Origin of the sequence: Clostridium sp. CCUG 7971 (genome assembly GCF_017590215.1) — a bacterium.
Lineage (GTDB): Bacteria > Bacillota > Clostridia > Peptostreptococcales > Peptostreptococcaceae > Faecalimicrobium.
Genome location: NZ_JAFFPK010000044.1, coordinates 1 through 57,671 on the forward strand (window position 1 = coordinate 1; position 57,671 = coordinate 57,671).

The 57,671-nt window shown below is 28.1% G+C and carries 54 protein-coding genes; 10 read left to right on the forward strand and 44 right to left on the reverse strand.

The window, feature by feature from the left end:
- Window positions 1-87: 87 nt before the first annotated feature.
- The 5 genes from JWF52_RS06270 to JWF52_RS06290 form a co-directional block, all read right to left on the reverse strand.
- Window positions 88-2,580 carry a heavy metal translocating P-type ATPase gene (locus tag JWF52_RS06270; RefSeq protein WP_208332599.1) on the reverse strand — a complete coding sequence of 831 codons (2,493 nt, stop codon included), beginning with the start codon at window positions 2,578-2,580 and terminating at the stop codon, window positions 88-90.
- 312 nt (window positions 2,581-2,892) lie between these two features.
- Window positions 2,893-3,627, reverse strand: coding sequence for a hypothetical protein (locus tag JWF52_RS06275; protein ID WP_208332600.1), 735 nt, complete (start codon window positions 3,625-3,627; stop codon window positions 2,893-2,895).
- Between the two features lie 165 nt (window positions 3,628-3,792).
- A complete protein-coding gene (locus JWF52_RS06280) occupies window positions 3,793-4,347 on the reverse strand; it encodes a hypothetical protein (RefSeq protein ID WP_208332603.1) in 555 nt (184 codons plus the stop codon).
- A gap of 1 nt (window position 4,348) precedes the next feature.
- Window positions 4,349-5,023 (reverse strand): hypothetical protein, encoded by a 675-nt coding sequence (locus JWF52_RS06285; protein ID WP_208332605.1) that lies wholly within the window; start codon window positions 5,021-5,023, stop codon window positions 4,349-4,351.
- 84 nt (window positions 5,024-5,107) lie between these two features.
- Window positions 5,108-5,779, reverse strand: a complete 672-nt coding sequence (locus JWF52_RS06290) for a PspA/IM30 family protein (RefSeq protein WP_208332607.1) — start codon at window positions 5,777-5,779, stop codon at window positions 5,108-5,110.
- Between the two features lie 199 nt (window positions 5,780-5,978).
- Between JWF52_RS06290 and JWF52_RS06295 the strand changes: the two genes are divergently transcribed.
- Window positions 5,979-6,518, forward strand: coding sequence for a 2'-5' RNA ligase family protein (locus JWF52_RS06295; protein ID WP_208332609.1), 540 nt, complete (start codon window positions 5,979-5,981; stop codon window positions 6,516-6,518).
- A 535-nt stretch (window positions 6,519-7,053) separates the two neighbouring features.
- Here JWF52_RS06295 and JWF52_RS06300 read toward each other — a convergent pair.
- The 25 genes from JWF52_RS06300 to tpx form a co-directional block, all read right to left on the reverse strand.
- The gene (locus tag JWF52_RS06300) at window positions 7,054-8,205 is read right to left on the reverse strand and encodes a sodium ion-translocating decarboxylase subunit beta (RefSeq protein ID WP_286184032.1); all 1,152 of its coding nucleotides are present in this window, start codon (window positions 8,203-8,205) and stop codon (window positions 7,054-7,056) included.
- 58 nt (window positions 8,206-8,263) lie between these two features.
- On the reverse strand, window positions 8,264-8,656 hold the full coding sequence (locus tag JWF52_RS06305) for a biotin/lipoyl-containing protein (RefSeq protein ID WP_286184027.1): 393 nt from the start codon (window positions 8,654-8,656) through the stop codon (window positions 8,264-8,266).
- Between the two features lie 22 nt (window positions 8,657-8,678).
- A complete protein-coding gene (locus JWF52_RS06310) occupies window positions 8,679-9,062 on the reverse strand; it encodes an OadG family protein (RefSeq protein WP_208332612.1) in 384 nt (127 codons plus the stop codon).
- 15 nt (window positions 9,063-9,077) lie between these two features.
- The gene (gene mmdA, locus JWF52_RS06315) at window positions 9,078-10,625 is read right to left on the reverse strand and encodes a methylmalonyl-CoA decarboxylase subunit alpha (RefSeq protein ID WP_208332613.1); all 1,548 of its coding nucleotides are present in this window, start codon (window positions 10,623-10,625) and stop codon (window positions 9,078-9,080) included.
- 29 nt (window positions 10,626-10,654) lie between these two features.
- Complete coding sequence (gene mce / locus JWF52_RS06320) at window positions 10,655-11,065, reverse strand: methylmalonyl-CoA epimerase (protein WP_208332615.1); 411 nt, start codon at window positions 11,063-11,065, stop codon at window positions 10,655-10,657.
- Window positions 11,066-11,080: 15 nt separating this feature from the next.
- Window positions 11,081-12,025 (reverse strand): methylmalonyl Co-A mutase-associated GTPase MeaB, encoded by a 945-nt coding sequence (gene meaB, locus JWF52_RS06325; RefSeq protein WP_208332617.1) that lies wholly within the window; start codon window positions 12,023-12,025, stop codon window positions 11,081-11,083.
- A 10-nt stretch (window positions 12,026-12,035) separates the two neighbouring features.
- A complete protein-coding gene (locus JWF52_RS06330) occupies window positions 12,036-12,446 on the reverse strand; it encodes a cobalamin B12-binding domain-containing protein (RefSeq protein ID WP_208332619.1) in 411 nt (136 codons plus the stop codon).
- A 51-nt stretch (window positions 12,447-12,497) separates the two neighbouring features.
- Window positions 12,498-14,147 (reverse strand): acyl-CoA mutase large subunit family protein, encoded by a 1,650-nt coding sequence (locus JWF52_RS06335; RefSeq protein WP_208332621.1) that lies wholly within the window; start codon window positions 14,145-14,147, stop codon window positions 12,498-12,500.
- Between the two features lie 59 nt (window positions 14,148-14,206).
- On the reverse strand, window positions 14,207-15,457 hold the full coding sequence (gene gltS / locus JWF52_RS06340; protein ID WP_208332622.1) for a sodium/glutamate symporter: 1,251 nt from the start codon (window positions 15,455-15,457) through the stop codon (window positions 14,207-14,209).
- Between the two features lie 234 nt (window positions 15,458-15,691).
- Window positions 15,692-16,234, reverse strand: a complete 543-nt coding sequence (locus tag JWF52_RS06345) for a 2-oxoacid:acceptor oxidoreductase family protein (protein ID WP_286184028.1) — start codon at window positions 16,232-16,234, stop codon at window positions 15,692-15,694.
- 22 nt (window positions 16,235-16,256) lie between these two features.
- Window positions 16,257-17,057 carry a 2-oxoacid:ferredoxin oxidoreductase subunit beta gene (locus tag JWF52_RS06350; RefSeq protein WP_208332624.1) on the reverse strand — a complete coding sequence of 267 codons (801 nt, stop codon included), beginning with the start codon at window positions 17,055-17,057 and terminating at the stop codon, window positions 16,257-16,259.
- Entirely contained in the window at window positions 17,050-18,192 is a 1,143-nt protein-coding gene (locus JWF52_RS06355; RefSeq protein ID WP_208332625.1) for a 2-oxoacid:acceptor oxidoreductase subunit alpha, read from the reverse strand. Before JWF52_RS06355 ends, JWF52_RS06350 begins: the two co-directional genes overlap by 8 nt.
- Before the next feature lie 12 nt (window positions 18,193-18,204).
- Window positions 18,205-18,399, reverse strand: coding sequence for a ferredoxin family protein (locus tag JWF52_RS06360; protein ID WP_286184029.1), 195 nt, complete (start codon window positions 18,397-18,399; stop codon window positions 18,205-18,207).
- 379 nt (window positions 18,400-18,778) lie between these two features.
- A complete protein-coding gene (locus tag JWF52_RS06365) occupies window positions 18,779-19,486 on the reverse strand; it encodes an MIP/aquaporin family protein (RefSeq protein ID WP_208332626.1) in 708 nt (235 codons plus the stop codon).
- Window positions 19,487-19,537: 51 nt separating this feature from the next.
- Window positions 19,538-20,698 carry an iron-containing alcohol dehydrogenase gene (locus JWF52_RS06370; protein WP_208332627.1) on the reverse strand — a complete coding sequence of 387 codons (1,161 nt, stop codon included), beginning with the start codon at window positions 20,696-20,698 and terminating at the stop codon, window positions 19,538-19,540.
- A 31-nt stretch (window positions 20,699-20,729) separates the two neighbouring features.
- A complete protein-coding gene (locus JWF52_RS06375; RefSeq protein WP_208332628.1) occupies window positions 20,730-21,155 on the reverse strand; it encodes a GlcG/HbpS family heme-binding protein in 426 nt (141 codons plus the stop codon).
- Between the two features lie 15 nt (window positions 21,156-21,170).
- A complete protein-coding gene (locus JWF52_RS06380; RefSeq protein ID WP_208332630.1) occupies window positions 21,171-21,527 on the reverse strand; it encodes a glycerol dehydratase reactivase beta/small subunit family protein in 357 nt (118 codons plus the stop codon).
- Between the two features lie 10 nt (window positions 21,528-21,537).
- Window positions 21,538-23,355 (reverse strand): diol dehydratase reactivase subunit alpha, encoded by a 1,818-nt coding sequence (locus tag JWF52_RS06385; RefSeq protein WP_208332632.1) that lies wholly within the window; start codon window positions 23,353-23,355, stop codon window positions 21,538-21,540.
- Between the two features lie 15 nt (window positions 23,356-23,370).
- Window positions 23,371-23,793 (reverse strand): diol dehydratase small subunit, encoded by a 423-nt coding sequence (locus JWF52_RS06390; RefSeq protein ID WP_208332634.1) that lies wholly within the window; start codon window positions 23,791-23,793, stop codon window positions 23,371-23,373.
- A gap of 20 nt (window positions 23,794-23,813) precedes the next feature.
- The gene (locus JWF52_RS06395) at window positions 23,814-24,377 is read right to left on the reverse strand and encodes a propanediol/glycerol family dehydratase medium subunit (protein WP_208332636.1); all 564 of its coding nucleotides are present in this window, start codon (window positions 24,375-24,377) and stop codon (window positions 23,814-23,816) included.
- Between the two features lie 13 nt (window positions 24,378-24,390).
- Window positions 24,391-26,055 (reverse strand): propanediol/glycerol family dehydratase large subunit, encoded by a 1,665-nt coding sequence (locus JWF52_RS06400; protein ID WP_208332638.1) that lies wholly within the window; start codon window positions 26,053-26,055, stop codon window positions 24,391-24,393.
- A 179-nt stretch (window positions 26,056-26,234) separates the two neighbouring features.
- Window positions 26,235-27,218, reverse strand: coding sequence for a PocR ligand-binding domain-containing protein (locus tag JWF52_RS06405; protein WP_208332640.1), 984 nt, complete (start codon window positions 27,216-27,218; stop codon window positions 26,235-26,237).
- A 591-nt stretch (window positions 27,219-27,809) separates the two neighbouring features.
- Entirely contained in the window at window positions 27,810-28,103 is a 294-nt protein-coding gene (locus tag JWF52_RS06410) for a hypothetical protein (protein ID WP_208332642.1), read from the reverse strand.
- A 908-nt stretch (window positions 28,104-29,011) separates the two neighbouring features.
- A complete protein-coding gene (locus JWF52_RS06415) occupies window positions 29,012-29,209 on the reverse strand; it encodes a DUF1450 domain-containing protein (protein WP_208332644.1) in 198 nt (65 codons plus the stop codon).
- A gap of 160 nt (window positions 29,210-29,369) precedes the next feature.
- A complete protein-coding gene (gene tpx, locus JWF52_RS06420) occupies window positions 29,370-29,855 on the reverse strand; it encodes a thiol peroxidase (RefSeq protein ID WP_208332646.1) in 486 nt (161 codons plus the stop codon).
- Between the two features lie 273 nt (window positions 29,856-30,128).
- Between tpx and JWF52_RS06425 the strand changes: the two genes are divergently transcribed.
- Window positions 30,129-30,617 carry a DUF2975 domain-containing protein gene (locus JWF52_RS06425; RefSeq protein ID WP_208332648.1) on the forward strand — a complete coding sequence of 163 codons (489 nt, stop codon included), beginning with the start codon at window positions 30,129-30,131 and terminating at the stop codon, window positions 30,615-30,617.
- 38 nt (window positions 30,618-30,655) lie between these two features.
- On the opposite strand, the gene JWF52_RS06430 is transcribed toward JWF52_RS06425, so the two are convergent.
- Complete coding sequence (locus JWF52_RS06430; protein ID WP_208332651.1) at window positions 30,656-31,150, reverse strand: prolyl-tRNA synthetase associated domain-containing protein; 495 nt, start codon at window positions 31,148-31,150, stop codon at window positions 30,656-30,658.
- 100 nt (window positions 31,151-31,250) lie between these two features.
- On the reverse strand, window positions 31,251-31,421 hold the full coding sequence (locus JWF52_RS06435; RefSeq protein ID WP_208332652.1) for a hypothetical protein: 171 nt from the start codon (window positions 31,419-31,421) through the stop codon (window positions 31,251-31,253).
- Window positions 31,422-31,822: 401 nt separating this feature from the next.
- Between JWF52_RS06435 and typA the strand changes: the two genes are divergently transcribed.
- Window positions 31,823-33,646: a translational GTPase TypA gene (gene typA / locus JWF52_RS06440; RefSeq protein ID WP_208332669.1), complete on the forward strand. Its 1,824-nt coding sequence runs from the start codon at window positions 31,823-31,825 to the stop codon at window positions 33,644-33,646.
- 81 nt (window positions 33,647-33,727) lie between these two features.
- Here the strand turns inward: typA and JWF52_RS06445 are convergent, their stop codons facing one another.
- The 3 genes from JWF52_RS06445 to JWF52_RS06455 form a co-directional block, all read right to left on the reverse strand.
- Window positions 33,728-37,255 carry a polysaccharide lyase 8 family protein gene (locus tag JWF52_RS06445; protein ID WP_208332670.1) on the reverse strand — a complete coding sequence of 1,176 codons (3,528 nt, stop codon included), beginning with the start codon at window positions 37,253-37,255 and terminating at the stop codon, window positions 33,728-33,730.
- A gap of 315 nt (window positions 37,256-37,570) precedes the next feature.
- A complete protein-coding gene (locus JWF52_RS06450) occupies window positions 37,571-38,719 on the reverse strand; it encodes a YibE/F family protein (RefSeq protein ID WP_208332671.1) in 1,149 nt (382 codons plus the stop codon).
- Window positions 38,719-40,254 (reverse strand): alkaline phosphatase, encoded by a 1,536-nt coding sequence (locus JWF52_RS06455; RefSeq protein WP_208332673.1) that lies wholly within the window; start codon window positions 40,252-40,254, stop codon window positions 38,719-38,721. Before JWF52_RS06455 ends, JWF52_RS06450 begins: the two co-directional genes overlap by 1 nt.
- A 689-nt stretch (window positions 40,255-40,943) precedes the next feature.
- Here JWF52_RS06455 and JWF52_RS06460 point away from each other — a divergent pair.
- Window positions 40,944-42,005, forward strand: coding sequence for an NAD(P)H-dependent flavin oxidoreductase (locus tag JWF52_RS06460; protein WP_353654886.1), 1,062 nt, complete (start codon window positions 40,944-40,946; stop codon window positions 42,003-42,005).
- A 140-nt stretch (window positions 42,006-42,145) separates the two neighbouring features.
- On the opposite strand, the gene JWF52_RS06465 is transcribed toward JWF52_RS06460, so the two are convergent.
- Entirely contained in the window at window positions 42,146-43,279 is a 1,134-nt protein-coding gene (locus JWF52_RS06465; RefSeq protein WP_208332678.1) for an aldo/keto reductase, read from the reverse strand.
- Between the two features lie 605 nt (window positions 43,280-43,884).
- Between JWF52_RS06465 and JWF52_RS06470 the strand changes: the two genes are divergently transcribed.
- The 3 genes from JWF52_RS06470 (at window position 43,885) to JWF52_RS06480 (ending at window position 47,232) form a co-directional block, all read left to right on the forward strand.
- On the forward strand, window positions 43,885-44,820 hold the full coding sequence (locus tag JWF52_RS06470) for a magnesium transporter CorA family protein (RefSeq protein WP_208332680.1): 936 nt from the start codon (window positions 43,885-43,887) through the stop codon (window positions 44,818-44,820).
- Between the two features lie 243 nt (window positions 44,821-45,063).
- The gene (locus JWF52_RS06475; RefSeq protein ID WP_208332686.1) at window positions 45,064-46,062 is read left to right on the forward strand and encodes a calcium/sodium antiporter; all 999 of its coding nucleotides are present in this window, start codon (window positions 45,064-45,066) and stop codon (window positions 46,060-46,062) included.
- 204 nt (window positions 46,063-46,266) lie between these two features.
- Window positions 46,267-47,232 carry a calcium/sodium antiporter gene (locus JWF52_RS06480; protein WP_208332687.1) on the forward strand — a complete coding sequence of 322 codons (966 nt, stop codon included), beginning with the start codon at window positions 46,267-46,269 and terminating at the stop codon, window positions 47,230-47,232.
- Between the two features lie 33 nt (window positions 47,233-47,265).
- On the opposite strand, the gene JWF52_RS06485 is transcribed toward JWF52_RS06480, so the two are convergent.
- From JWF52_RS06485 to JWF52_RS06495, 3 genes are all read right to left on the reverse strand, one after another.
- Window positions 47,266-49,128 (reverse strand): SEL1-like repeat protein, encoded by a 1,863-nt coding sequence (locus JWF52_RS06485; RefSeq protein WP_208332688.1) that lies wholly within the window; start codon window positions 49,126-49,128, stop codon window positions 47,266-47,268.
- A gap of 409 nt (window positions 49,129-49,537) precedes the next feature.
- Window positions 49,538-51,565 carry an alpha/beta hydrolase family protein gene (locus JWF52_RS06490; RefSeq protein WP_208332689.1) on the reverse strand — a complete coding sequence of 676 codons (2,028 nt, stop codon included), beginning with the start codon at window positions 51,563-51,565 and terminating at the stop codon, window positions 49,538-49,540.
- A 417-nt stretch (window positions 51,566-51,982) separates the two neighbouring features.
- Complete coding sequence (locus tag JWF52_RS06495) at window positions 51,983-52,312, reverse strand: hypothetical protein (RefSeq protein ID WP_208332690.1); 330 nt, start codon at window positions 52,310-52,312, stop codon at window positions 51,983-51,985.
- 410 nt (window positions 52,313-52,722) lie between these two features.
- Here JWF52_RS06495 and JWF52_RS06500 point away from each other — a divergent pair, with 410 nt between their 5' ends.
- Window positions 52,723-53,643: an AEC family transporter gene (locus tag JWF52_RS06500; protein WP_208332692.1), complete on the forward strand. Its 921-nt coding sequence runs from the start codon at window positions 52,723-52,725 to the stop codon at window positions 53,641-53,643.
- 92 nt (window positions 53,644-53,735) lie between these two features.
- Window positions 53,736-53,888, forward strand: a complete 153-nt coding sequence (locus JWF52_RS06505) for a hypothetical protein (protein WP_208332694.1) — start codon at window positions 53,736-53,738, stop codon at window positions 53,886-53,888.
- 46 nt (window positions 53,889-53,934) lie between these two features.
- Here JWF52_RS06505 and JWF52_RS06510 read toward each other — a convergent pair whose 3' ends face one another.
- Window positions 53,935-54,450: a GNAT family N-acetyltransferase gene (locus JWF52_RS06510; protein ID WP_208332696.1), complete on the reverse strand. Its 516-nt coding sequence runs from the start codon at window positions 54,448-54,450 to the stop codon at window positions 53,935-53,937.
- 117 nt (window positions 54,451-54,567) lie between these two features.
- Window positions 54,568-55,677: a hypothetical protein gene (locus JWF52_RS06515; RefSeq protein WP_502711245.1), complete on the reverse strand. Its 1,110-nt coding sequence runs from the start codon at window positions 55,675-55,677 to the stop codon at window positions 54,568-54,570.
- Here JWF52_RS06515 and JWF52_RS19855 point away from each other — a divergent pair.
- A complete protein-coding gene (locus JWF52_RS19855; RefSeq protein WP_502711246.1) occupies window positions 55,628-55,738 on the forward strand; it encodes a hypothetical protein in 111 nt (36 codons plus the stop codon). The genes JWF52_RS06515 and JWF52_RS19855 overlap by 50 nt on opposite strands.
- Before the next feature lie 455 nt (window positions 55,739-56,193).
- Here the strand turns inward: JWF52_RS19855 and JWF52_RS06520 are convergent, their stop codons facing one another.
- From JWF52_RS06520 to JWF52_RS06530, 3 genes are all read right to left on the reverse strand, one after another.
- Window positions 56,194-56,355 (reverse strand): hypothetical protein, encoded by a 162-nt coding sequence (locus JWF52_RS06520; protein WP_208332698.1) that lies wholly within the window; start codon window positions 56,353-56,355, stop codon window positions 56,194-56,196.
- A 396-nt stretch (window positions 56,356-56,751) separates the two neighbouring features.
- Window positions 56,752-56,922, reverse strand: a complete 171-nt coding sequence (locus JWF52_RS06525) for a hypothetical protein (protein ID WP_208332699.1) — start codon at window positions 56,920-56,922, stop codon at window positions 56,752-56,754.
- Between the two features lie 230 nt (window positions 56,923-57,152).
- On the reverse strand, window positions 57,153-57,542 hold the full coding sequence (locus JWF52_RS06530; RefSeq protein WP_208332700.1) for a rhodanese-like domain-containing protein: 390 nt from the start codon (window positions 57,540-57,542) through the stop codon (window positions 57,153-57,155).
- Between the last annotated feature and the right edge of the window lie 129 nt (window positions 57,543-57,671).

Below are 57,671 nucleotides of genomic sequence, written 5' to 3' on the forward strand. Positions count from 1 at the left end.
ATAATATTATAGAGATTTTTATAAATTTTAAGTAGCATATGGCGATATAAGTAAAATAATTCCTCCAAACGTGGATTAAAACGGGTTTTATTTAAATGATTTAAAATTTTTAAGTCTTAATGCATTACTAACTACAGAAACTGAACTTAAACTCATTGCAGCTGCTGCAAACATTGGATTTAAAAGTGGACCTCCAAATATATATAAAAGACCTTCTGCTATTGGTATACCAATAGTATTATATCCAAATGCCCAAAATAAATTTTGTTTAATATTTTTTATAGTTTCATGGCTTAGTTTTATAGCTGTCGGAACATCCATTAAGTCACTTTTCATTAAGACTATATCTGCAGATTCCATGGCAACGTCAGTTCCACTTCCTATTGCTATACCAATATCTGCTTTAGCTAAAGCTGGTGCATCATTTATACCATCTCCTACCATAGCTACAAATTTTCCTTGTTTTTGAAGTTTATCGACCTCATTTGATTTATCTTGAGGTAAAACCTCAGAAAGTACCATATCAATTCCTACTTGTTTTGATATAGCATTTGCAGTCTTTTTATTATCTCCTGTTACCATAGCTACTTTTATCCCCATATTGTGAAGAGTATCAATAGCAGCTTTGCTACTTTCTTTGACCACATCTGCTACTGCTATTATTCCTGCTAATTTATTATCAATGGCAATATACATAGGTGTTTTTCCTTTCCTTGCTAAATCATTAGATCTCTCTTGCAAACTGATTAAACTTATATTTTCATCATTCATCAGTTTTTTGTTTCCAAGTAAAATAACTTTATTATCTATACTAACTTCAATACCATGACCTGGTATTGCTTTAAAACATTCAACTTTCATAAATTCAATATTTTTATCTATTCCATACTTTACTATTGCCTCTCCTAGAGGATGTTCCGATCCTTTTTCAGCACTAGATGCTATCTTAACAAAATAGTCTTCATCAATACCTTCGCTTAAAACCACATCTGTGACAACTGGCTTTCCTTCTGTTATTGTTCCTGTTTTATCAAATATTACTATATCTATTTTATGTGCAGATTCTAAGGCTTCTCCACCTTTTATTAATATACCATTTTCAGCACCTTTACCTGTACCGACCATTATTGCAGTTGGTGTTGCAAGACCTAGTGCACAAGGACACGCTATTACAAGAACTGATATAAATATTCTAAGAACAAATTCTATATCTTTATTTCCTACGAAATACCATAAAAGAGATGTTACTACTGCTATTACCATTACAATAGGTACAAAATATCCTGACACAGTATCAGCAAGTTTTGCAATTGGTGCTTTTGTACCTTGTGCATCTTCTACTAATTTTATAATTTGAGATAAATCTGTTTCACTACCTACTTTTTCTGTCTTAAATTTAATACTTCCATTTTTATTTATGCTTGCTCCAGTTACTTTATCTCCTACGTTTTTTTCTACTGGGATACTTTCTCCTGTAAGCATAGACTCATCTACTGAAGTGCTTCCTTCTATAACAATTCCATCTACTGGTATTTTACTACCCGGTTTTACTAATATTATATCTCCTTTCACTACTTCTTCTATTGGAGTTTCTACTTCTACGCCTTTATCTATAACTATAGCTGTTTTAGGTTGAAGTCCCATAAGCTTTTTAATAGCTTCTGATGTTTTACCTTTAGATCTTGATTCTAAATATTTCCCAAGTAATATTAATGCAATTATTATTCCTGCACTCTCATAATATAATTGATGATGCATAGCTGATACAGTTCCGTTTGCTATTTGGACTGTTGTATATAAACTATATAAAAATGCTGCAAGAGTTCCTATAGCAACCAATGAATCCATATTTGGACTTTTAGCTAAAATAGCTTTTATACCATTTATATAAAACTTATTACCAGCTCCCATTACAGGAAGAACTAATACAAATTGAATTAATGCGTAATTTAGAGTATTCGTTATAGGGTTTATGATTTCTGGTAGAGACCATGGTCCAATTGGACTTGGTATCATTGGTCCCATTGCTATATAAAATAGAGGTATTGCAAATACTATTGCTATTACAAACTTTGTAAATAAAGTTTTCATTTCTTTTTCTTTTTTTATTTTATTCTCATCTACTGTCTTTTCTTTTTCATCTTCAACTGGTTTATACCCAGCATTTTTTATTGATTCCTTAATTTGTAATAGTTTTACTTGAGATGGATTATAACTTATACTAGCTTTATCTGTTGCTATATTAACATTTATACTTTCTATCCCATCTAATTTTTTAACTACCCTTTCTACTGCTTTTGAACAAGCTGCACAAGTCATTCCCTCAATTTTTAAGTCTATATGTTTATTCTCTTCTCCTTTTTCTACTCCATAACCAGCCTTTTCTACTGATTGCTTTATATCATCAAAACTTACTTTAGTATTGTCATATTCTATTGTAAGCTTTTCTGTGGCAATATTTACATTTTGTGCTTCTACTCCATCTATTTTTTTGACTGCTCTCTCCACTGCTTTTGCACAAGCTGCGCAAGTCATCCCTGTTATTTTATATGTTTCATTAACTTTATTATTCGAATCCATATTAATCTCCTTTCTTTTTTAGCATAGGATATATGTATTTATATTAAAAATACCCCGCATAGGTATAATATAAAACAGTGATTTCAAAAATTTAATTATTTAAATAATGTATACTTAGTAATAGTTTTTATAATCTATAATTAACAACTCATATATTATTTGTAATTTCTCTCATTTTTATCCTTTTAGTTAACTTCTAAAATAAATAAAAAAGCTAGGTAGGCAACCTAACTTTTTGTATTTCTTCCTTTAATTTAAGTTAAAGCTTATCATAATAAATTTATATCATATTACCTTAGTTTAATTTTTATATTATTTAAACTTATCATTTATAATACTAATCATGATTTCTTTATTTTCCTCTAATTGTACTAATCTATGACCATTAGCCCCTGATGGGTGAGGAAAGCCTCTAAGTATTTGTCCTTCTTTTATTATATTTTTACTTACTAACTCATTTAATACTTCTTCTACTGCTTTTCCTAAAGGTATTATAAGCACATCATTAAGCTTATTAAAATCTTCTATGAAGTTTTCATATACATACTTCATTAAAAACTCACTTTTAATTAACTTAGGTGTGTGACCTGTATAATTTTTACCTTTTACAAATACTGAGTATGGAATAAGAGATATAGTATGTAGTAAATAATCTTTATCTTCAAATAATTCACTACAACTAACTATATTTAAACCTTCATTTAATTTTACTTCATCTAACATGCTTATTGTGTTTTTTCTTAAACTTCCACTAAATCTACCATCTCTTTTACACTCATATTTAATTTTTTCTACATCCAGATTTTCACTCAAACACCTTCTTGCAGTAGAAATTGCAGTACTCATTTGTTCAAATCCTGGAGTTATGCCAACTATAAATACCTTAGCCTTAGGGTTTATGTATTCATTATGAGGTGCATAGTATATTTCAACATTATTTTCTTTTTCTATTAGAAAATCATTAGTTAAAAGTTCTTCTTTTGTGTATTTATTTTTTATTGGTAATTTTTTTATTTTATCTATATATTCTTCTAAATGTTTTTTCATAAAATTATCTTCCTTTACAGTTTATATATTTTAAATTATATAGTATTTTATCTATCTAATACACTTATTAAACTATAAAATAATAAAGTCTCTATAAATTATAGAGACTTTTTATATAAATAACAAAGTATATAAAAAACCTAGCATAAATACTAGGTTTTATAATTAATTTCTTTTACTTCTTATATAATCAAATATAATATACGCTATAACAGCTAAAGTTATTATTACTACAACTTTTGTTATCCATGAACTCATACCAAATCTATAGAACATTCTATGAAATGGACTATATCCGCCATAATATCCTCCATAATTTGACCCTCCAAATATTGGACGTGATGAGCTACTTCCTCCATTGTCATTATAGTTTTTATTTGAATTACTACTATCATTATTTTTAGGTTTTGTTGAAAAACTTCCAGAGTCTGGCTTTACACTATTACTTGAGTTTGATTTTGAACTACTATTACTTGGTTTAGAAGAAAATCCTCCAGAATCTGGTTTTATAGTAGTTGATTTTGGTTTTGTTGAAAAGCTCTTACTTCCTCCAGAACTAAATCCTCCTGATTTTGGCTTTGAACTTGATGAAGACGCTACTATGTATTCTTTATAACTCTGATCATATGCATCTATGCTATGAAAGGTAGTAGCTATATAAGCAAATAAAAATATAAATGTCGTTAGTAAACAAGCTATTTTTCTTTTACTATTTTTCATATTATACTCTTAACCCCATTTCTATGAATTTATTATTAATTCTAATAAGTTCATCTTGAGTATCGTCTACTATGACTGATTCATAATATTCTTCGCCCTTGAATTTAGAGTACTTTAATATATGCTGATTATCATAATCTTTACTATCTATCAAATAAACATATCTATGATAATTTCCTTCACTATCCTTTTCAACTAAATATCCTGCCACATTAAATGTAAACTCTTCATCTCCTTGATAAAGAGTCACTGTGTCTTTGCTATTTGTAAGTAAATTATTTTCTTTGTTACATTCACTTACATATTCTTTATCTCTACAGTTAAAGCAGTGATCCATTGGACATACACTTACACAGTTTCTACATTTACATTGGCTACATTTATCTAATTTTTCTATATCCATTTTTTTATCTTGAGTTAAGTATTTATTTATTTCATCATTTGAGTTTTTTTGAGATTTAAATAATTTTTTAAAAAGCCTTTTATCTTCTTTACTTTCTTTTTCAATACTATCTAAAAAATTCATATAATCCTTTAGTGTATCTACTTTTTTTATAAAGCTTCTTTTATTTATTTCTTTATCATCTAGCATCTGTCTTAAATCATCACTTGCAAATACTAAATCTGTATATATTTTATTGTATTTATTTTTTTCTTGATTAATTCTTTCATCCATAAAAAAGTCACTCCTCACAATTTAAACCACAATATTATTAAAGGTAGATAGCTTTTAACCATCTACCTTTATTTTAATATAAAATTACTTTTTCATTTGCTCTTTTATTCTTTCTAACTCATCAGCTACTTTTGAATCAACTGCTGGTGAATTATTTATATATTCATCAAGTAAAGCCTCTTCATCTTTTGGTTTTAAATCTTCTAATGCTTTACCGTAGTTTTCTTTTTGAGAAACTTTCTTTTCAAGTTCATCTAGGTTTATACCATTATCATCATTAAGACCTGCTAATGTTTCATTTATTTCATTGTTTATTTCAGCAACATCAAGTCTAGTAGCTAACTCTTGCTTTTTAGATTTCATCTTAGATATTTCTATTTCTAATTCTTCTATCTTATTTTTTATAACTTGTATCTTCTCATCTTGGTCTTTTATTCTAGCTAAAGTTTGAGTTAATTTTTCTTCAAATTCTAGCTTTTGTTTTACAAAGCTTTGAGCTTTATCAGCGTCTTCTTTTAAGATAGCTGCCTTTGTAGCTTCTTCATACTTAGATATTTTTTCTTCTAATAGTTTTTTTTCTCCTCTTATGCTATCTACTGATGCAATAAAGTTTGCACATTGCTTTTTAGCATCTTGAAGTAATTTTTCCTTTTTAGTTATTGATAATTCTAATAATTCTATTGGATCTTCGTGTTTTTCTAAAGCTTTATTAGCCTTTGCATTTACTACATTTTTTAATCTCTTAAAAAAACTCATTTTATTCTCTCCATTCATATATATAATTAATTTATCTTGTTATCTTTCTTATATAAACTTAATTTCATATTATTTTTAAATTAGTTTATATTATAATATATAATAGCATAAAGCAATTTAAATTTATATGAAATTTATATGAATTTACCAATTTGTAACTATTACATTTATATGATTTTAAAATTTGGAGGGTACCATATTGAGATACGTAATTGTAAGTGTTGTTAAAGGCAAGCTTGGTAATTTTAATAATAACTTAAGAAAGGAAATTTTTAATAAATTTAAAGCAAAGTCATCAAAACTTCCTGCTCACTTTACTATTAAGTCGCCTTTTGAAACTGATAATATAGATGATTTAGAAAATATTTTAGATAGTTTTTCCAATAATTATTTATCTGAACCTTATAAAATTAAAGGTTATGCTCATTTTGATAATAGAGTTATATTTATGAAAGTTTTAATGAGTGATGAAGGAAAAATTTTGCACGATAAACTAATTGATGAACTATCAAAAATTCCTTATATAAACTTTGGTGAAAAAGATGGAAAGGATAAAGTTTTTCATATTACTATAAGTTCTAAAAAAATTCAAAAAATATTTAATGAACTATGGGAATATGTAAATAAGATTGATTGTGATTTTGACTGCCACTTTGATAATATCTGTATTTATAAATGGGAAAATAATACTTGGATACTTCATAATGAATATATTCTAAAAAATTTATATCAAGATTAAAAAATTGAAATATAAAAGAGCTATAACCTTATCTTTATAGAAATGGTAATAGCTCTTTCATTTTAAAACTAACATTTTATACTCCTTATACTACATATATTATCTAATCTAATTTTGATTTTTTCTTGAAATTTAATTCATTTTTAAAACAAATATGAAACTTTTTATTTTATATATTCATTAGTTCATTCAACTTCATAGTCAGGAGCATAATCATAATCTAATTCACCTTCATAACCAAAATATACTAAGCTAGTATTTTCATTCATTTTTCCTACCTCCTTATTTTTTATTATTAATAATATTATAGTTTACATAATTTATTTTTGCAAGTTTTTTTTAGAAACTTTCATTTGTACTTTATGATATGCAATTTCTAAAGAAAAGATTACAGTTTTTAAATTATAAAATATAAAATGCATTTCCAATGACCTACAAATCAGGCACGTTGCTCAGGTCTAGCAGTTTGAAATTACAATAAAAAATACTAAGAAAATTATTTTCTTAGTATTTTTTATATTTTATATTCTATTTTCTATCCCAGTAAACTTAAAAGTATTCCTGCTGCTACTGCTGAGCCTATAACACCTGCAACGTTAGGACCCATAGCATGCATTAATATGAAATTACTTGGGTTTTCTTCTTGTGCAACTTTATGGGCAACTCTTGCTGCCATTGGAACAGCAGAAACTCCAGCTGCACCTATAAGTGGATTAATTTTTTCCTTAGTGAATCTATTCATTAACTTAGCACATAGTACCCCCGCTGCTGTACCTATTCCAAATGCTACAACTCCAAGAGCAAATATTTTTAAAGTTTGAGTACTTAAAAATATTTCAGCTTGAGCAGATGCTCCAACTGATAGTCCTAAGAATATTGTAACTATGTTCATTAAGGCATTTGTTGCAGTTTCAGATAATCTATCTGTAACAGTACATTCTTTAAGTAGATTACCAAACATAAGCATGCCTATTAAAGTTGCTGCTGCTGGTAAAAGTAATGAAACTACTATAGTAACAACTATAGGAAAAATTATTTTTATTTTCTTAGATACCGTTTTACTTTGAGTCATTACTATATTTCTTTCTTCTTTGGTAGTTAAAGCTTTCATTATCGGAGGCTGAATTATTGGAACTAAAGCCATATATGAATAAGCTGCAACTGCAATAGGAGCTAATAAGTGTGGTGCTAATTTAGTTGCTAAGTAAATAGCTGTTGGCCCATCTGCTCCACCTATTATAGCTGTTGAAGCTGCCTCTAGTCCTGTAAATCCAAGAAGTAGTGCTCCTATAAAAGTAAAAAATATTCCAAATTGTGCTGCTGCTCCAAGTAATATATTCTTTGGGTTAGCTATTAATGGGCCAAAGTCCGTCATAGCCCCAACTCCTAAAAATATTAATGGAGGGAATATTCCAAGTTCATCACCCTGGAATAAGTAATGCAGTAGCCCTCCTGGTGTTTTAGTGTGAATCCCAGCTTCTATAACTCCATTAGCTACTCCCACAGGCTCAATTGTTGACATTGGTCCACTCATAACTCCTGAAAGTGGAAGATTTGAAAGTAGCATACCGAAAGCTATAGGCACTAGTAATAAAGGTTCAAAACCTTTTGCTATTGCTAAATATAATAAAATGCAAGCAATTAGTATCATTACTAATTGTCTCCAGTCCATATTAACAATACCCATTGATTGAATAAAATTAATTATAACTTCTCCCACGGGTAAGTCCCCCTTTTCTAAATTTCTACGCTATCGTTACTAAAACATCCCCTGCACTTACTGATGCACCTTTTGATACACTTACTCCTGAAATAGTTCCATCACAACTTGCCATTATTTCATTTTCCATCTTCATGGCTTCCAGTATTAATAGTATTTGTCCTTTTTTAACACTGTCCCCAACCTTAACACGAACATCATTTATAGTTCCTGGCATTGGTGCATTAACACTACCAGAACCTCCACCTGATTGTGGTGATGCTTGAGTTTTTGATGATACCGACTTTGAAACCTGTGGTCTAGGTGTACTTTGTGGTTTTATTTTTTCTCTAGAAACTGATACTCCTTCACTTTTTAACTCTTCAACCTCTACATCGTAAGTATTTCCATTAACTGTTATATTATATTTTTTTATCATTTTTAACTCCCCCTTCTGTTCATTACTTGCTACTCTTATTTGACATACTTTCCCAACTTGACTTAGAGTTATTACTTCTTGCTATTTTTCTAACTAATATATTATTAGTACTATTTCCAGTTGCCGCTGCAATTGCTGCAGTTATTGCAGCTACTAATTCTCCCATATCTTCAGTTTTATCATTTTCCAGCTCTATATGTGAATATTGACTACTAACTGCCTTTATCTCTTCTGGTTTAGATTTTTCTATTTGTAGTAACTTTATTATTACTGCTATTAAAACTAATACTATAAATACTACACTCATTGAAAGTAATGCTACACTAAATCCAACAAGTAACTTATCTCCTATAGTTAAAATGGCAGATGGATCCTTTAGGGCCTCTAATAATTGGCTAATATTCATAATTTCCCCACCTTCCTATAAAGGTATATTTCCATGTTTTTTAGGCGGTCTCTCTTCACGCTTAGAGGATAATGTATCTAGTGCATCTGCAAGTCTTATTCTTGTAAGTTCTGGTTCAATTATATCATCAATATATCCTCTTTCAGCCGCTTTGTATGGAGTTGCAAATTCATCTGTATATTCTTTTATTTTTATATTCCTCATTGTTTTAGGGTCATCTGAATTTTTTATATCATTTTTAAATATAATATTTGCTGCTCCACTTGGTCCCATAACTGCAACTTCTCCAGTTGGCCAAGCAAAAACCATATCAGCACCTAAATCTTTTGAGCACATAGCTAGATAAGATCCTCCATATGCTTTTCTAGTTATAACAGTAATTTTAGGTACTGTTGCTTCACTATATGCATAAAGCATTTTTGCACCATGACGAATTATTCCACCATATTCTTGTGAAGTTCCTGGTAAGAACCCTGGTACATCTACAAAGTTTACTATCGGAATATTAAAGGCATCGCAAGTTCTTATAAATCTTGCACTTTTATCTGATGCATTTATATCTAAAGATCCCGCCATAAATTTAGGTTGATTTGCAATTATACCTATGCTTTCTCCGTTTATTCTTGCAAATCCTGTTATAATATTTTGTGCAAATAATGGCTGAACTTCATAAAAATCTCCATCATCAATTATTTCATATATAATTTCTTTCATATCATATGGTTTATTTGAACCATCTGGTATTATATTATTTAAAACTTCATTTAATCTATTTGGATCATCTATACTCTCAATTATTGGTGCTTTTTCAGCATTGTTTGAAGGCAAGAAACTTAATAATTTTCTAATTTGATTTATACAATCCTCATCATTAACTGCCATGAAGTGTGCTACTCCTGATGTAGCATTATGAGTTGTTGCTCCCCCTAATTCTTCAGAACTAACTTCTTCTCCCGTTACAGTTTTTATAACTTGTGGACCTGTTATAAACATTTGACTAGTTTGGTCTACCATATATATAAAATCTGTTAAAGCTGGTGAGTAAACAGCTCCACCTGCACAAGGTCCCATTATAGCTGATATTTGAGGAACCACCCCTGATGCGATAGTATTTTTATAAAATATTTCTCCATATCCCGCAAGAGCATCAACAGCTTCTTGAATTCTAGCTCCTCCTGAATCATTAAGTCCTACTACTGGTGCTCCTACTTTTACAGCCATATCCATTACTTTACCAATCTTCTTTGCATGCATTTCTCCTAATGATCCACCTAATACTGTGAAATCTTGAGCAAATGCACAAATTAATCTTCCGTCTACTTTTCCATAACCTGTAACAACACCTTCTCCTGGTATCTCTTGTTTTTCCATTCCAAAATTAGAGCATCTATGTTTAACAAAAGTATCTAATTCTACAAAAGTACTCTCATCAAATAGCTTATTTAATCTTTCTCTTGCTGTTAATTTACCTGATGCATGTTGTTTATCTATTCTTTTTTGACCCCCACCTGATTCTATCCTACTTCTTTTTTCTCGAAGTAAATTTAATTTTTCTTGTGACATAAAATCACCCCCAAGTATTTAATTTTCGGTTATTTTCTCTCACTTAATTCTAATAATATTCCATCAGTTCCCTTTGGATGGCAAAATGCTATTTTTGCATTTCCTGCTCCGTATCTTGGTACTTCATCTATCATCTTATAACCTTTATCTCTAACTTCTTTTATTGCTTTTTCTATATTATCAACTCTTACTGCAACGTGTTGGATTCCACCACGCCCACCATTTTTAGCTATAAACTTCGCTATAGGTCCATCTTCAGTAGTTGATTCTAATAGCTCAAGCTCTGTTTCTCCAACTGGTAAAAAAGCAACTTTAACCTTTTGATCTTCTACAGTTTCTGTTCCTTCACATTTTAGACCTAGTACATCCTCATAAAATTTCAAAGTTTCCTCTAAGTTATTTACAGCTATCCCAACATGATCAACTCTTAATATTTCCATGAAAAGCCTCCCTAATTAATATTGATTGTTTCTTAATTTTTCAAATAATATATCACTTATTGTATAAGGATCTATTTCCTTAGTCATAGTTTTACCTAATAATTTATCCATTTCTTCGCTATATTCTAAACTTCTTACTATGTTCGAAATACGTCTTTGAACTAATGCTTTTATTTCTGTCTTATTTCTAGAAAGCCTTTTTTCATTTAATTTATCACTTTTTTCTAGAAACATTTGATGTTTTAGTATATTTTTATAAGTTTCTTCTACACCTTCTCCAGTTTCAGCTATAGCTAAATTTATAGGAGGCCTAAATTCCCAATCTTTTTTAAAATCCATCATCATCTGTATTTCTAAGGATGTCCTTTTAGCTCCTTCTCTATCAGCTTTATTTATTACAAATACATCTGCAATCTCCATAACTCCAGCTTTTATAGCTTGTATATCATCACCTAATCCTGGAACCATTACTATAAGAGTTGTATCAGCAGTTTTTACTACATCAATTTCCGATTGACCTACTCCAACTGTTTCTATAAATATATAATCACATCCATATGCGTCTAAAACTTTTATAGCCCCTTGGGTAGCATTTGAAAGTCCCCCTAGACTTCCTCTAGTTCCCATAGACCTTATGAATACTCCTTTATCTGTACTTAAGTCGTTCATTCTTATTCTATCTCCAAGAATGGCACCTTTAGTAAAAGGGCTAGTTGGATCGATTGCTATAATGCCTACTTTTTTATTTTCTTGCCTTATTAACTTGGCTAATTTGTCTGTAAATGTAGACTTACCAGCTCCTGGAGGGCCTGTTATACCAATAACATAAGCACCCCCAGTATATTTATAAATTAATTTTAGAACTTCTTCATATCCCTCAACTTCATTTTCTACCATTGTAATAAGTTTGGCACAAGCTCTTTTATTTCCTTGTAAAAGAGCTTTAACTAAATTTTCCATAAAATCACTCCTAAGCACTTGCTGACTTACTTTTAACATTTTCCCTTATAAAATCTATTGTTACAGAAGTTGGTGTTCCTGGTGTAAATATTTCTTTTATGCCTTTTTCTTTTAAGAAAGGTATATCCTCCTCAGGTATAACGCCACCACCTATAACTAAAATATCATCATACGCTTCTTCTAATTTTAAAAGTTCCACAACTTTTGGAAGTAAGTGACTATGAGCTCCTGATAATATACTCATTGCAACTACATCAACGTCCTCTTGAATTGCTGCTTGAACTATTTGTTCTGGAGTTTGTCTAAGGCCCGTATATATAACTTCCATCCCTGCATCTCTAAGTGCACGAGCTATGACCTTTGCACCTCTATCATGGCCATCTAACCCTGGTTTTGCAACTAAAACTCTTATCTGTTTCATTTCTGTTCCCCCTTAATCTATCTTTAAAACCTTAAAATAACCATTTTTATTTTATATCATAACAGCTTGCTTGTACTCTCCAAATACTTCTCTCATTACACCACATACCTCACCTAGCGTTGCATAAGCTCTTACTGCTTCTAATATATATGGCATTACATTTTCCTCGCCTTCACAAGCAAGTTTTAAATCTTGTAGCACTCTTTGAACTTTATCATTGTCTCTATTATCTCTCAGTTCTTCTAGCTTTTCTTTTTGTCTTTCTCCAACTATAGGGTCAACTCTTAATAACCCTTTTGGAGCATCTTCTTCTATTTGGAATTTATTAACTCCAACTATTACTTTTTCATTACTTTCAATTTCTCTTTGATATTTGTATGCACTGTCCATTATCTCTTGTTGTATATATCCTTTTTCTATTGCATGTGGAGCTCCACCTAGTTCTTCTATTTTATTTATTATATTCATAGCTTCTTCTTCTATTTTGTTAGTTAAACCTTCAACTAAATATGATCCTGCAAGTGGATCTATGGTATCAGCTACTCCACTTTCATGGGCAACTATTTGCTGAGTTCTAAGAGCTACCATTACTGAATCTTCTGTTGGAAGAGCTAAAGCCTCATCTTTAGAATTAGTATGTAAAGATTGTGTTCCACCTAATACTGCTGCTAGTGTTTGAATTGCTACCCTTACTATGTTATTTTCCGGTTGTTGAGCTGTTAAAGTACACCCTGCAGTTTGAGTATGAAATTTTAATGACATTGACTTTGGATTAGTCGCTTTGAACTTATCTTTCATTATTTTTGCCCATATTCTTCTTGCTGCTCTAAACTTAGCAACTTCTTCTAGTAAATTATTATGTGCATTAAAGAAGAAAGAAAGTCTAGGAGCAAAATCATCTACATTAAGACCTGCATCAAGTGCTGCTTTTACATACGCCATACCATCTGCTAAAGTAAATGCCACCTCTTGAACTGCATTAGCTCCAGCTTCTCTTATATGATATCCTGATATACTTATTGTGTTCCACTTTGGAACCTCTCTAGAGCAGTAATCAAATATATCTGTTATAAGTCTCATTGATGGTTTTACAGGGAATATATAAGTTCCCCTTGCTACATATTCTTTTAATATATCATTTTGTATAGTCCCTCTTAATTTATCTGGCGAGACTCCTTGTTTTTCAGCTACTGCTATATACATGGCTAAAAGTACTGCTGCTGGTGCATTTATAGTCATTGATGTAGATACTTTATCTAATTGTATTCCATCAAATAATATTTCCATATCAGCTAAAGAATCTATTGCAACTCCAACCTTACCAACTTCGCCTTCAGATATTTCATCACTTGAGTCATATCCCATTTGTGTTGGTAGATCAAATGCTACTGACAACCCCATAGAGCCTTGTTCTATTAAGTATTTATATCTTTGATTAGATTCTTCTGCAGTAGCAAATCCTGCATACATTCTCATCGTCCATAACTTCCCCCTATACATAGTAGGTTGAACACCTCTTGTAAATGGAAATTGTCCTGGATATCCTAAATCATTTTCATAATCTATACTAGCATCTAACGGAGTATATAATCTTTTTATTTCCTCGTCTGTATCAAATTTAAATTGTTCTTTTCTTTCTGGAAATCTTGCTAAATTTTTATTAACTTTATTTTCTTCCCATCTTTCAAATGATTCTTTCATATTTCATCCCCCTTAAGCATGTATACAATAGCATGTTTTATATATAAATTTAATTTTAATTAGGCAAAAAAGTTTAATATGTTTATTAAGCCTATATTAATAGGAATTCCTATTAAGTCTGCTAGAAAAGATCCTACTAAAGGCACTATCAATAATGCTTTGGCTGAATCGCCAAATTTAGATGTTATTGAATTCATATTTGCTAATGCATTTGGAGTAGCACCTAATCCATGACCTAAAAGACCTGCTACCATTACAGCTGAATCAAAATCTTTTCCCATAAGCCTAAATACAACAAATACCGCGTATATTATAAGTACTACAACTTGTAGAGAAATAATTATAATCATAGGACCAGCAAGTCCTGAAAGTTCCCATAACTTTATGGTCATAAGTGCCATTGTTAAAAATAAGCACAGACATACATCACCAATCAAATCTACACAGTATGTGTCTACTTTTATTAGTTTTAATTTTCCTCCAAGCGTTCTTAATACTACACCTATAAACATCGATCCAACATAAGTAGGTACTACTACACTTGTTGAATTGGTTATTACAGTACTTATCAAACTACCTACCGTAATACATATTGCTATTATACTTATATGATTTATAATTATATTCGAAGTAATAGCATTATATTCTTTAGCAAGCGCAACTTCATAACCAGAAGAACTTTTCTCATCACATTCACCTAGGTCTTGTACTGGTTTTAATTTATATTTTTTTATTAAGTATCTAGAAACAGGACCTCCAACAAGTCCTCCTAGTATTACGCCAAAGGTAGCTGCTGCTGCCCCAATAGTTAAAGCACCTTCTACTCCTAAACTTTCTATAGTAGCTCCAAATGATGCCGCCCCTCCATGGCCACCTTGCATAGATATAGCACCGCACATCATGCCTATTAATGGATTTATGTTAGTTATCTTTGCAACAAATATACCTATAAAGTTTTGGAATACGAATATAAATCCAGCTAACCCCCAATAAACTAGTAACAATTTCCCACCAGTTTTTACTAGAGATAGATTTGTTCCTAAGCCTACAGTTGCAAAGAAAGCTAACATAAAAGGTGTTTGTAATGTTGTATCCATTGATACTTCAATTATTTGACCATTTTTTAAAAATAGCATTATTATTGCAAATAGTAACCCTCCTATAACTGGGGTTGGTACACAAAATTTATCTAAAATGTTTACTTTCTTTCTTAATACTTTCCCCAACAAAAGAAGTAATGTTGCCAGTGCCACAGTAGCTACCAAATCAAGTTCTAATGTATTCATTCCATTATCTCTTATAAATCCCATCCTATCCTCCCATAGTACAGTAGCTAAGTTTATCGCATAATGCTGATTGCATTGATATTTAAAGTTTATTTTATATTTCAAAAAACTGATTTCATAAATCTTGCAAAGCCTAAGTACCGAACATTACTAAGATAAAAGGTAAAATTTTATGAAATCATTTAAGAATCTGTTAACTTTTATCAACTAACTTATTTAATTTATTACTTACGTATAAATTTATTTACAATAAACTATTTAAATAGAGTTTGTCTCCTCCTTTAAGAAACGTTTTCCTTCTTCAAATGCTTTTATATTTAAATCTTCACTACCTTTCGGAACTCTATTTAAAATTGCAACTTTTATGTGTTCTGGATTTATTTCTGGTACTAAATTACTTAATACACCTAAAGTAATTATATTTGCTGTCATCGGTTTTTTCAAAACGTCATTAGCTGTTTGAAGTATTGGGATTTTATGAATTGATGCTTTGATTTGATCATTTAGTTCTATAGATGAATCTACTATTACTATACTATTCTCTTTTATATATTTTGAATATTCATTAAAAGATTTTTGTGTTAATGAGATTAGTATGTTTGATTTAATTATTTTTGGAAAATTTATGTCTTTATCACTTATTATTACTTCTGCTTTACTTGCTCCGCCCCTAGCTTCTGGACCGTATGATTGTGATTGTACTGCATTTAAATTTGATAATATTGCTCCCTCTGCCAAAATTACACCTGCAAGTATAAGGCCTTGTCCTCCTGAACCACTTAACCTAATTTCCTTTTTCATATACATTCACTCCTAATAATACTTAAAATTTATCTACTACTTTTTGGTATTCTTCAGTATATTCTGGTAAAGTTATATCTTTAAAAATACCTATTGGCATTTTATCTACTTCTTTAGCTTTATTAGTGTCATTGGTTACTATACTATTTTCTTTTATTAGTCTTATTAAATCTACTGCAGATCCTTTTTTATTTTTTCTACCGTAGTATGTTGGACAAGAACTAACTGCTTCTACAACTGAAAAACCATTATGAATTATAGCTTTTTTTGTATACGACAACATTTGATTAACATGATATGCACTTGCTCTAGCAACAAATGTAGCTCCTGCTGCTGATGATAATTCACAAATATCAAATGGCTTATCTATATTTCCATATGGTGCTGTTGTTGCCTTGTCATCCGTTGGAGTAGTTGGCGAATATTGACCTCCTGTCATTCCATAAATATTATTATTAAACACTATTGTTGTAATATCAATATTTCTTCTACAAGAATGTATTAGATGATTTCCACCTATTGCTGTTGCATCACCGTCACCAGTTATAACTATAACATGGAGATTTGGATTAGCTAACTTTACACCGGTTGCAAATGTAAGCGCTCTTCCATGAGTTGTGTGTATTGTATTATAATTAAAATAACCACTCGCTCTTGATGAACACCCTATCCCTGAAACTATACATACATTATCTTTATCTAAATTTAATTCTTCTATTGCTCTTGCTATTGAGTGCATTAATATACCATGACCACATCCAGGACACCATATGTGAGGTAGTCTATTTGTTCTAAAATTATTTTCTATAATTTTACTAGGCATATACAATTACCTCCTCTATACTAGAAGTTATTTCTTCTGGAGTGATTATCTCTCCATTAAATTTATTAATTCCTATTACAGGGCAGTTGTCTTTTACTATTCTCTCTATTTCTAAAATCATTTGACCCATGTTCATTTCTGGTATAAATATATAATTTACTTTTTTACTTAATTCTCTTACTAATTCATTCGGGAAAGGCCATACTGTTTTTATAGATAATAATCCTACTTTTATTCCTTTTTCTCTCAAACAATCAACAGCATCTTTGCTGCATCTAACCATACATCCAAAAGTTACAATTAGTATTTCACAGTCATCTGTAAAATACTTTTCATATAAAAGTATATCATCTAAATTATTTTCTATCTTGTCAGATAATCTAGTAAATAATTTTTCAGCCTCCTTCGTGCTATTTGTTGGGAATCCTGTTTCATCATGTACAAGCCCTGTTACATGGAACTTAAATCCATGACCCATTGGCTCCATACTTGGAATTAAATCTTTTGTAACTTCAAATGCTTTAAATTCTTCTTTGTTACATTTAGCTTTCTTTCTATCTACTATCTCTAATTTTTCTAGTGAACTTAAATCTACTTTCTCTCTCATATGACCTATTACTTCATCTAAAAGTAAAACTACTGGTGTTCTGTATTTCTCTGCAAAATTAAATGCCTTAACTGTTAATTCATACGTATCCGATACAGTTGTAGGAGACAATACTATTAATGAATGGTCTCCATGTGTACCCCACCTAGATTGCATCAAATCCCCTTGTGATGGACTAGTCGGTAATCCTGTACTAGGTCCACTTCTTTGAACATTTACTACTACACAAGGTGTTTCTGTTATACATGCATATCCTATCGCTTCTTGTTTTAGTGAAAAACCAGGACCACTTGTTGCTGTCATAGATTTTTTACCTGCTATAGATGCACCTATTATTGCTGACATAGATGCTATTTCATCTTCCATTTGAATAAATGTTCCTTTAACTCTTGGCAACATTAATGATGATATTTCTGCTATTTCTGTTGATGGAGTTATTGGATATCCTGCAAAAAATTTCATTCCTGCGTGTATTGCACCGTGAACACAAGCCTCATTACCTTGTAATAACTTTACTTTTGTTCCCATACTCTCACCTTCTTAATTAAATATTTTTTCAATGTATATTGCATAATCTGGACATCTTAATTCGCACAACCCACAAAGAATACATTTAGATTCATCCTCAATATACACACTTTCATCATTCATATTCAAGACTTTTTTAGGACAGAATTCTATACAGATTCCGCACTTTTTACACCAAGATTCTTCTACTACTAATTTTTTTCCCAATTTGATCCCCCTACTTTTACCTATATTTAATAACTTATGATTAGCTTAGTAGATTTATTAACAGTGTTTCAAGTTGATTGTATCACCAAATTTTAATAATTCAATAAGTTTCTTTTTTATTGAATGTTTTTCTATGTTTCTTTTATTTTTTTCTTTTTTAGTACAATTTCAAACCACTTATTTATAAAATTTTTGTACATACATTATTTTCTTATTGCAATTAGCAAGTATATTCATATTCCTATTTTTTATAGTATTAAAAAAAAGCCCTATATAAATAGAAATTATATTCTATTTATATAGGGCTTTTTTTAAAGTTGATATTATTTGCAAGATTTTATTAACTACCATTCAGTTTATTTTTATGGTAATTACACTATTAAAACATAATGCTATAAGTAAATGCTGAAACTATAGCTCCACATATAGGTGCTATAACTGGTATTAAAGCATATTGCCAGTCAGAATCTCCTTTATTTGGAACTGGCAGTATAAAGTGTGCAAGTCTAGGACCTAAATCTCTAGCTGGATTTATGGCATATCCTGTAGGCCCTCCTAAACTTAATCCTATACCCCATACTATTATACCTACTGCAATTGGACTTATTCCATCTGCTAATGGATATGTTCCTATACCCAATATTGCAAACATTAATATAAAAGTTCCTATAAATTCAGTTGCAAAGTTTAGTTTTAAATTTCTTACTTCTGGAGCTGTACAAAATACTCCTAATTTAATACTTTTATCTTCAGTTAATTTAAAATGATCATAATAAGAAATTAATACTAATAAAGCTCCTATAAAAGCCCCTATAAATTGTGCTATTAAATACATAGGAACATCTGACCATGAAAACTTTCCAATAGACGCAAGTGCTAACGTTACTGCTGGATTAAAATGAGCTCCACTTACATTACCAAACATAAATACGGGTATTGCAACTGCAAAAGCCCATCCAGAAGTTATGGCTATTATTCCACCATTTGCGCCTTTTGTCTTTTTAAGAATTACATTGGCTACAACTCCGTCTCCTAGTAATACTAATATCATTGTTCCTATTAATTCTGCGAAAAAGCTTGAATTCATAACATTTCCCCCATTAAATTCCCCCCTCATTTCTGAAGGGGGATAGTTATATTAATATGCTGATTTAAATATCTTTACTATGTCTTTTTCGTTTCCTTTTCTTGGGTTACTAAAAGCATTTCCATCTTTAAGTGCCATTTCAGCCATATATTCAAAATCTTCTTCCTTTATACCCATTTCTTTTAATGAAGTTGGTATACCTATATCTTTAGATAATCTAAACATAGCATCTATAGCTTTCTCAGCAGCTTCATGAACTGATAATCCATCTATATTTTCACCCATAAATTCAGCTATATCAGCAAATTTTTGTGGATTAGATATTACATTATACTTGCAAACATGTGGTAATAACATTGCATTAGCAACACCATGTGGCATATCATATAATCCACCTAGTTGATGAGCCATAGCATGAACGTATCCTAAGTTACCATTGTTAAATGCCATACCTGCTAATAATGATGCATAAGCCATGTTTGTTCTAGCTTCTATATTATCTCCCATAGCAACTGCTTGTCTTAGGTTATTAGCTATTAATTTTATAGATTGTATAGCAGATGCATCAGTTACTGGGTTTGCATCTTTAGAAACGTAAGCTTCTACTGCATGAGTTAATGCATCCATTCCTGTTGCTGCAGTAAGTCCTGCTGGTTTTCCAACCATTAACTCTGGGTCATTGAAAGATACTAATGGTAAGTTTCTCCAACTTACTATAACATATTTAACTTTTGTCTTTGTATTAGTTATAACACAATGTCTAGTAACTTCACTTGCAGTTCCTGCTGTAGTATTTACTGCTATTATTGGTGGTAATGCATTAGTTAAAGTTTCTATACCTGCATAGTCATATAAATCGCCTTCATGAGTTGCAGCTATACCTATACCTTTACCACAGTCATGAGGTGAACCTCCACCTACTGTAACTATCATATCACATTTCTCTTCTTTAAATATTTTTAAACCGTCAGCTACATTAGTGTCTTTTGGATTTGGCTCTACCCCATCATATATAGCAACTTCAAGACCTGCTTCTTTTAGATATTTTATAGTTTGTTCTACAGCTCCATTTTCTTGATTTCTTAAGAATTTATCTGTAACTATTAGGACTTTTTTCCCACCTAATATTTTAGCTCTTTCTCCAATAACTTTTAAGCATCCAGGTCCCATAAAGTTTACACTTGGTACTAAATAATCATACATTCTACTCATTTTATATTCCTCCAAATTTTTATATTATTTTTTATTTATGAAAAGCATCAACAGCAGCTTGTGCTATTGACATATCTTCCTCTACAGTTCCCCCACTTACACCTACTGCTCCAACAACTTGGTTATCTACTACTATTGGCAATCCTCCACCAAATGGTACTATTCTTGAATTATTAGTAAGTTGAAGTCCATATAAAGATGCTCCTGGTTGAACAGCATCCGCTATTTCATGCGATCCTTGTTTTAGACAAACTGCTGTAAATGCCTTATTTATTGATATATCTATACTTGTTACAAAAGCATCTTCCATTCTATGCATTAACATAAGATTTCCACCTTTATCAACTGCTGAGAATACTACAGGTACATTTATTTCTAATGCTTTTTCTTCTGCTGCCTTAGCCATTGCTTTAACTATTTCTAAGCTTAATTCTTTGTATTCATTTAGCTTTTTCATAGTAATATCACCTCATTATATTTTTTTTAGTTCTATCCCTTTAACTAATCTAGCTCCATTAGCTCCTACATTTCTTAACTTACTGTAGTCATGATTAAGTTCTATACTAATTAAAGGAGTATTTTTATCTAATTTACTTGTAGTTAAAGATATCTTATCTTTACTTATACCTATTCCTATTCCTAATCTAGACTTTAAAGATGCTTCGTGACTTAGATTATTAGAGGTATCTTTTTCTTTAGATTCCACTTTATACGGAATACCTTCTTCTTCTATTCCCCACAAAATTTCTTTGAATTCATCTATATCTATATCATTACAATGAAATACGTAAACACTTGGTGTATCTAAATCATAGCTTTTTATAATCATAATAAACTCCTTAGTTAGAAGATAGTATAAGACCTGTTGCTACTGCATTTCTCGGACCTTCTGTTCCTCTTATATTTCCTCTACCTGCAACAACTCCATAGTGAGATAGTGAATCTGTTATAAGTTGTGGCACTTCAAAGTCAAGAGACGAACCCCCAACTAATACAACAAACTCTATATCTCTAATATTTCCAGTAGGAGAAACTACACTAAGAGCTCTTAGACAATTTGTTACAAATACTTTTTCTTTTGCTTGTCTTCTTATGTTTTTTATTTTTTCTACTGAGTTTTGACCTTCTATTGGTATTAACTCATTGTCTTTTATAATTACAACCTTTGCAAATACTGATGGGTCTAGTGGTTTTTCAAAGAATTCTACACTACCATCTTCATGCCTTATATTAAATAAAGATTCTACTTTCGCTAGAGAGCATTTTTTTATATCTTCGGCTGTTGAGAAATCTTCAAGACCAAGTTCTGATTTTATAAGCATAGTTACCATATTTCCAGCACCTGCTAAGTGTATAGATTTTATTTCACCTTGCTTATTAATTATTGATGCATCTGTTGAACCAGCTCCCATATCTAATATTGCAAGAGGTGCACTAGTTCCTGGAGTTGTTAAAGCACCTTTTATTGCAACGTCAGCCTCAACTCCTCCAACTTCTACTTTTATGTCTAAAATACTTTCTAGCTCTTTTGCTATCATTTGCATTTGTAGTTTATCAGCTTTAACCATAACTGCTATACCTACAGCATTTTCCATAGAAAATTCTTTAGCCAGACCTCCCTTTACATTTTGTGGTGTAAATGTGTCTACTGCTAATAAGTCTTGAATTTTTATATCAGATATATTTTGATCTGTAAGGTTACTCATTACTTGCCTTACTCTCTCAATCATACCTCCTACGTTAGTTCCGGACTCTCCTTTTATATCTTCAATCGGTAAGCTTAAAGTTACTGCGTTCATTATTTCTTCTGCACCTTGGTCAACATCAACAATTTCTTTTCTTCTTTGACCTTCAATAATTACTTTTCCAGCTGGGATCTTCTTTTCTTTTACATCACCTTTTGGAGTTTTTATAACTACTGCTGATCTATTACCTATTAGTGCTCTAGATATAGGAACTATCATTTTAGTCTCTTCTGACGTTAAATCAAATACAGTCGCTATACCATATGGATTTGAAAGTTTATCTATAACTTTTCCAGTTCGTGCAACTTCTACTGCACACAACATGTTTAAAGGTACTTTTTCTAGTAGTGTTACTTCATCTACTATCGGTATACTTTTATTTAATCTATTATTAATTAAAACAGCATCATCTCTTTGTACTATTGCACCGGTTATGTTTATGCCATTTTCAATTGCATAATTTATTCTAAATACTGCTTCTAAAAAATTCATATCATTTAGTACTAACGGAATATAACTTTCTTTTAAAGCTTCACCTTCTAATAATTCTAAATCTTTTATGTTTATAGTTTTTCCCGTTCCAAGTCCTTCTCCACCAGGTGTGGATGGATTATGACCTATCATAGTCGATTCAGTTATTATTGTTTCAGTTATAGTTTCCATCGCAACATCACCTATAACCGGAGCAGCTTCGTTTATTCTTACTAAATCTAAATCTTTAATTTGTAAATTTGCATTTTTAAGTGCCATTTTTAAAGATGAAATAACTCCAGTTATATTTTCTTTAGTTCCTTTTATTCCGCTAGTTGGAACTATACCACTTGAAATAAACTCTTTTTTGTTATCATTTACTTTTGCTATAGCTACTTCTGTGGTAGCATTTCCAATGTCTACACCTGCTATTATTTTCATTATTTTACATCCTTTTTATTCTACTCTTAATTTTTTTCTAGTTTCATAAACTTGAGCAGCTTCTCTTATAAATTCTGCATTTACTTTAGCATTGTATTTTTTTTCAAGTTCATCTGCGATTTCTAATAACTCTTCTTTAGTAGATCTAAAAGGTCTTAATGCGTTATATATTTCTAGTATTCTTTCATCAGGAACACTTATAAGTTCACCTGCTCTTCTGAAGTTTCTAGCTATTGCATCTCTGCCCATCCCTTCAGCTATTTGAGCTTGCATCTCTAAAGTTTCTTTAGATATTCTTATATCTTCAGGTTTTATTTCTCCTGACATAACAGTTTCTAATGTTATATCATTTAATTTTTTGCCTGTTGGAGTATTTATACTACCAGGTATTTTAGTTGCTAAAGGATATTCTTTAGCAGTCATTTTAGTTGATTGCATTGGTGTGTCTCCTTTCCTAATTAAAATTTAACTTCTATTTGAACTGGTTTGTTATTTTCTACAATGTGCTTAGTTTCTTTTATATGAAGTAGTGCAGCTATTGCCATAAACTTAGGTCTTGCCATTTGGTCATTTCTTGTAGGTACTGGATTTGGAGATTCTCCCTTTGCATATTTTGCTGCATTTTTCCCTATTAATCTAAATGTTTCTAAGTCTAGTAATGGAGCTTGTGGGAATAATTCTATATTATTTAAAGGTAATAAATCCTTTTGGTGAATTATTGTTGTTCCTTTCGATTGAATTCCTATTCCAATTCCTGATCCACTATATTTTGCTGCATCATTTCCCATAAATGAAACGTCTGAAGTTCTTAAAACCCTAACTACACGAGCATGTAATCCTTCTTCTTCAATACCTGCTATAAGTTCTCTTAAAACTTCCTCATGTTTTATTCCAACTATAGTTTTAGTTTGTTCTTTTAAAAATGAAGGTCCTATTCCTATAACAACTTCGTCTGATCTTTTTCCAACGCACGCCTCTCCCACTTCTTCAATTTTAAGAATTGGCATTACAAACTTATTCATATATATCAGCCCCTTAATCTATATCTTCTGGTTTTATTACGTTTGGTATATTTTTTATTTCATTCCATCTTTCTTCGCTTATTCTATATCCTGTTCCAGGACCTTGGTAATCATTTACATCGTTTACAGCGCTTATAACATCAAATTTTTCATCTAATATAGCTGATGTTTGTAAGTAATCTCCTGTAACTCTTTGCTTTAACATGTTTAATATATTTTGTGCAACATCATCAAATCCGTGTTTGCTTAATGCTTTAACTATATCTAATCCAGTTATTCTGTTTTTAAGCATTTCTTCAGCAGCTTTTAAGTCTTCAACTATATTTCTCTCTGGCATGTCTTTACTTCCATGAGCGTAAGTTGCAGCTTCTACTTCTTCATCAGTTACTGTTGGGAATCTTAATTCCTTAAATACTGCTTGTATAGCTCTTGCTGCTTTATTTCTTATTGCTACTGTTTCCTCTTCATTTACTGGTCTTAAACCACCATCTACCATTAAATCTCTTTGAAGTATATTGTAATCATCAAAGTCTTCAGCATCAAAGTTTGAACCAGCAAACATGTTATCGTAGTTTGGAACTGCACTGTATCCTGAGAATATAAAGTCTGTTCCTGGTAGCATTTGCATTAATGTTCTAGCTGTTCTTCTTATATCTGAATGAGAGAACGTTTGGTCATTTGCAGAAGCAACTTCTATATCTAACATAGAAGCTATTAAGTTTTCAGCAAGTACTGCTCTTATTCCTGATGGAACAGCACCTGTCATACCTATACAACTAACTGCACCATTTTGAAGTCCTTGAACTCCTGCACCTTTAGTTATATATATACATCTAGACTCTAGGTAAAGCATTGATTTTCCTTCAGCATATCCCATTAATGCTTCTGAACCTGTACCTGATGTATATCTCATTTTTAATCCTCTTGAAGCATAAGCTGATGCTAAGAATGTTTTTGACCAAGGAGTATCATCACCATCTGTAAATACTGATTCTGTTCCATATACAGAAACTGTTTCAGCATAACTTGTAAGTCCTCTCATACCTAAGTCAAGTTCAGTTGCTTCTTCAACAGAGCATTGAGTTAAAACTCCCCCACGACCAACTTGAGAACCTATAAGTATTGCTAATGCATTAAATGGTGCGTATCTTGTTATAGCAACAGTTGTTTCTTGTTCAGAGAAACCTCTTATACCAGCTTCAGCAGCATCAGCAGCTATTTGAACTGGGTTGTCTTTAAGGTTAGTTACGTGACATTGGTTTGATGGAGTTTTTCTAGCACGCATTTTTTGCATTGCCATCATCATTTCAACAACATTCATGTGCGATACAACTTCTACTATTTTAGCAGGAGTTATAGATGTACTTATTTTTACTATTTCTTCTCTTCCTACATTTATATCAACTAATTTTTTTGCGATTTCTAAAGAATTCATATTCATATATTCTTCAGCTTTTTCTAAGTTTATAGCGTAATCTGCTATAAATCTATCTATCATATCAAAGTCTTCTCTTTTTTTACTATCTAATTCAACAACTTTACCATGTTCTAATTTTATAGAAGGTTTAGGGTCATTAGGACTATTCATTGCAATTAATCCTTCATCTGCCCATTCTCCAATAATACCATCTTGGTTTACTGGACGTTTAGCTAAAGCTTCAAATCTTTTTGATTTCACTTTTTATTTCCCCCTTAGATTAACAAATTCGTTTTCCTTGTTATAATTTTAACTTGTTTTTTCATTAATTCCATCTTAATATTTTGCTTTTATATATGACTTTTTCACCTTTTTTCATAAGCAGAAATAGGATTATTTTGTCTTCATGATAATTACTTATAAAAAAAATAGTTCTATTTTTAAATAGAACTATTTTTAATATGCAAATCTCTATATTTTTTAGGTGTAATTTTTTCAGCTTTTTTAAATACTCTTATAAAATAACCACAATCTTCAAATCCAAGGCTTATTGCTATATTATTGACCGTTTCATCTGTATTTACTAACAATTCTTTTGCTTTAGATATTTTTCTAGAATTTAAATAATTGATAAAAGTTAACCCTGTTTCCTTTTTAAATAACTTACTAAAATAGCATTGGCTTAAATTACAAATAAAAGATATTTTATCTAAAGTTATATTTTCATTTATATTATTATCAATATATTCAATAGCTTGTATTATAGGTAACTCAAATTCATTATTTTCGTTAGTTTTTAAATTAACATTATCCTCTACATTTTTTTCTTCTAATATTTTTTTCTTATTTTCTTCTCTTAGCTTATAATTATCTTCATTTAATAACATTTTAAGAAGAGCTTCTTCTACTATATAGTTACTAATGTGAAACATCATTTGTGCTATTGATCTAATCTTTTCAATACTTACAACAGGTAAGTTTTTATATTCTTTTTCTAGTTCATTTTTCAAGCAATTATCTAGTTTCTCAAAATCTTTATCTACATGTACAATTTCTTCTAGTTTAACGTTTTCAAAATTTTCAACTAAAATCTGACCTGCCATAACTGCTCCTAAATATTGATCTCTCACTATTATAGGTGCGGCAAAGTCTACTAAGCCTTTATGGCATACATATATATATGAATTTTTCATCCTTACAGATTCTAATCCACCTCTTGAATCACATTTTTCACAAAGGGATGAATATTTTTCTATTTTTCTAATCATAGAACAAAATTTAGTACAATTACTATGACTTGTTATAGGCTTTCCTTCGTAATTAACCATTATTATAGCCATACCCGTAGCTTTTGCTATATCATCTTGTATTTTTTGGAATGATTCTATGTTTATTATTTTTTCTAATGATAGCGTGCTGTTCAATATTCCACATCCCTTTTACATTTTATAGACTTTTTCTGTTTTTATTATATTGTTATGTCTAATTTTTTTCAATACTTTTCCAATACTTTGTATTTATTAAAATTAAGTTTATACTCTATTATTGTATATAAAAAGGTATAGAATTTTACATCCCTTTTTATTAGCTAATTATCTATTATTATAACATGCATTTTTCATGCATTTGTTTTTTACTATTATAAAACTCTTTATCGTATTAAAACTTATCTTTTTATAGTTATACTCTTTTATAGAGTTTTACAGTAATATTTTTATATAAGTTATCGTCTTATTTTTCTGATAATTCTTTATTTTATAACTTTTTTCTTCTCAATCACAGATTCTTTTAATTTCTCATATAAATTTAAAGAGATGGGTTAATCTCATTATAATTATATATATTTCATAAGGTTCATGCTCCTCTAAATATATGAATCAGATAATTTGTGGTGGGATTAGCTGATTCATATATCTTTTATGGTGTTTATTTTTATATTTACATATTCATTTCTTATCACTTACATTTAAATCTAATTTTTTCTTTAAAAATCTTCTTAAAATTGTCGCTTATGCTCACTTTTTATAATTTCTTTCTGATATAATAATTCTATGGAATATCATTCCATTACTATTGAAAGGTGGTGCTTTTATGTCTTTAGACTTTAATTCTTTATTTAGAGATGATACCTTAGATTCCGCTTGTCCTGAATGTAATTCTAGCATCTCATTTAAGCTTTCTGATGTTGGCAGTGTAATTGTATGCCCTAACTGTAAGGTGGAAATTAAACTTGATTCAAGTAGTGGCTTTAATGAAAGTATAGATTCCTTAGATAACTCTTTATCCGAGTTAAAAGATATATTAGCCAAATTAGATAAATAATTAGCCAATGATATTAGCTAAATCAGGAATTAAATTTAATTCTTCATCTAATTATTCTTTCAAATGTTAAATTTTATTTAATTCCTGATTTAGTAAATCTTTATCCATTAAAATCTTTACAATAAATTTATTTTTACAATGTTCTATGTATATATCCTATCTCTAATACCATATTTTAATATCTTAATATTTTCTTATTGCAAAATCATTTAAATTTGATGCTATTTAAATCAATCTTATATATTTCAAATGTAACTCATACTCTAGACTCTATTACCATTACTACTTGAATTTAAAATTCAACGTTTAATTCGTATGTATATTTTTTGTTATCTTATATTTTTTTGTAATATTTTGTAAAAAAATGTAATTTCATATTTTTTTATGTTATACTTTAAAATGTGGAGAAATACGTAAAAAGAAAGGGTGTTTTGTTATATTTTATTTAATTCTTTGTAAATTAAATACATCTAACGTACATTTTTTTAATATTGACAATTATGTAAAAAAATGTTCTATAGATGTTCATTATTATAATTTAAATAGTCTTTGGATCATCAAGTCCCCTCTTACATCAAATGAAATTTACGGTGTTCTTAAACCTCTGCTTGATAGTTCTGATTGTTTAATTGTTAGTGAGATAAAAGATAAAATTAATTCTTATTTATTTGAAAATACATTATTAAATCTGAAAAAATAAATATAAATTAGTATAAGACATATTTGACTATGCTTTATACTATTTTATATTTCCTGTACATATTCAAACTTACAATAACCATTTTGTTTCTAACTATAAAATATTATGCGTTTTAAAATTGAATATTTATATAAAAAAGCCTTATATAAATAGAATATATATTCCATTTATATAAGGCTTTTATTTAAGTTAATATTATTTACAAGCTTCTATTAAATCTTTCTCAGTTTGCTTTATTGTAAGCACTCCATTTATTTTACCAACTGCTTCTTTAGAATATGCTCTACAAGCACCTATGCAACCAGTTGAAACATTATCTTCTCCTAATTTTTCTTTTAATGTATCTACGTCTACATTTGAACAGTATGGACATACTTTTATTGAATTAGCCATGATTTTTCCTCCATATTTTCTTATGTTAATTTATTGTATTTAATATATACCCACAACTAATTTGATAAAACATATTTTATATCAAAATATTTTTATATAGTTATAATTTAAGATAAAAAATGGCTACAAGCATATAAGCTTATAGCCATTAATATTTAATTTATTTTAACATACTTAATACTTTGTCATAATCTGGTTCGCTAGTCATTTCTTCTAAGTAATCTGCATATATAACATCATTATTTTCATCAACTATAAATACTGCTCTAGCTAAAAGTCCTAACTCTTTTACATAAGCTCCATAGTTTTTTCCAAAATCTCTATCCTTATAATCTGATATTGATTGTACATTTTTTATATTTGCACCTGCACACCATCTACTTTGAGCAAATGGAAGGTCCATTGATATAGCGTAAACTTTAACTCCGTCTAGCTTAGATGCTTCTTCATTAAATCTTCTTATTTCCATATCACAAACTGGTGTATCTAATGATGGAACAGATAAAATAACTATTTTACCTTTTGTATCACTAAATTTAAAATCTTTTAAATCATTATCTACTGCTATAAAATCTGGTGCTTTATCTCCTACTTTTACTATATTTCCTTCTAATGTTAGTGGTGCTCCTTGAAATTTAACTTGCATTAATATGTACCTCCTAATATTTTTATTTAAATTTATCTTTTCACTTCTAAAATTTTTTATTCTGTTAAATATATAAATACCCATAATTTATAATTTAAACATTTTTAAATTTACACTTGTAAAACAATAAATAATTCTAAAATATAGTATATTTTTAAATTATTTATTGTTTTGCAAGTCTTATATGTTTTTTTATAATAATTTTTTATTGACATTCAATAAAATTAATTCTAAAATAAATCATATAATAATAGAAAGTTGAGGTAAATTAAAATGAAAAAAAATGCTAGTTCTAAAGTATTAAATATAATTGTAACAATAGGAATTATTCTTACTTTATTAGTACTTTTGGCTACACCATTAGCAATGACCGCATACTTTAAAAGTGCCTTTTCAATGCTAAATCAAAATTTAGTAAGGGCTATAACCATTTGTATATACATATGTGCACTACCTTATATGATAGCCTTATTTAATCTAAAGAAGCTTTGTAAACTTATTGTTAATAATAACCCTTTTTCTATAGATGCTCCTAAGTCATTAAGAACTATTTCTATATGTGCTTTTAGTGAAGTATTATTATTTAACGGATGCGTGATATTTATTACATATTATTATGATATGTATTTGTATATATTAACAATTGCTCCAATGATTATAGTTACTTTTATATCAATAGCTATAGGTCTTTTAAGTTTTGTATTATCAAAATTATTTGAAATAGCTATAAAAATTAAAGATGAGAATGATAAAACAATTTAAATAAAATTAAAAACACCTTGATAAAGTTCAAGGTATTTTTAAATGTTTACATAGTATAATTTATTTCCCATAGATTTAATAAATTTATTAAACCCATCATATGAAATACTTATTGTAGCTGTGTTTACATTTGGATGAAAATTAATTACTGACTTACCTACGATATCATTATCTACAAGTACTATTACTTCTTTATTAATATCATTTATCAATCCAAATGGTGTTACAGCCCCAGGGGTAAGACTTAAATATTTATAAAGTCTTTCTTCTGATGCAAATGATAATGAATCAATTTCTATTTGTTTTGATAAATATTTTAAATCAGCTTTTTTATTTTCATCTGAAATTACTAGATAGTGCTTATTTCCCTTTTTATTTCTTAAAAAAAGATTTTTACATTGTTGACCTGGTATTTTTATATCTAATGCTTGTGCTTCTCCAACAGTATATACTGGAATATGTTCATGTCTAGTGTATTTTATTTTAAGTGATTCCAATAAATTATATACTTGTTGTTCTTTTGTACCAATCATTTCATCCCTCCTTAAATTAAGCATACATGTATTCAATTTAGTAGTATAAATTTTATCTATTTTAAATCAATAAAATAAAAAAGTAGAGTCAAATTTAACCCTACTCTTTTATTTCTTTTTCTTTAGTTCCTAAAATACAAGCTAATGATATTGCAATTGGAATTACTATGTTTATACCAATATTAAGTTTAAAAATAAAGCTTACAATTTCTTTTATTATAAAAATAATAACTGTCAAAATAACAACATTAAAAATAAAATCTTTAACCATAAAATTCTTCCTCTTTCTTTAGAACTTTAATTATATATTTATATATTCTATTGATAGTTGAATTTACCTTTAAAAACTAATTTATAATATAAATTTATACTATATTTTTTAATATCATATGTAATATTTATCAAATTTTAAAAAAATTTAAAATTATTTAACATAAATTACTTATTTTATAATCTCTAATATATTCTATTGATTTTATTTTAAAATCCAAATAAAGCCCTTATATAAAACATTTTCCTGATTGTCTTTTACTATCTATAATATTTTATTTCTATAGATAAAAATAAATACTATTTTATTTTATTAAAATTCAACTATACATTAGTATCTTGTATACAGTTATAGACTATGATATACTTATAAAGTTATTTTAACCGAAAGGAGACATAAAGATGTCATCAAAACATAAAATTGTAAATATAGCTGTTATAGCCCATGTTGATGCTGGTAAATCAACTTTAGTTGATGCTTTCTTACATCAATCTGGAACATTTAGAGATAATGAAGTAGTAAAAGACTGTGTAATGGATAGTAACGACCTTGAAGCAGAAAGAGGTATAACAATATATTCTAAAAACTGTTCAATAAACTACAAGGATTACAAAATAAATATAGTAGATACACCAGGACATAGTGACTTCTCATCTGAAGTTGAACGTGTTATAAAAACTGTTGATACAGTTATATTATTAGTAGATGCTAGTGAAGGTCCAATGCCTCAAACTAGATTCGTTTTACAAAAATCATTAGAAGCAGGTTTAAGACCAATACTATTTATAAACAAAATAGATAAGCAAGATCAAAGAGCTGAAGAAGTTGTTGATGAAGTATTTGACTTATTCGTTGACTTAAATGCAAATGATGAACAATGTGAGTTCCCAATAATATACGGTATCGCTAAGCAAGGTATAGCTAAATTAGAAATGGATGATGAAAGTACTGATCTTTCTCCATTATTCGAAACAGTTATAAACCATGTTGAAGCTTATCCAAATTATGATGATGAGCCTTTACAACTTCAAGTATCTGCTCTTGCATATGATGATTATGTAGGTAGATTAGGTATAGGTAGAGTTTACAAAGGAACTGTAAAATCAGGTGAAACTGTTTCTATATGTAAAGAAGATGGTTCTGTAGCAAGAGGAAGAATATCTAAGCTTACAGCTTACGAAGGATTAAACCAAGTTGAAAAATCAGAAGCCTATTCTGGTGATATAGTTGTTATAGCTGGTATAACTGATATATCTATCGGTGAAACTATATGTAACACAGATAATCCATTACCAATGGAAATGATACACATAGAAGAGCCTACTCTATCTATGAACTTCTTAGTTAATGATTCTCCATTCTGTGGTAAGAGTGGTAAATTTGTAACTACTAGACATATAAAAGATAGATTAGATAAAGAATTAGAAGTTAACGTTGGTCTTAAAGTTGAGCCAATGGATACTACTGACGGATACAGAGTATCTGGACGTGGAGAGCTTCACTTATCTATACTTCTTGAAAACATGAGACGTGAAGGATACGAAATAGGAGTATCTAAGCCTCAAGTTTTACTTCATAAAGAAGAAGGAAAATTAATGGAACCTATGGAAAGAGTTATAGTTAACTGTCCAGAAGTATATTCAGGAACTGTTATAAATAAATTAAACTTAAGAAAAGCAATGATGGAAGCAATGGAAATCGAAGGAGATTATGTTAAAATAACATTTATCGCTCCTACAAGAGGACTACTTGGATACAGAAGTGAATTCATAAATGATACTCGTGGAGAAGGTACTTTAGTTAGATCATTCGAAAGATATGAAGAGCATAAAGGTGAAATACCAGGAAGAACTAACGGAGTTTTAATATCTCAAGGACCAGGAACAACTATGGCTTACGCACTTAATGCATTAAGTGATAGAGCTCAAATGTTCGTTGATCCAGGTGTTGAAGTTTACGAAGGTATGATAATCGGTATGAACTCTAGAAAAGATGATATGGTAGTTAACCCTTGTAAAAACAAGAAATTAACTAACGTTCGTGCTTCTGGTACAGATGATGCTGTTAAATTACAAGCTGCTAGAACATTCACTCTAGAAGAAGCTTTAGAATTTATAGATGATGATGAATTAGTTGAAATAACTCCAGACTCTATAAGACTTAGAAAGAAATTCTTAAACGAAAACGAAAGATTAAGATACAATAAGTCAAGACAAGGAAAATAATCATTTATATAAAAATCATTTATATAAAAAGTGTGTAGTAAATACTACACACTTTTTTAATTATGTCTAATTTATAAACCTTTATAATAAATCAAATTTAGATTCAACTGTGGATCCATTTAAGTTCTTTACATTTATTTCTAAGATTAATTTATCTGAAGAATCTATTATCTTAACTCTTTCATCTTTTGATATTAGATTTTTTACTTTTTTATTTATTTCTACTATTATTGTATCTTTATTCTTCATAGTAGGATCTGATACTACAACTGTCAATTCTCCATTATTTTCTCTTACCATAATAGAAGCTTTCTTATTTGAATGTATAAAATCTATACCTTGATTATCTTCCCATAGATTTACTGCTGTAATATTTAATTTCTTTTCTTTTACTGCATGAACTACTTCACTATTTTCTAATACTTCAATATCTGGATTTTCATTATATTTTTTAACTTCATCTTTAGATTTATTTGGTAACAATACGTATGAATAGTCTTTATTTTGTGGATTTATTCCATGATCAATCCACATAGTTAAGAAATTATTCTCTTCTACTTTATCTGTTTCTAATCCATTTATATCATTCCAATTTCCAGTTCTATGCTCTCTTAGTATGTTTATATTTGCTTTATTAGGGAAATAGTATCCAATATCTGTATTTTCTTTATTCCCTTTTATATGAGCCCATCTAGCATCTTCCTTTAGTTTTGAATTACCAATATTATTTACTGAAGTTTCTCCATCTACTGTAAAAACTTCATCTCCTTTTTCTGATAATCTCCTATTTTCTATAATAGTTTCAATATTTCTATTTTTACTGCTTGTTATACTCGAACCTAGAGCAACTATTTCATCATCAAACATAAACCAAGATTTTTTAGCTTTTAAATCCATTTTATAATTTTCATCTTTTTCTTTTGGATTAACTTTATCTAGATACATTCCTGAAGCACCATATTTACCATCAATTACACTACCACCTACCCAATCTTTCTCACTAACTACTTTTGATCCACTAGCTTCATTATATAATGATACTGTATCTACAGTAGTTCCTGGTAATCTTTTGGGGTTTACAGTAGGCCAAAATCCTTTTGAAAATTGCTCTACATCGCCATTGTACAGATATGTCATTCCATCTGCAGTATGATATCCTTTTAAATTTTCTTTATTCATAGCTTCATACATATATGTTCTATCTGAGTATTTACTTATACCATATACAAAACCAGAACTTCTATGAACTACTCTATCCATATTGGCATAATTGTAATGACCTATTAACTCTCCTCTTGGTTTTATTATATTATCATTTAATATTTCTTTAATCATAGCTCTAAATTCTAAGTCATTTGTAGTTTCAGCCATATTTTTAGAGTCATTTGACTCAATCCAATATTTTATAGACCCTTTAAGTCTATTACTTTCTTCATTAGTCGCTGCTGGAATAAAATATTTTACTATACTTTTCATGACTGACTCACCATTATTAACATCTTGCCATTTAGATCTTGATATAGATCTTCCATTAACCATATCCATAATTAAACCTTTATACATTAAAGGTTCAAAAGATTTTTCTATTACATCATATACCATATTTACTTTATCGTTTGGTATTGCCCACTGTGTTCCTTCTAATATATAGTTTAATCTACCTATCCCAGATAACAATACTGATCCATAGGTTCCTGTATATGGTATGGCTGTATGTTGTATTATTGATCCATCTTCATAAAAACCATCTCCATTAGTTACATATTTAAGTTCCGGTAATAAATCATTACTTGCTTCTTGAATTTTATCTCCATCTTTTATAAGTAAGCTTTTATATATTACAACTTGACACATATCTAATCTATTCGCGCCTACACTTTGTGTATGCGTTTCAGGCTTAAGACTCCATTGATCTCTTGCATTTGCAACATAATAAGATATTATATTTGTATATTTTTCAATAGTTTCCGTTGGTAGATAATCTCTTATTAGTACTAACGTGTCTGTTAATCTTTGAGGTATACCTATTTGCCAATCCCACCAGTTATTGTAATATCCTTTATTATATCTATTTTCCATTAACCATTCTAAACCATATTCAATGTCTTTTATTAATTGAGGATTATCTTTTAAGCTAGACCCCTCTAACAAGTATGCCTTTGCCATTTCTCTTAATCTTTCAAAACTTTTGGTTATATGATTAGAGTTTGTTGTACTATCTAAATCATTCCAAAGATAATCTTTACCTTTATCTTTATTCATATTCTTCCAATAGTTTTCACCAACATCTACTATCTTTTTAACAGCTAACATATCTTCCTTATCATCTACGGATAGTCGGTTATTTGGAACTAAAGATTTGTATATTTTAGATAATAACTCATCATATTTATCATTTTTATAATCCTTTATATTTAATTCAAATCTACCAATTTCTTCTCCTTTTATATTTTTAGCTATAATATTTGTTATTCCAGGTTTTATAGCACTAACTATTCCATCTTTTATTTTAGCTATATCTGTATTTTTTGACTCTAAAAAATATTCTTCAGTTGTATACTCTGGATATGTTTTAGCTTTTACTATATAATTTTTCCCTTCATATAGATCTATTTTTTGCTTTTCAAATTCTACTTTTTCTATTCCTACAGAATCACTCACTTTGACACTACACTGTGATTTTATATCTTCATAGTTATTAAGTTTAGCTGTAATAACTGCAGTTCCAGGTTTTATACCTTTGAATATTCCATCTTTTATCTCTACAACACTTGTATCACTACTTTCCCATATAATAGGTTCTTTATTAGCTTCTATTGGATCTATATTATAATTTAGTCTTCCTGTATGTCCCGTCGCAATTTTTAACTTATCCCTATCTAAATTTATACTATTTGGTTTAGGTGTAATCTCTTTAAGTTTAAAATCATCTATTACTATGTTTCCAGAAGTTCCTCCATGTAACCCTGAATCAAATACTACAACTAGCCTTAATCTTTGAGCTTCTGACTTAGCTTCTATAGTAGTACTATAATTAGTCCAATCATTTGTTCCAGATATATTAGCTAAGTTTGTAGTTTCAATAGTTTTATTGGATATATCTAATTGTTCTGCTTTAATTAATATAGGACTATGATTTCCGTGATTACAGTTATCTTTAACTAAATTTTCACTTTTCGACCAAAGACTTATTTCATATTTTTTACCAGCTTCTATTTTAGGAGATGTTGATGTTACTGTCTTAAAAAATCCAATTGATTTATTTAAATTTATTTTAACTGCATTTTTACCATTTTTAGAGTCATTCGTTATTTCCCCCATCATTGTAGCCGGAAATGAGCTGTATGATGATATCTCCCAATTTCTAGGTTTTACATTATTTCTCCATAAATCTTTATCTAAACTAGTAGACTTAAATACATCTTCAAAGTCTCCATTCATATCTATATAGCTATCTCTAGATATATTCATATTATTAATCAAGCTTTTATTTTTCTGAAAATTTCCTTCTGCGTTAATCTTTATTGGTACTAATGTTACAAAGTTATTTGCTATTAATATTGCTGCTACACTTTTGTATATGCCTCTTTCTACTCTACTTTTATTCATATTTCCCTCCCTTTAATAATCCCATTCTCAGCAATCGTTTTCCCAGCTTGCAAATTATAAAAATAATAATTATATTAATATGTAATCATTTTTTTGGAACATTGTTCCATTTTAGGTTTATTTTATTCTATTTATACATTAAAAGTCAACTAAAATATCTATGTAATCAATCATATTTTATTAGTACATAATCGAAAACATATAGATTGCCAAATTATGATATATAAAAAATAACCTATAAAATATACGATTTTTACAGCACTATATTTTATAGGTTATAGTTTATACTTTTTCTATTTTATAGTTTTTTTAATTCTAATTCTTCGCTTTTTTAGTATATACATAACTACATATTGTAGCTGTCAATGGTGAAACTATTACAAGTCCTATACATCCAACAAAAGTCTGAAGTATTTCTGATGATATAAATCTAGTATTTAATATACTTAAAAGTGGCGTTCCTTGTGCCATATATACCATCATAACCCCAATAAAACTACCCATATACGCCAATAATAATGTTGTTGTTTGAGATCCAACTATTGATTTACCTATAGTTATCCCCGATAATAATATTTCTTTTTTACTTAATTTAGGGTTTTTATCTACTAACTCATCAATTGATGCTGATATATCTATTGCCAGATCTAATATAGCTCCAGAACATGATAAATAAATTCCTGATTGATATATTAATGTTAAATTTAAATCTTGAAATCCTGAATATAATAAAGACTCCGACCATTGCATTACTGTACCGTGAATCTTAAATATATTACCAAAGATTATTGCCAAAATACAGGTTACCAAAGATGCAAACACAGACCCAAGTATTGCACAATACGCCTTTTTAGTAAATCCTCCCACTAAAATTAAAGTTACTGTTGATATTAAGATACCTATAACAAGTGCTAATAAAATTGGATGATAACCTTTAAGTAGCATGGGCACAAATAGCTTTAATATACAAATTAATGTGAATGCAAAAGATATTACAGTTCTTATTCCTGTACTTCCTGAAAAAATCACAAGAACAATAACAAATAAACTAATTAGAATAACTTCTAAATTTAATCTATAATGGTCAACCATATTTGCAAATACTATATTTCCGTCTTTTGATTTTTCGAGTAATATAAATGCTTTATCCCCTGCATTAAATATTTTATCAGTTTCAAGTGACCCAGTTAGAAGATTTACTGCTCTTACTTTTTTCCCTTTGAAGTCTCCGCTTAATATTTCTACTTCACAAATTTGATCTCCTTGCTTTATTAATCCAGTATCATAAATAGCTGATTCATCCGTGCTTAATACTTGTGCCTTTACACCTTCCGCATTAGTATAAATTTGTTTTTCAAATCCTGTTGGTATAAGTAGTAATATACATATTGCGATTATACATATTATAGAAAATATAATATTTTTATTATGTAATATATTATTATTTTTTAATAGTTTTATCATTATTTTAATCCACAAACCTCTACTAATTTATTGAATATATCTGTATTGTCGTAAGATCCTGAGAATTTATCTGCTCCTGCACCCATTGCATATACCGGTACTGGTACACCTGTATGTGAATATGATGTCCATCCTATCCCTGCTTTATTATTTATTATATGAGTTAAAGTTACTGATAGTGGGTCATATCCACCATATAGAATTTCACTTTCTGTGCTTTTATCTCTTGAATCTTCATCCTTCATACTTTCTTCAAATGCCTTAGTTAATTTTTTGTATTCATAATCTGATAAAACTAAATTTACATTTTCTTTTTTCTTAGCATCTTTATCAGTTGATGTTATAAGCCCAAAGTTTTCTTTTATTATAGGTAATAGATCTTCTAATTTAGCTTTATCTTTAGGTTTTTTTTCTTTATATTTATTAATTAATTCATCAAATTCTACATAAGACATTTTTTGATTTTTTAGTATATCAAAAGCAGTATCATATCCCGTAGTAGCTTGACCTATTGACATTCCACCTGTTTCATGGTCTCCTGTTACAAGTATAAGAGTTTCTTCTGGATGTTTATTTGCAAACTCTATAGCTACATTAACAGCATCACTTAATACTTCTACATCTTTTATATTACTCATAGCATCATTTGCATGCCCTGCCCAATCTATCTTACCTGATTCAACCATCATAAAAAAACCATCTTCATTGTCCATTACATCTATTCCCTTTTTTACAAAATCATCTAATTTTAAACTCTCTTCTTTTGCATCTAAGTTATATGACATAGCTGATGAATCTTGTAGTTCTGGATTTATAGCATATACTTTTCCTGAATCACTATTTAGAGACATTATTTTATTTTTATCGTTAGTTACTTTATAACCATTTTCCTTCATGACTTCAAATATATCTTTTTGATTTCCATCTTCTCCTTTTGGACTTATTAATGATCCCCCTGCAAAATAATCAAAGTCACTATTAGCCATTTGTGTTGCTATATCATAGTAATCACTTCTTGATGCTACATGAGCATAAAATGCCGCTGGTGTTGCATGATCTAGTGATACACTACTTACTACTCCTATTTTGTAACCTTCTTTTTTAAGTTTTTCAGTTATACTCTCTGGCTTAGTTTGTTTATCTGCTTTTAATCCAATAACGCCACTATGGGTTTTTATTCCACTTGAAATCGCTGTTGCTGTTGATGCTGAATCCGGCGCAAATGAAGTTGCATCTTGGGTCGTAGCACTACCTACCACTGGGAATTTAGTAAACTCCAATCTCTCAACCTCAACTTTATTACTATTTTTTATTGTTCCATTATATACTTGTGCTGCATTTACTTGAGTATAAGACATTCCATCACCTATAAATGTAAATATATACTTAGGCTTTTTTGAAGTAGCCTGTGTTATTTGTGGTGAGCCATTTTGTACATTTTTACTTTCATCAGTTTTTACTCCACACCCTGTCAATGATGAACCTATAAGTAATATTGATAATCCTAATACTGCTAATTTCTTTGGTCTTTTCATTATTTTCCCCCTAATTATGTAATTATTAATATAATACCTTTTTCAATTATAATTATAGGAATAATATGTTAAATAATTATTATGTTAAGGTTAATACATAGTTAAGTTTGTTAAATATTAACTTTAAAACATGAAAAAAGCAAACTTTATTAAAGTTTGCTTTTTTATAGATTACGATTTTTAAATAATCTATTTTAGTATTTATCTATATTAAAATAATTATATATTATGCTTATTAATTGTCTGATGCTACGTCGTCTAATATATGACTTTCCGATATATATGATAGTAAACTAAGACCATACATAACAAATACTAATGCTGCTGTTATTAGTACAATTGCCATTTTCTAATCCCTCCTTTTAATAATATTATATCCATCTTATGTGAACTAATTATGAATTTTATTTGAATATTATATATTTTTTCTTATTTTAATGTTAAATATAATATCTTTTTAATTTTATACTATATTTTCAATTTATATACATTATAATCCTATTTTGTATTTCATTGCTAGTTAAGATATTGTAATCTTTTTATTTTAATTTAAGTTTTTATTTAAAAATAAATTTTCTATTTATTCAAAATTTATATATTATTTTTTTTAAAATTATAGTATAATCAAATTATTACTAGGTAATAATATTAAGTATTATAATCTAGTTCTTGAACATTATACGGAGGTGATTATAATGAAACCATTAATAATCGGTGATTTAGTAGCAAAAGTTCCCGTTATACAAGGGGGAATGGGTGTTGGTGTATCTAGATCATCTCTAGCAGCAGCTGTAGCTAAAGCTGGAGGAATAGGTGTGATCTCTGGTGCTCAAGTAGGTTATGACGAAGATGATTTCGAGAAAAATACATTAAATGCAAATTTAAGAGCTTTAAAAAAACATATAATTAAAGCAAAAGAAAGCTGCCTAGATGGAATTATAGGTGTGAATCTTATGGTAGCTATGAATAATTATGAAGAACATGTAAAACAAGCTATAGAAGCTGGAGTAGATCTTATAATATCTGGTGCGGGGCTTCCAACTAAACTTCCTTCATTTGTAAAAAATAGTAAAGTTAAAATAGCTCCAATAGTTTCTACTTCTAAAGCTGCTAGTGTTATTTTAAAGATGTGGGATAGAAAAGAAAAAACTACTGCTGATTTAATTGTAGTTGAAGGACCTAAAGCAGGTGGACATCTTGGATACACTAAATCTGAACTAGAATCTATTAGTGTTGATGATTATGATAAAGAATTTGAAGAAATACTTAAAGTAGCTAAAACTTATGGTGAGAAATATAACAAAGAAATACCTGTAGTTGCTGCAGGTGGAATTTATACTGGAGATGATGTAGCTAAATATATAAATCTTGGTGCTAGTGGTGTCCAAGTAGGAACTAGATTTGTTACTACTTATGAATGTGATGCTCACGAAAACTTTAAAAATACATATATAAACTCATCGAAAGATGATATAAATATCGTAACAAGTCCAGTTGGTATGCCTGGTCGAGCTATAACAAACAAATTTATAGAAACAGTTTCTGTAAATCGTCCAAAAATAACAAAATGCTATGATTGTTTAATTCCTTGTAATCCAAAAAATACACCTTATTGTATATCGCAAGCTCTTATAAATGCTGTTAAAGGTGATATTGATAATTCTCTACTATTCTGTGGAGAAAATGCTTATAGAGCTGACAGATTGTATTCTGTCGATGAAGTTATAAAGGAATTAACATGTAAATTATAGATATATTAATTTTAGCTTTAATATTTAGACCTTAATTTTTGCAATACTCCTATCCTAAGGTCCTATATAGTTTATTTAAAAGCTAAAAATAAAAAAAGGAATACTTAAAATAAGTATTCCTTTTTCTATATTAACTATATTTATGACTTAAATACATTTTCAACTTCTTTAAGTACTTCTCTTATTTTTATATGTTGAGGACATTTTGCTTCACATTTTCCACACTCTACGCACCTAGATGCATCATTTCCTTCTTTTACTAATATATTATTATATATTTCTTTAGATACAGAAACATTGTCAAACATAGATGCATTGTTTAAAAGCTCAAAGCAGTTCGGTATGCTAACATTTACTGGGCAAGGAATACAATACTTACATCCAGTACAATTTACCTTTATTTTTGATTTAAATTCATCTCTTAATTTATCTAAAGTTTCTTTTTCCTCTGGTGTCATTGAGTTTTCAATACCTTGAGTATCTGCTATTTTTAAATTATCAATTACTTGTTCCATTGTTGACATACCACTAAGAACTACTCCTATATCTTCTTTGTTGTATAAGAATTTAAATGCCCACTCTGCCGGTGTTTTTTTAACCTTTGAATTTTCTATTATATCTTCTATTCCTTTTGAAAGGTTGTTTACTAATGCTCCTCCACGAAGAGGCTCCATTATTACAACACCTAAGTTTTTACTAGCTGCATATAATAATCCTTCTGTTCCAGCTTGGTAATCTTCATCTATATAGTTATATTGTATTTGAGTGAAATCCCAATCATAATCATCAACTATTTCTTTATATAAACCTATCGTATCATGAAATGAAAAGCCTATATGTTTTACTAACTTTTCTTTTTTTATCTTATCTAAAAACTCAAATAGCCCATATCCTTTAATTGTTTCGTAAGTTTCAACATTTAAATTATGAACTAGGTAAAAATCAATATATGAAGTTTGAAGTCTTTCTAACTGATCATTTAAATATTTATCCATATCTTCTCTACTCTTTACAAGCCATGTAGGAAGCTTAGTTGCAAGTTTAACTTTTTCTCTGTATCCTTCGCTTAAAGCACGACCTACAAATGCTTCACTTTCTCCATCATGATATATATACGCTGTATCTATATAGTTTACCCCATTATCTACAGCATGCCTTACCATTTTAGTAGCTTCTTTTTCATCTATTTTCCCCTCTATTTGTGGAAATCTCATACATCCAAATCCAAGTATGGAAACTTCTTCATTAGTCTTACCTAATTTTCTATATCTCATATTCTTCTCCCCCAAGATTATTTATTCCTTAATTATATAATACTATATTTTTTAAATATATTTAAACTATTCTGTAAAAATGATAAATATAATAGAATACTATTTCTAAAATTAATAATAATATTAATTTATTTATGGTTTAATCCAAGATAATATTTGATTTCCAAAACTTTTACTAAAAAATCTATAGAAATAATACTTTTGCTTTAGATAATGTTTTTATATATAATTCTATTTATTAATAAAATCTCTTATAATATTTATCTAATTTATTAAAATAATAAAAAAATGGGTTAATAGCTTAATAAATAAGGTATTAATTTTAAAAAAATGCAATAACTATATATCAGATATTGATTTATATCCAAGGAAAGGGTATTATGTTTAAAGGGCCTAAAAACATTAGGCCTAAAAACTTGCTAATAAAAATTATAGGAGAGTGATGGAAAATGGACTTTAGTCCCTGGCGGCTAATAAGTTTAAAACATCACTTATTATTATCTTAAATCAAACTAATTTCTTTATTTCAATTATATAAATTAGTTATTTAATGAATAATATTAAGTGATGAGATTTATATAAAATTGAATAAAGGATGTGTTGCCATGATAAGATATTATAAGACTATTGAAAATAAATTGGAAAAGCTTAGTTCTTTTGAAAATGGCTGTTGGATAAATCTTGTTGAACCAAACCAAAGTGAGATCAATGAAATTGCTACTTTATTAGATATTGATATAGAAAGCATTAAATCAGCATTAGATGAAGAGGAACGTTCCAGAATAGATATTGAGGACAATCATACTCTTATACTTATAGATATTCCAGTAGATGAAAGTGATGAAAAATCATCTCACTACTCTACTATACCTCTTGGTATTATAATAGTTAACGAATCGATCTTAACAGTTTGTACTGCACAAACTAAGATTTTAAATGACTTTATAGTAGGTCATGTTAAAGATTTCTTTACTTTTAAGAAAACTCGTTTCATACTTCAAATTCTTCACAAAAATGCTACTTATTATCTTCATTACTTAAGAAGAATAAATAGAATGACAACGGTGATAGAAAAAGAAATTTATAAGTCGATGAAAAATAAAGAACTTATTCAACTTTTAGAACTTGAAAAATCATTAGTATACTTTTCTACTTCTTTAAAGGCAAATGAACTAGTTTTAAATAAAATGGTTCGTACCCCTAGTATAAAAAAATATTCTGATGATGAAGATTTACTTGAAGATGTTATCGTTGAAAATAAGCAGGCCTTAGAGATGGCTACAATATATGGCGATATACTAAGTAGAATTATGGATGCTTTTAGTGCAATTATAAGTAATAATCAAAATAATGTAATGCAGTTTTTAACTTCTGTTACACTAATCTTTTCTATCCCAACTATCGTATCAGGATTTTTCGGTATGAATGTTGGAGGTATACCTTATGGAAATGACCCAAATGGATTTTGGATTGTAATGCTTATTACTACGCTAATTGCCTTAGTAATTACATTTTTAATGTCTAGAAACAAGTTATTATAAATATTTTATTATTTTTATATATTAGTTGCAATTTTTTCCATTTTGAAATATAATAATTAATATAAATTTATATTTTTCCCTGAAGGGGAGTAGCTTACACAAAAGTGTGTAATCAATCGTCATTTCAGTGTATAACACTCGGTTGATTAACAAGTTAATTTACTTGATAGCAAGACCTTCAAAACAAATGTTTAATATTTGTTTTGAAGGTTTTTTTAATTTTAATTTTCGGAGGTATGATTTATGAACTATATTTTTTTAATTGTTGGTTTTATATTGCTTGTGAAAGGTGCTGATATTTTTGTTGATGGTTCTTCAAGTATTGCAAAGATATTAAAAATTCCGCCTATTATTATAGGGCTTACTATCGTTGCTTTTGGTACTAGTGCTCCTGAAGCTGCAGTTAGCATTACCGCATCAATAAATGGTCAAAATGGTATGGCTATTGGGAATGTAATCGGATCAAATATTTTTAACTTATTAATGGTAGTAGGAGCTTCTGGATTTATTAGTACTTTATTAGTTGAAAAATCTATTTTATCTAGAGAACTTCCATTTGTTCTAATTACATCTATATTATTAATTGTTTTATCTGCTGATATATTTATTTCAGGTTCATCTTCTTATACACTTAGCCGTATGGATGGTGCAATATTATTAATTCTATTTGCTGGATTTGTATATTATTTAGTATCTTCTGCTCTTAAATCTAGAAATTCATCTTTAAATGATGATGAAACCTCTTTAGATATTGAAGTTATAGATAGAGACATTATTGTACAACAAAAATCTTCTCCTATGTCAAAGTCTATATTTTTATCTGTCGTTGGAATATTAGCTATAATATTAGGTGGTAAAATAGTTGTTGACTGTGCATCAAATATAGCATCTAGCTTTGGTATTAGTGACCAACTAATCGGTCTTACAGTAGTTGCTATAGGTACATCTCTTCCTGAATTTGTTACATCCATTGTTGCTGCTACAAAGGGAGAAAGTGATTTAGCTTTAGGTAATGTTATAGGTTCTAATATATTTAATATATTATTTGTACTTGGTATATCAGCACTTATATCTCCAATGATTATTGACCCTAAGTTATTTATAGACGGAGCAATTATGATTATAGCTACAATAATAACCTTCCTCTTTGCTTATAGAAAAAATAATGTAAATAAATATGAAAGTTTAACATTAATGATATTATATGTTGCTTATATGGCTTATTTAATTATGACAGCATAAGATTTTATATTGATTTTTTAGGCAATTTAATATAAAATCAAATTATAAATTTATTTTCATTAATAAATTACACTATGATGGTAATTAGCAAGTTTATACTTGATGGAATACCTTCAAATCAGATATTTCACATCTGTTTTGGAGGTTTTTTTATGGTACTATTCATTTTAGCTTATAACATAATTGTTTTTGGGGGTATTATTTATGGACTATATTTTTTTAGTGCTAGGATTTGTCTTATTAATAAAAGGTGCTGATGCTTTGGTTGATAGTGCGTCGAATATAGCAAAAGCTCTTAAAATTTCTCCTATTTTTATAGGACTTACTATTGTTGCTTTTGGTACTAGTACTCCTGAGGCTTCCGTTAGCATTATTGCATCATTAAACCATCAAAATAGCATGGCAATTGGAAATGTAGTTGGTTCTAATATATTTAATTTATTAATGGTAGTAGGTACTACTGCATTTATAAAAACTTTATACGTTGAAGAATCTATTTTGCATAAAGAGTTTCCATTAGTCCTAACTGCATCATCTTTAATGTTACTTCTATCTTTAGATATGTCACTGGGTTATTTTGATGGATTTATATTATTATTATTATTTGTTATGTTTTTATTTTATTTAATGCGTATATCTCTTACCCCTGGTAATTTTTCTTTATTGAATAAAGAAATTTCTATATCTATAGATTCGGATACTATTGCCATTGATAAAAATAAATCTATTTTTAAATCTATAATTTTAACAATAGTAAGCACTGTAGCTATACTCTTCGGAGGTAAAATAGTGGTTGATTCTGCTTCTTCTATTGCAAGTACTTTCGGTGTTAGTAGTCAATTGATTTCTGTTACAATAGTAGCTATTGGTACATCTCTACCTGAGTTTATTACATCACTTACAGCTGCTACAAAGGGTGAAAGTGCTTTAGCTCTTGGTAGTGTTATTGGTTCTAATATGTTTAATACTCTATTTGTACTTGGAATGTCTGCATTTGTATCACCTATGAATGTAGAGCCTAAATTAATCATTGACGCTATATTTATGATTGTATCCACTGTTATACTATTTATATTTGCATATAGAAAAAATGATATAAGTAAATATGAGAGTCTAACCTTAATTGGATTATATCTTTGTTATATTACATATTTAATTATGAGTACATAAAAAGGATGATTTGACCATCCTTTTTTATGTACATTACTTTTCTATTATCATATCCATTATTAATCCTTCAAACATATCTTCTAAGTTTTCATTAATATCTAATAAGTAGTCTGGCACACACTCTTCTTCTTCTTCAATGCTTACTTCCTCTATTTCAAATGGTGCAATCAATACTTCATCAAAGTTTATATTAATAGTTGGAATACTTTTTACTATCTCCATACATCCATCGTATCCTTCATCTGCTAAGGAAGAATACATATCTAATCCTTTTTTATAATATATTCCAGCTAACATATACTCACATTTTTTATTTCCCAGTTTATATCCTTCACTATAATACTTTTCAGCTTCTGAAGAATCATTTAACTTAAGGCTTAACTGACCTAAATTATATATAGATTCAACACATTGTTTAGCCCTACCTTTTTCATACCAATATTTAGAATTTATATAATCTTTATAATAAATATCGTATATCACACCTAACATATGTTGGGCGTATGTATTATCTTCATTTGCAGGAGATTCAAACATAGACTTTGCTTCTTCATAGTTTTCACCATTAAAATAAATTCTTCCAAGATGTATTTTTGAATTTAAATGATTTTGCTTACTTGATATTTCAAAATACTTTTTAGCATTTTCACTATCATCTAGTTCTTCATATATACATCCTAACTTATAACCTGATTCTACATCTTTATTCTCTAAAGCCTTCTCATACCAAACTATAGCTTCATCAAGATGGTTATCATCTTCATATAGTCTAGCTAGCTTAATTTGACATGATAAAGTATTAGAGTTTCTTAAATAGTAAGAAATGGCTCTTTCCATATCTCCATTTTTTAAATAAAGATCACCTATATTTTCAATTGCACAACTACATCCATCCATAATTGCTTCTTCATAATACTTTATAGCATTATCAAAATCATCTTCTTCAAAATAAAGACCTGCTAAATTATTCTTAGCTTCAACCATATTATTTTCTGTAGCCATTTTATAATACATTCTTGCATTTTCTATTTCATTTCTTTTATTATACAAATTACCTAATCTATACTTAGATAACGCATGATTTTTCTCTATTGCTTTTTCATAATACTCTATAGCTTCCTCATGGTCTTCTTCTCTATCATAAATATATGCTAATCTATGTTGAGATAAAGTATCTTCTTGATCTGCACTTTTTGCGAAATATTTCTTAGCCTCTTCAAAATCCTCTTCTATTTCCATGATCAACCCCATATTAAAGCACCCTTTTACATGTCCTGCCTTGTATAAATGCTTATATAGGCTTATCGCACTTTTTATATCTTTTTCACTTTGATTTAACACAGCTAAATTATATTTACAATCTTCATCTAAAAGTATTGACCCTTTTTTGTAATACTCTAAAGCTTCATCTTCTCTTCCTAAAGTAGTGTATAATACACCTAGATTAAAGCATGCCTTTCCAAAGTTAGAATTAGAACATTCTTTTAACCACTTTTCACTTCTTGCATAATCTTTTAGCTTAAAATGTGATACTCCTAAATTATTTTGAGCTTTTACATGACCTAAACTAGCTACTTTTTCATACCAATAAATAGCATATTCGTATCCTCCTGCTTCAAAATACATATTACCTATATCAAAAGCTGCTTCATCATATCCATTTTTATAAGCCATATTGTACCATTTTTCAGCTTCATTATATTGTCTTTTATCATAATATATATTTCCTAAAGTATATTGAGACTTTACATAGTTATCACTAGCTGCTATTTTATATGATTCTATAGCATTATCTAGTTTTCCCATCTTTTCATACACAGTTCCTTTGACATGATATACTTTAGGGTCATTTGATAAATTTTTTATTTTTCCTATTGAAAATTTCGTACTTTTCATATCATACTCCCTATCTATTTTACAACTTATCCATTAATATATCTAATTATATAACATAATTCATTTTATTCTTTATTATATTTCTATTGTAATTATATTGTAATAATAAGTCTAACGCAATATTTATATAGTTTTATTACGCAATTGTTATATTCTATTATAACCATACAGTATAATGTTATGTATAGGGGCATGTACATATTCTATATATTTCAATTACAGTATTTTTATGATTCCAATAAAAAAATTATCAGTATTGTGTAAATTTAATCATTTAATCCATTATAAGTTATTATAGATAATTTCTATACTTTTAGATTTAAATCAGAATGATTAAGATTATATTTATGTATTTTAAATTTAATAACTTCAACTACTATAGAAATAAAAATAAGGCTCAAACTAAGCCTTATTTTTCTACATTCATCACATATATTTTCATCCATTGTAGTAGTTTTAACATATTTATTTTTATTAAAATAATAAAAAAATTATTTTTAAAAATCTTACTTCGTTTTTTGTAACATATAAATAAAAGAGAAGATATTATACAAAAAATAAAAATATATATAGCTACTGATTTTAGACTTCCTACACCTAAAACTGCATTTTCAGGTGTTATTGTTTCTTCTTGGTCATTAATAGAAGATAAGTAAATACTTTGTAGTACAAAGTTACCTTGACCAACTGATTTAGATGGTGAAATTTCAACCTTAGAAATATTTGAAGAATCTATTTTTCCCTTAAATTCAGTAAGTGGAATCATAAGTGTTGAAAGTGGTGTAAAATTTGAATACATTGTCTTAGCATATTCATCCTTAACAGGTATAAGCGCCATTTTACCTGGTTGATACTGTAATGCAGAGCTATCTAGTGGTGTAGAGATAGTATGCGATGCACCATTTTTATCAATAAGTGTTATATCGATTATCTGATTTATACCTTTATTAAGAGGATTTGTTGAATCTTGCATTATCTCAAAACTAAGGGTATTAAATTTTGTGAAATCATTATTCTCTAAAATTTTATAGCTAACTTTATCATTTGCATTTTTAAAATCAAGTAAAACAAGAGGATAATAGTCTGATAATCCTGGTAATCTTATATTTCCAGCAGTATGCTTTTGTTTGTCTTTACTTGCTATAATTTTTTTGTAATTTCCAGAGAAATTTTTAAAATCAGATTCAGAATTTGCATCAAATAGTTTATTACTATTTCCCTTAATAAAACTCATTAAGACCTTTTTATTATATAAAGTTCCATCCTTACTAACTGATATTTTAGATAGATTACCTTTATCTATAGCGGATTTAGAAAAATCAACAATATATTTACTAGCAAAAGCTCGTTGCTCATTGCCAGGCATAGGTTCTTTTAGTGTATTACCTTTATCATCAACAAATGAATTATCTTGCTTAAAAATAGTACTATTAAAATTATTATGATTAGCAGAATATAAATATATTAGTTGAAGGTCTTTTTCTCGTTTTTGTAAGCGCATTGTATCAAAAATTTGACGTCCTTCTAATGTATGAACATCTCCATCAAGTTGAGGTAATACAATCCCAGTAGGAATATCAGGATACTTTTTAAAAGATGACCAATAGTTTGCTGGTGCTATTGAAATGTTTCCTTTAACATTAAGACCCATCTCTTTCAATATTTCATAACCTAAAAATAAGTTTTGCCCTCCTCTTGAGTGCCCCACAAGAATAATATTATTAAAATCAATTTTATCTTTCATATCAAAACCATATATATTATTAGTAGTATCTTTATTAACACTATCTAAAAGGGATTGCACATGTTTTTTAAAGATTTTACTAAATAAATCTTTTTGTGCTTCATAACGTTTATCTTTATCAGAATCCATAGAATCTAAAGAATATACCGGGGTCAAATTCATTCCAAGTGACACAAATCCTTCATTTGCCAATGCTTTCATATTTTCTGAAAAACCAACATCAAAATAAGTTGATATTCCATTTCCTTGATATGAACCATGTAGAAAAATTACAAGAGGCAATTTTTTTCCATCAGGAACAGAAATAGAACCAGTGTTATTATATGTCATATATTTTGAAGTATCTTGCTCATCTAATATGTTATACATCTTATCTTTCAATAAATATTTATCTTTACCTAAGTTATAAGTTGCTACATCATTATACTTATATTCAGGTGGAGTAACAATAAATGTATCCATAAGATTAGATTCTACAACATTAGTGGTATTCATTTTCTCAAAAACACCCATAGGTACATATATTTGGTTATTCTCTTCATAATATTTATCTTTTATCAAGGTTCCATTTACACTAACTTGATGATTAGTTTTATCAAAAGTTATGTAGTCTTGTTTATCCTTATATGAAATAGTGTATTTGAATGTATTATTTTTTGAATCTTTAGATTCAACTCCTCCTAATTTTTTCATAACAGGGTTTAGGGAAAAGTAAAATACATCTCCTCCTTCAGTGATTGTTTCAAAACTATCTCCCCCAATCATCAAAGAAGCATATATTTTAGATGGCGAAAATGTAATTACTGTGATAAAACTCAGTAAAAAAATAAATAGATATTTAGTCTTTTTAAGCATTTTTTCTCCTTTCAGATGTTAGTTTTAATTATTTAGATATTTTTATTTATTTGCAACTATAAATAATAAAAAATATCCCGTCATTATATAGACGCTCATGACTGTTAAAAAGTTTTTTTGAAAGTAATATATTTTATAAATAAAGTTAAGTGAATGCACTTATAAGTTATTCGAAGGTAATAATAAACAAGGATAGATATAAAAATAAAATATCTAAAGTTTATCTATTTAAAATACTAAGAAACTCTAGTCTTTTTATTGTTGTTCTTCTATACTTATAATATTAAAGCTTGTACCATCATATATTTTTTTATTTTCTAAAATATCAATTTTTAAATATAATATACACGAAAACGCAACTGTATATGTTAGTATGAATAGTATAGATTTATAATATTTTCTTTTTAGTGTAAATAACATAGATACACGTATAACCCAAGGAAAAACCATCAGTAGCAATGATATAATAAAATATTCTAAATTATAATCATTGTAAATTATAATTTTCAAACAAAAATAATAATAATAGACCATCAAAGGTACAATTAAGAGTAAATATTTATAATTACTTTTTATTTTTTTCATTTTATCCTCCATTCTTAGCAGTAAAGTATATAAATAAGAATCCTATTAAAAATTTCAACTAATATTCATCTTTTTACTTACTTTTTGTCTATTTCTTTTAATATGCAATAGTTTTTATAATAATCGCTTATTAATCTCTCTACTATAAAAACACATATTACCGCTGATATATAAATTAGCATTTAACCTCATTTACTTTTGCTAATTTAAAGTTTAAATAAATTATATAAATTATTTGTTAAGTAGTATTATCATAATTGTAAATAAATTGTAAAATTTATATTATTAAATATCAACTATTTGTATCCTTAGGAATACTTAAATATTTAGTTATATATCCGTTCTTTACTATTTCATGACTATTAATAATTAAATTAACTATATAATATTATATCTAGGGGGTATATTTTATGAATTTCAGGAATATTTTTATGCAAGTATTAGTTTTATTTTTATTAATTTTAGTTGGATATCTAGCAAGGAAAAAGAGTTTATTAGATGAACATTGTACTTCAAAATTATCTTCTCTCATAATGAAGATTTTTCTACCCTGTACAATAATATCTTCTATGCAGATAGACTATAGCTCTGATATGATTGGTAAAATAATAAACTTATTAATTATTTCTGTAGTCATGTATTTAATATCATTTTTAATTTCTTATCTACTAAAATTTATTTTTAAATACGATGATAATTTAGGAATTTATCAATATGTAATAGTATTTTCTAATGTTGGATTTATGGGGTACCCTGTAGTTGAAGCTGTACTTGGAAGCGAAGCTATTTTTTATACTGCAATATTTAACTTACCATTTAATTTACTTACAATAACTCTTGGTAGCCATCTTTTATCTAAAGATAAAAATGATTATTCATTTTCCATAAAATTGCTTATAAATCCAATTATAATATCCATATTTATAGGACTATTACTTTTTATATTTAGCGTTAAATTGCCTATATTTTTAAATCAACCAATCAAAATGCTAGGAAGTATTACTACACCACTTTCTATGTTAGTTATAGGTAGTATGCTTTGTGCTTCTTCTGCTTATGATTGTTTTTCTAATAAAAAACTTCACTTTGTAACGCTTATAAGGCTTATATTACTTCCTTTACTTATCTACTATTTATTTAAAGGGCAAGTTGAAGATAGCATGATTTTAGCTATTCCCATTGTTATATCATCTATGCCTGCTGCTGCAAATACAGCCATAATGGCTAGTGAATATAAATCCAATACAGCACTTGCTTCTCAAGCTGTATTTTTTACAACATTATTTTCTATAGTAACTATTCCATTAATAAGTATGTTCTTATTAACTTAGACATAATTTTATAATTTAAATATTTTCCTTATTATGGTATCTTATATATAAAATATGAAATAATACTAGTATGTTAGATAGGAGGAATTTATATGGATATAGATTTAATTTTTAAAATAGTTTTACTTATAGTTGTTATAGGTATATCTCTTAAAGCTATAAAAGCTATTACAAGTCTTGTGTTTAAAATTGCGCTAGTTGCATTTGTAGTTTTATTATTTTATAAAATATTTACTGGTATGTAATTTATGCTATAAATTTAAAGAGACTATTATAAATATAGTCTCTTTATTAATTAATTAAATTTTCATTGTATCTTCCCATAATATATTCATCTACATATCTACCATTTCTAATTGTCGTATATTTTTTCTTTCCTTCCACTATAAATCCAAGTGATTTATATAAATTTATTGCTTTATCATTATCACAAAGTACACCAAGTTCTATTCTTACTAACATGAGCCAATTATCTGCTATATCTAAAAGTTTATTTAATAATTTTTTGCCTATACCCTTACCTTGATATTTTGTATGTACACTTATACCTACGCTAGCGCTATGTCTAAGCCTAGGAGAACTTTCTACATTAAGAGCTGCCATACCAACTATTTTATAATCATTATCTTCTTTTATTTCTGCTACAAATATATAATCATTTATGCTAAGATTTAATGTTTTTTCCCTAATTTTATCTTCTCTTTCGCTAGGCATTGCTAATGTATTTTCCATAACACCTTCCATTGTTCTAAGTTCTACTACTTGTTTAGAATCTTCTATTTTTATAGGTCTTATAATTAAATCCATAAATCTCTCCCCCTTAAATTTATATAAAAAATACTATCAAATTTTAGTTTAAAGATTTGATAGTATTTTAATGTAATTTCCTAAGTTTTCTATTTAAATATCAAATATAATTTATATTTACTTTGAGTTTTCTAATTGGTATTGGTTGAAATATCTATTAAATTCTTTATCCATATTTTCTAAAATATTTAATATTTCTTCATTATATATATTTATATTCTCAATATAATATGTATTTTCATCATCTTGATAGTTATTAAGTTTGTCATTATCAGAAATAAAATTTAAATTTTCAGTATTTGTATTAATTTCATTTTTAGCAACTTCATTAGAAATACCCTTTTCTCTTACATAGAATTTATCTACTATTAAATCTTGATATTTATCAGCTTCTATGTCTTTATATTGACTTTTAACTTCATATTCAAAGTCTTCATTCAATTCAAGTTCAGATAATAACTCATAACCTGTATTTATATTACCTTGAGTTATATTTCTAGAAAAAGCTAATCTTCTAGATTCTATAATGTATTTCCCTTTTCCAAATTTCTTATCTAGTTCATCTTGTGCATATTTTTTTAACTCATCTGCTGATATTTTATGACCAGCATTTAACTCTCCAAGCTCTACATCTGGAAATAAACTTAATTGTCTTACACTATCATCATTAGACTTAAGGAAAAATTCAGGTGTATATATTACTTCTATATTATCAATCATATCTTTAGGTTTTTCTACTTCAGGTAATTTTTCTAATAAAATATTTCCAACTATTGAATACTTTGGTTGTTTTATATCTTTAGAAACCATAGGAAATGTAATATCTTTGCCATTTACTAATTCAACTAAAGTTTCTGAGTATCCTTCTTTAAGATGAGTACCATCTTCAAATCCTTTTACCTTGTAAATATTATTGCCAACAGAATAATTAACTCTAGTTTGTATTAAATCTATAATTTTTTCATATTTGATAGTTTCTCCTGGTTTTACACCCCATTCAAAAAATGGTACCATAAGAAGTAATTCCTTAGTTTTTTCATCTATTCCATCGACATTTATAACTAAGTATGGGTCTTCTCTTTCTACATAAAGTCCACTTTCTTTCCTTCCTTTTAATTCATCTGCACTACTAATTTCTAAACGATCCTTACCTTGGTAATTTTCATAAGCTAATGCAGTGACTGAATTTCCTAGTATTAATATACCTGTTGTTGCTATTATAACCATATTTTTTCTTAATTTAAACATAATTACCCCCAATATATTCTATAATTTTAAACCTATTTAATATTATCGTATTAAATAAGAATAACTTAATATTATTTTTAAAATTTAATTAATTTTCAATTAATTTATAAATTTAATCTAAAAAAAGAACTACATTACGTAATCCTCACTAGTCATTAGAATATTTTATTAAAATCATTAACGTTACAGTTTTTAAGTCTAAGTAAGCTTCTATTTGTGGAATATATCTAATTTTTTCTAAAAAATGATATATACTAATGTTTTTTATCTATAATTTTTCATCATCAATACATATTAAGCTATACTTTATTTTTGAGTATATATAAATAGCCTAACATCAAAGCTAGACTATTTAATAATATTATTTAATTTATTTGTGTAAGTTGTAGGAGTTGCACTTACCAATACTATTACTTACATATTAACCATAAAGGGATCCCTGGTTTAAATATATGCTTAAATTTATAAAAAAATATTTTTTATTTACTTTTTAAGCTAATTTAAATTTTCAAGTATATATTTTAATCCATTTATAGATATACATAATGCTAAAAACGATATAAGTAACCATATATATTTGGGCCATTTAACAACTCTATTTATAATTTTTTCACCATTACTTAATATTAAATTTAAAATTTTTTCTGAGTAAACCATTTTTATACCTCCTATAAAGTATACAATACTACTTTTTTAAGAGATTTTCACAAATTATAACACACTGTAATAATTTGTAATTTATTGTAATATTTTGTAATAATTTGCATTTTATCTATCTGATATATTTAATAGTCATTATTTTTATTAATTTAAGATTTGCTAATTCATATTTTCATATAAACATTTTTAGCTTTATTCTAAAGCTGTTCGAACATAAAAATAACCTAACATAAAGGGTTAGGTTATTTAATAATGTTATTTAATTTATTGGAGTAAGTTGTAGGAATTATACCTACTAAAATGGCTACTTACATGTTAACCAGAAAGGTGGGGAGTTCCTGGGCTAAATATATCTTTAAATTTATAAAAAATATTTTTTATTTACTTTATAAACTAATTTAAGTTTTTAAATATGTTTTTTAATACGTTTATAGATATACATAATGCTAAAAATGATACAAATAACCATATACATTTAGCCCCTTTAATGTATATATTTAGAAATTTTTCACAGTTACTTAATATGCTTAACGTTAAATTTAAAAGTTTTTCTGAGCAGTCCACTATTATATACCTCCTACAAAATATATAATACCCTATTTGTAAATATTTTGTAATATTTTGTAATATTTTGTAATACTTGTAAAATATATATTTAATAATATTATTTAATTTATTATTGTAAGTTGTATGAGTTTCATCTACTTAAACTACTACTTATATATTGACCAGGAAGTTGAATCCTTGGTTTAATGTTTTTATTAGGGGTTTGGGGAGTATTTATATATATTTTTTTAAAGTTTAAACCAACTTTTAATTCCTCTTTCTCTATGTACGTAATATTGTTTGATTCCATTTTTGAGTACATATGATTTTATACCTAGTACCCTTGCATATATACATACTATAGGACTTCTTAGTCTACCTTGAGAACATCCTATTACTACTTTTTTTGTTTTATTGTCTGAAATAGTTATTAGATGTTTTTCTATTACGCTTCTATTTTTTATCAATCCACATAGTATTATCGGTATCGCAAAGTATATATTTTTTTTTAAAATATTATGTTCTTTTTTACTTATAACTGGTACATTATACTGACACAAAGGCATTACTTTATGCTCTTCTTCACTTCTAACATCTATTAATTTTTCACTTTTTATATTTTCTAAGCTTATAAACATACTTATATCCACCTTTTTATATTTAATGGTAATCATTTTATAGTTAAATCATTTCATTATAATCACTATTTAATATCATTACGCATATATTTAATTGTACCACTTTTTAAAACTTATTTATTTCCTTAA

Coding starts and splice junctions, on each gene's coding strand:
- JWF52_RS06285 (WP_208332605.1), bottom strand. CDS start 5,023: ATGGATGAAAGAATTAATCAAGAAAAAAATAAATACAATAAAATATAT.
- gltS (WP_208332622.1), bottom strand. CDS start 15,457: ATGGGATTTATAAGAGATAATGGAATGAATACATTAGAACTTGATTTG.
- JWF52_RS06520 (WP_208332698.1), bottom strand. CDS start 56,355: ATGGTTTACTCAGAAAAAATTTTAAATTTAATATTAAGTAATGGTGAA.
- JWF52_RS06455 (WP_208332673.1), bottom strand. CDS start 40,254: ATGAAAAGACCAAAGAAATTAGCAGTATTAGGATTATCAATATTACTT.
- JWF52_RS06500 (WP_208332692.1), top strand. CDS start 52,723: ATGAATTTCAGGAATATTTTTATGCAAGTATTAGTTTTATTTTTATTA.
- JWF52_RS06380 (WP_208332630.1), bottom strand. CDS start 21,527: ATGATTATAAAAAGCTATGATTTAGATACACCAAGTGTTTACGTATTT.
- tpx (WP_208332646.1), bottom strand. CDS start 29,855: ATGCAAGTTAAATTTCAAGGAGCACCACTAACATTAGAAGGAAATATA.
- JWF52_RS06305 (WP_286184027.1), bottom strand. CDS start 8,656: ATGATAAAAAAATATAATATAACAGTTAATGGAAATACTTACGATGTA.
- JWF52_RS06470 (WP_208332680.1), top strand. CDS start 43,885: ATGATAAGATATTATAAGACTATTGAAAATAAATTGGAAAAGCTTAGT.
- JWF52_RS06445 (WP_208332670.1), bottom strand. CDS start 37,255: ATGAATAAAAGTAGAGTAGAAAGAGGCATATACAAAAGTGTAGCAGCA.
- JWF52_RS06335 (WP_208332621.1), bottom strand. CDS start 14,147: ATGAAAGAATCATTTGAAAGATGGGAAGAAAATAAAGTTAATAAAAAT.
- JWF52_RS06475 (WP_208332686.1), top strand. CDS start 45,064: ATGAACTATATTTTTTTAATTGTTGGTTTTATATTGCTTGTGAAAGGT.
- JWF52_RS06530 (WP_208332700.1), bottom strand. CDS start 57,542: ATGTTTATAAGCTTAGAAAATATAAAAAGTGAAAAATTAATAGATGTT.
- JWF52_RS06485 (WP_208332688.1), bottom strand. CDS start 49,128: ATGAAAAGTACGAAATTTTCAATAGGAAAAATAAAAAATTTATCAAAT.
- JWF52_RS06495 (WP_208332690.1), bottom strand. CDS start 52,312: ATGAAAAAAATAAAAAGTAATTATAAATATTTACTCTTAATTGTACCT.
- JWF52_RS06450 (WP_208332671.1), bottom strand. CDS start 38,719: ATGATAAAACTATTAAAAAATAATAATATATTACATAATAAAAATATT.
- JWF52_RS06465 (WP_208332678.1), bottom strand. CDS start 43,279: ATGAGATATAGAAAATTAGGTAAGACTAATGAAGAAGTTTCCATACTT.
- JWF52_RS06275 (WP_208332600.1), bottom strand. CDS start 3,627: ATGAAAAAACATTTAGAAGAATATATAGATAAAATAAAAAAATTACCA.
- JWF52_RS06510 (WP_208332696.1), bottom strand. CDS start 54,450: ATGGATTTAATTATAAGACCTATAAAAATAGAAGATTCTAAACAAGTA.
- JWF52_RS06355 (WP_208332625.1), bottom strand. CDS start 18,192: ATGGGAACAAAAGTAAAGTTATTACAAGGTAATGAGGCTTGTGTTCAC.
- JWF52_RS06415 (WP_208332644.1), bottom strand. CDS start 29,209: ATGGCTAATTCAATAAAAGTATGTCCATACTGTTCAAATGTAGACGTA.
- JWF52_RS06270 (WP_208332599.1), bottom strand. CDS start 2,580: ATGGATTCGAATAATAAAGTTAATGAAACATATAAAATAACAGGGATG.
- JWF52_RS06425 (WP_208332648.1), top strand. CDS start 30,129: ATGAAAAAAAATGCTAGTTCTAAAGTATTAAATATAATTGTAACAATA.
- JWF52_RS06480 (WP_208332687.1), top strand. CDS start 46,267: ATGGACTATATTTTTTTAGTGCTAGGATTTGTCTTATTAATAAAAGGT.
- JWF52_RS06490 (WP_208332689.1), bottom strand. CDS start 51,565: ATGAAAAAATTAGGAGGAGTTGAATCTAAAGATTCAAAAAATAATACA.
- JWF52_RS06365 (WP_208332626.1), bottom strand. CDS start 19,486: ATGAATTCAAGCTTTTTCGCAGAATTAATAGGAACAATGATATTAGTA.
- meaB (WP_208332617.1), bottom strand. CDS start 12,025: ATGGAAAATTTAGTTAAAGCTCTTTTACAAGGAAATAAAAGAGCTTGT.
- JWF52_RS06395 (WP_208332636.1), bottom strand. CDS start 24,377: ATGAATAAGTTTGTAATGCCAATTCTTAAAATTGAAGAAGTGGGAGAG.
- JWF52_RS06430 (WP_208332651.1), bottom strand. CDS start 31,150: ATGATTGGTACAAAAGAACAACAAGTATATAATTTATTGGAATCACTT.
- mce (WP_208332615.1), bottom strand. CDS start 11,065: ATGGAAATATTAAGAGTTGATCATGTTGGGATAGCTGTAAATAACTTA.
- JWF52_RS06345 (WP_286184028.1), bottom strand. CDS start 16,234: ATGAAAAAGGAAATTAGGTTAAGTGGTTCAGGAGGACAAGGCCTTATA.
- mmdA (WP_208332613.1), bottom strand. CDS start 10,625: ATGTCACAAGAAAAATTAAATTTACTTCGAGAAAAAAGAAGTAGGATA.
- JWF52_RS06350 (WP_208332624.1), bottom strand. CDS start 17,057: ATGCCTAGTAAAATTATAGAAAATAATTTTAGAACAAATAGACTACCT.
- JWF52_RS06300 (WP_286184032.1), bottom strand. CDS start 8,205: ATGGGTATTGTTAATATGGACTGGAGACAATTAGTAATGATACTAATT.
- JWF52_RS06505 (WP_208332694.1), top strand. CDS start 53,736: ATGGATATAGATTTAATTTTTAAAATAGTTTTACTTATAGTTGTTATA.
- JWF52_RS06435 (WP_208332652.1), bottom strand. CDS start 31,421: ATGGTTAAAGATTTTATTTTTAATGTTGTTATTTTGACAGTTATTATT.
- JWF52_RS06290 (WP_208332607.1), bottom strand. CDS start 5,779: ATGAGTTTTTTTAAGAGATTAAAAAATGTAGTAAATGCAAAGGCTAAT.
- JWF52_RS06310 (WP_208332612.1), bottom strand. CDS start 9,062: ATGAATATTAGCCAATTATTAGAGGCCCTAAAGGATCCATCTGCCATT.
- JWF52_RS06375 (WP_208332628.1), bottom strand. CDS start 21,155: ATGAAAAAGCTAAATGAATACAAAGAATTAAGCTTAGAAATAGTTAAA.
- JWF52_RS06390 (WP_208332634.1), bottom strand. CDS start 23,793: ATGCAATCAACTAAAATGACTGCTAAAGAATATCCTTTAGCAACTAAA.
- typA (WP_208332669.1), top strand. CDS start 31,823: ATGTCATCAAAACATAAAATTGTAAATATAGCTGTTATAGCCCATGTT.
- JWF52_RS06280 (WP_208332603.1), bottom strand. CDS start 4,347: ATGAAAAATAGTAAAAGAAAAATAGCTTGTTTACTAACGACATTTATA.
- JWF52_RS06370 (WP_208332627.1), bottom strand. CDS start 20,698: ATGAGTAGAATGTATGATTATTTAGTACCAAGTGTAAACTTTATGGGA.
- JWF52_RS06385 (WP_208332632.1), bottom strand. CDS start 23,355: ATGAAAATAATAGCAGGTGTAGACATTGGAAATGCTACCACAGAAGTA.
- JWF52_RS06515 (WP_502711245.1), bottom strand. CDS start 55,677: ATGGTTATAATAGCAACAACAGGTATATTAATACTAGGAAATTCAGTC.
- JWF52_RS06330 (WP_208332619.1), bottom strand. CDS start 12,446: ATGAAACAGATAAGAGTTTTAGTTGCAAAACCAGGGTTAGATGGCCAT.